General features: G+C 52.4%; 47 protein-coding genes. 12 read left to right on the top strand and 35 right to left on the bottom strand.

Going from position 1 to position 55648, the window contains the following annotated elements:
• The 5 genes from PHU01S_RS26715 to PHU01S_RS19190 form a co-directional block, all read right to left on the bottom strand.
• On the bottom strand, positions 1–609 hold a 609-nt coding region (locus PHU01S_RS26715), incomplete at its 3' end, for a glycosyltransferase (protein ID WP_246029280.1).
• Positions 610–1956, bottom strand: coding sequence for a GH1 family beta-glucosidase (locus PHU01S_RS19205; RefSeq protein ID WP_049868401.1), 1347 nt, complete (start codon positions 1954–1956; stop codon positions 610–612).
• 50 nt (positions 1957–2006) lie between these two features.
• Positions 2007–2378, bottom strand: a complete 372-nt coding sequence (locus PHU01S_RS19200; RefSeq protein WP_307721814.1) for a glycoside hydrolase family 30 beta sandwich domain-containing protein — start codon at positions 2376–2378, stop codon at positions 2007–2009.
• A complete protein-coding gene (locus PHU01S_RS19195) occupies positions 2375–2530 on the bottom strand; it encodes a hypothetical protein (protein WP_127509319.1) in 156 nt (51 codons plus the stop codon). Before PHU01S_RS19195 ends, PHU01S_RS19200 begins: the two co-directional genes overlap by 4 nt.
• Before the next feature lie 82 nt (positions 2531–2612).
• The gene (locus PHU01S_RS19190; RefSeq protein WP_164763123.1) at positions 2613–2951 is read right to left on the bottom strand and encodes a hypothetical protein; all 339 of its coding nucleotides are present in this window, start codon (positions 2949–2951) and stop codon (positions 2613–2615) included.
• A gap of 227 nt (positions 2952–3178) precedes the next feature.
• Between PHU01S_RS19190 and PHU01S_RS19185 the strand changes: the two genes are divergently transcribed.
• Both PHU01S_RS19185 and PHU01S_RS19180 read left to right on the top strand, forming a co-directional pair.
• On the top strand, positions 3179–3991 hold the full coding sequence (locus tag PHU01S_RS19185) for an AraC family transcriptional regulator (RefSeq protein WP_218032476.1): 813 nt from the start codon (positions 3179–3181) through the stop codon (positions 3989–3991).
• A 95-nt stretch (positions 3992–4086) separates the two neighbouring features.
• Positions 4087–5625, top strand: coding sequence for a putative hexosyltransferase (locus PHU01S_RS19180; RefSeq protein WP_127509310.1), 1539 nt, complete (start codon positions 4087–4089; stop codon positions 5623–5625).
• A 51-nt stretch (positions 5626–5676) separates the two neighbouring features.
• On the opposite strand, the gene rfbD is transcribed toward PHU01S_RS19180, so the two are convergent.
• The 18 genes from rfbD to PHU01S_RS19090 all read right to left on the bottom strand — a co-directional run bounded on the left by rfbD (position 5677) and on the right by PHU01S_RS19090 (position 25047).
• Positions 5677–6522: a dTDP-4-dehydrorhamnose reductase gene (rfbD, locus tag PHU01S_RS19175; RefSeq protein WP_127509331.1), complete on the bottom strand. Its 846-nt coding sequence runs from the start codon at positions 6520–6522 to the stop codon at positions 5677–5679.
• A gap of 26 nt (positions 6523–6548) precedes the next feature.
• Positions 6549–7580, bottom strand: coding sequence for a dTDP-glucose 4,6-dehydratase (gene rfbB / locus PHU01S_RS19170; RefSeq protein ID WP_049868406.1), 1032 nt, complete (start codon positions 7578–7580; stop codon positions 6549–6551).
• 33 nt (positions 7581–7613) lie between these two features.
• Positions 7614–8159: a dTDP-4-dehydrorhamnose 3,5-epimerase gene (rfbC, locus tag PHU01S_RS19165; RefSeq protein ID WP_127509328.1), complete on the bottom strand. Its 546-nt coding sequence runs from the start codon at positions 8157–8159 to the stop codon at positions 7614–7616.
• A gap of 96 nt (positions 8160–8255) precedes the next feature.
• Positions 8256–8999 (bottom strand): sugar phosphate nucleotidyltransferase, encoded by a 744-nt coding sequence (locus PHU01S_RS19160; RefSeq protein ID WP_127509307.1) that lies wholly within the window; start codon positions 8997–8999, stop codon positions 8256–8258.
• Positions 9000–9020: 21 nt separating this feature from the next.
• Positions 9021–9914, bottom strand: coding sequence for a decaprenyl-phosphate phosphoribosyltransferase (locus PHU01S_RS19155; RefSeq protein ID WP_127509304.1), 894 nt, complete (start codon positions 9912–9914; stop codon positions 9021–9023).
• Positions 9915–9924: 10 nt separating this feature from the next.
• Positions 9925–10320, bottom strand: coding sequence for a divergent PAP2 family protein (locus tag PHU01S_RS19150; RefSeq protein ID WP_127509301.1), 396 nt, complete (start codon positions 10318–10320; stop codon positions 9925–9927).
• Position 10321: 1 nt separating this feature from the next.
• Positions 10322–11455, bottom strand: a complete 1134-nt coding sequence (locus PHU01S_RS19145) for a glycosyltransferase family 4 protein (RefSeq protein ID WP_127509298.1) — start codon at positions 11453–11455, stop codon at positions 10322–10324.
• Between the two features lie 11 nt (positions 11456–11466).
• Positions 11467–11841, bottom strand: a complete 375-nt coding sequence (locus PHU01S_RS19140; protein WP_127509295.1) for an EamA family transporter — start codon at positions 11839–11841, stop codon at positions 11467–11469.
• 12 nt (positions 11842–11853) lie between these two features.
• Positions 11854–13995 (bottom strand): glycosyltransferase family protein, encoded by a 2142-nt coding sequence (locus PHU01S_RS19135; protein WP_127509292.1) that lies wholly within the window; start codon positions 13993–13995, stop codon positions 11854–11856.
• A gap of 73 nt (positions 13996–14068) precedes the next feature.
• Positions 14069–16420 (bottom strand): glycosyltransferase, encoded by a 2352-nt coding sequence (locus PHU01S_RS19130; RefSeq protein ID WP_127509289.1) that lies wholly within the window; start codon positions 16418–16420, stop codon positions 14069–14071.
• Positions 16404–17621 carry a glycosyltransferase family 4 protein gene (locus PHU01S_RS19125; RefSeq protein ID WP_127509286.1) on the bottom strand — a complete coding sequence of 406 codons (1218 nt, stop codon included), beginning with the start codon at positions 17619–17621 and terminating at the stop codon, positions 16404–16406. Before PHU01S_RS19125 ends, PHU01S_RS19130 begins: the two co-directional genes overlap by 17 nt.
• On the bottom strand, positions 17618–18760 hold the full coding sequence (locus tag PHU01S_RS19120) for a class I SAM-dependent methyltransferase (RefSeq protein ID WP_127509283.1): 1143 nt from the start codon (positions 18758–18760) through the stop codon (positions 17618–17620). Before PHU01S_RS19120 ends, PHU01S_RS19125 begins: the two co-directional genes overlap by 4 nt.
• Before the next feature lie 5 nt (positions 18761–18765).
• Positions 18766–20052, bottom strand: coding sequence for an ABC transporter ATP-binding protein (locus PHU01S_RS19115; protein WP_127509279.1), 1287 nt, complete (start codon positions 20050–20052; stop codon positions 18766–18768).
• Between the two features lie 12 nt (positions 20053–20064).
• Positions 20065–20841, bottom strand: coding sequence for an ABC transporter permease (locus PHU01S_RS19110; protein ID WP_127509276.1), 777 nt, complete (start codon positions 20839–20841; stop codon positions 20065–20067).
• Positions 20842–20852: 11 nt separating this feature from the next.
• The gene (locus PHU01S_RS19105) at positions 20853–21794 is read right to left on the bottom strand and encodes a GDP-mannose 4,6-dehydratase (RefSeq protein ID WP_164763121.1); all 942 of its coding nucleotides are present in this window, start codon (positions 21792–21794) and stop codon (positions 20853–20855) included.
• A 16-nt stretch (positions 21795–21810) separates the two neighbouring features.
• Positions 21811–22773: a GDP-mannose 4,6-dehydratase gene (gene gmd, locus PHU01S_RS19100; protein ID WP_127509270.1), complete on the bottom strand. Its 963-nt coding sequence runs from the start codon at positions 22771–22773 to the stop codon at positions 21811–21813.
• Positions 22774–22786: 13 nt separating this feature from the next.
• Positions 22787–23863 carry a mannose-1-phosphate guanylyltransferase gene (locus tag PHU01S_RS19095; protein WP_049868421.1) on the bottom strand — a complete coding sequence of 359 codons (1077 nt, stop codon included), beginning with the start codon at positions 23861–23863 and terminating at the stop codon, positions 22787–22789.
• Positions 23860–25047, bottom strand: a complete 1188-nt coding sequence (locus PHU01S_RS19090; RefSeq protein WP_246029279.1) for a glycosyltransferase family 4 protein — start codon at positions 25045–25047, stop codon at positions 23860–23862. The genes PHU01S_RS19095 and PHU01S_RS19090 overlap by 4 nt, the downstream gene beginning before the upstream one ends.
• 223 nt (positions 25048–25270) lie before the next feature.
• Here PHU01S_RS19090 and PHU01S_RS19085 point away from each other — a divergent pair, with 223 nt between their 5' ends.
• Complete coding sequence (locus tag PHU01S_RS19085) at positions 25271–27766, top strand: O-antigen ligase family protein (RefSeq protein WP_049868423.1); 2496 nt, start codon at positions 25271–25273, stop codon at positions 27764–27766.
• A gap of 208 nt (positions 27767–27974) precedes the next feature.
• Entirely contained in the window at positions 27975–29564 is a 1590-nt protein-coding gene (locus tag PHU01S_RS19080) for an S-layer homology domain-containing protein (RefSeq protein WP_127509266.1), read from the top strand.
• A 282-nt stretch (positions 29565–29846) separates the two neighbouring features.
• Here the strand turns inward: PHU01S_RS19080 and PHU01S_RS19075 are convergent, their stop codons facing one another.
• The 5 genes from PHU01S_RS19075 to PHU01S_RS19055 all read right to left on the bottom strand — a co-directional run bounded on the left by PHU01S_RS19075 (position 29847) and on the right by PHU01S_RS19055 (position 34550).
• Complete coding sequence (locus PHU01S_RS19075) at positions 29847–31511, bottom strand: glutamine--tRNA ligase/YqeY domain fusion protein (protein ID WP_049868424.1); 1665 nt, start codon at positions 31509–31511, stop codon at positions 29847–29849.
• A gap of 397 nt (positions 31512–31908) precedes the next feature.
• A complete protein-coding gene (locus PHU01S_RS19070; RefSeq protein ID WP_048748135.1) occupies positions 31909–32445 on the bottom strand; it encodes a glutathione peroxidase in 537 nt (178 codons plus the stop codon).
• Complete coding sequence (locus PHU01S_RS19065; protein WP_048748145.1) at positions 32432–32911, bottom strand: MarR family winged helix-turn-helix transcriptional regulator; 480 nt, start codon at positions 32909–32911, stop codon at positions 32432–32434. Before PHU01S_RS19065 ends, PHU01S_RS19070 begins: the two co-directional genes overlap by 14 nt.
• A gap of 379 nt (positions 32912–33290) precedes the next feature.
• A complete protein-coding gene (locus PHU01S_RS19060) occupies positions 33291–33788 on the bottom strand; it encodes a CcdC family protein (protein ID WP_048748136.1) in 498 nt (165 codons plus the stop codon).
• 228 nt (positions 33789–34016) lie between these two features.
• On the bottom strand, positions 34017–34550 hold the full coding sequence (locus PHU01S_RS19055) for a type 1 glutamine amidotransferase domain-containing protein (protein WP_048748138.1): 534 nt from the start codon (positions 34548–34550) through the stop codon (positions 34017–34019).
• A 336-nt stretch (positions 34551–34886) separates the two neighbouring features.
• Here PHU01S_RS19055 and PHU01S_RS19050 point away from each other — a divergent pair, with 336 nt between their 5' ends.
• Positions 34887–36665: a PdaC/SigV domain-containing protein gene (locus PHU01S_RS19050; RefSeq protein WP_164763120.1), complete on the top strand. Its 1779-nt coding sequence runs from the start codon at positions 34887–34889 to the stop codon at positions 36663–36665.
• Between the two features lie 179 nt (positions 36666–36844).
• Here PHU01S_RS19050 and PHU01S_RS19045 read toward each other — a convergent pair whose 3' ends face one another.
• From PHU01S_RS19045 to cls, 5 genes are all read right to left on the bottom strand, one after another.
• On the bottom strand, positions 36845–37306 hold the full coding sequence (locus tag PHU01S_RS19045; RefSeq protein WP_048748146.1) for a DUF2188 domain-containing protein: 462 nt from the start codon (positions 37304–37306) through the stop codon (positions 36845–36847).
• 32 nt (positions 37307–37338) lie between these two features.
• Positions 37339–37887, bottom strand: a complete 549-nt coding sequence (locus tag PHU01S_RS19040) for a general stress protein (RefSeq protein ID WP_021878620.1) — start codon at positions 37885–37887, stop codon at positions 37339–37341.
• Between the two features lie 116 nt (positions 37888–38003).
• Positions 38004–40091: an ATP-binding protein gene (locus PHU01S_RS19035; RefSeq protein WP_127509259.1), complete on the bottom strand. Its 2088-nt coding sequence runs from the start codon at positions 40089–40091 to the stop codon at positions 38004–38006.
• A 13-nt stretch (positions 40092–40104) separates the two neighbouring features.
• On the bottom strand, positions 40105–41163 hold the full coding sequence (locus PHU01S_RS19030; RefSeq protein ID WP_127509256.1) for a cobalamin B12-binding domain-containing protein: 1059 nt from the start codon (positions 41161–41163) through the stop codon (positions 40105–40107).
• A gap of 101 nt (positions 41164–41264) precedes the next feature.
• On the bottom strand, positions 41265–42710 hold the full coding sequence (gene cls / locus PHU01S_RS19025) for a cardiolipin synthase (RefSeq protein WP_021878623.1): 1446 nt from the start codon (positions 42708–42710) through the stop codon (positions 41265–41267).
• A gap of 299 nt (positions 42711–43009) precedes the next feature.
• Here cls and rpiA point away from each other — a divergent pair, with 299 nt between their 5' ends.
• Entirely contained in the window at positions 43010–43690 is a 681-nt protein-coding gene (rpiA, locus tag PHU01S_RS19020) for a ribose 5-phosphate isomerase A (protein ID WP_127509253.1), read from the top strand.
• Between the two features lie 10 nt (positions 43691–43700).
• Positions 43701–44888 (top strand): undecaprenyldiphospho-muramoylpentapeptide beta-N-acetylglucosaminyltransferase, encoded by a 1188-nt coding sequence (gene murG / locus PHU01S_RS19015; RefSeq protein WP_127509250.1) that lies wholly within the window; start codon positions 43701–43703, stop codon positions 44886–44888.
• Between the two features lie 210 nt (positions 44889–45098).
• Here the strand turns inward: murG and PHU01S_RS19010 are convergent, their stop codons facing one another.
• A complete protein-coding gene (locus PHU01S_RS19010; protein WP_164763119.1) occupies positions 45099–45401 on the bottom strand; it encodes a hypothetical protein in 303 nt (100 codons plus the stop codon).
• Positions 45402–45839: 438 nt separating this feature from the next.
• Between PHU01S_RS19010 and PHU01S_RS19005 the strand changes: the two genes are divergently transcribed.
• Positions 45840–46793, top strand: a complete 954-nt coding sequence (locus PHU01S_RS19005) for an L-lactate dehydrogenase (RefSeq protein ID WP_049868430.1) — start codon at positions 45840–45842, stop codon at positions 46791–46793.
• Between the two features lie 133 nt (positions 46794–46926).
• Positions 46927–48237, top strand: coding sequence for a deoxyguanosinetriphosphate triphosphohydrolase family protein (locus PHU01S_RS19000; protein WP_127509243.1), 1311 nt, complete (start codon positions 46927–46929; stop codon positions 48235–48237).
• A 933-nt stretch (positions 48238–49170) separates the two neighbouring features.
• Here the strand turns inward: PHU01S_RS19000 and PHU01S_RS18995 are convergent.
• Positions 49171–51432 carry an MMPL family transporter gene (locus PHU01S_RS18995; protein WP_127509239.1) on the bottom strand — a complete coding sequence of 754 codons (2262 nt, stop codon included), beginning with the start codon at positions 51430–51432 and terminating at the stop codon, positions 49171–49173.
• A gap of 189 nt (positions 51433–51621) precedes the next feature.
• Between PHU01S_RS18995 and PHU01S_RS18990 the strand changes: the two genes are divergently transcribed.
• From PHU01S_RS18990 to PHU01S_RS18980, 3 genes are all read left to right on the top strand, one after another.
• Positions 51622–52284 carry a TetR/AcrR family transcriptional regulator gene (locus PHU01S_RS18990; protein WP_021881967.1) on the top strand — a complete coding sequence of 221 codons (663 nt, stop codon included), beginning with the start codon at positions 51622–51624 and terminating at the stop codon, positions 52282–52284.
• A gap of 71 nt (positions 52285–52355) precedes the next feature.
• On the top strand, positions 52356–54629 hold the full coding sequence (locus tag PHU01S_RS18985) for an ATP-binding protein (RefSeq protein WP_049868434.1): 2274 nt from the start codon (positions 52356–52358) through the stop codon (positions 54627–54629).
• A 68-nt stretch (positions 54630–54697) separates the two neighbouring features.
• Positions 54698–55648: YhgE/Pip domain-containing protein (locus tag PHU01S_RS18980; protein ID WP_164763118.1), on the top strand; the 951-nt coding region annotated here is incomplete at its 3' end.

Here is a 55648-nt window from a genome sequence, read left to right as displayed (position 1 = left end):
AGCAGCAGGCATGCCGACGCCTCCCTCCGGCTGGCGGACCAGCATGCCGGCGGCGCTGCCGGCGGCGGGCATGCGGTCCAGCCGCTCCGCCAGCCCGCGCACATAGTCCGGATGCAGCCTGACATCCGGATTGAGGACGAGCGCGTAATCGCTGCCCGCCTCCGCGAGCGCGCGATTCTGGCCGCCGGCAAAGCCGGTATTTACCGCGCTCTCGATGATGACGAGCCGCGCGCGGTTGCCGCCTGACGGCAGCAAGGCTGTTCCGCTTCCGGATCGGCTGCCTTCATCCCCCTGCTCTTGGCTGTCGGCATGCCGCTCCCGGTCCGCTCGGAGGTCTCTTTCCCGCTCCCGCGCGAGCCCCGCCTCATAGCGGCGCAGCCGCTCCACCGTGCCGTCTCTGGACGCATTGTCCAGCACGATAATCTTCTCGATGGGATACGACTGCGCCAGAACGCAGTCCAGGCAGCCCTCGATATCCTCTTCGCTGTTGTAAGTCACAATATGGACGCTCACCGTCCCCCGGACAGGAGCGGCAGCGAAGCCTGCCGCCCCGCTGCCGCCCTTGTCCGGAGACAGCGACGAATGCGCCGCTGAAACCTGGCTATTCATTTATACTTCGAACCCGCCTTCCGAAATGACCTTTTGAATAAAATAATAACTGTCTTTCGGCGTGCGTTCCAGTGTTTCATAGTTCGTGTATACAATTCCGAAGCGCTTGGCGTAGCCTTCAGCCCATTCGAAGTTGTCGAGCAGCGACCAGGCGAAGTAGCCCGCAAGCGGCACGCCGGAGTCGATGAGACGCTGGCACTGGATGAAATGCTTGCGGTAGTAGTCGACCCGGTCGGCGTCATGGACGCTGCCGTCGGCGTCCAGCTTGTCGTCGCAGCAAGCCCCGTTCTCCGTAATGTAGATCGGAGTATCGCCGTATTCCTCGTGGAGCCAGCTCAGCACCTTATAGAGCGCCTCCGGGTAGACGTTCCAGCCGATATGCGTCTGATCGAAGCCGACCTGGACATCCTCGCTGTCGAACAGCCCGTTGTTCTCCTTGTAGCGGGTGTAGCCGCCCGTGTAGAAGTTCACGCCGATGAAGTCGATCGGCTGCGCGATCGTCTCCATGTCTCCGGGAAGGATCGGCACTTCGACGCCTTTGCGACGGAACCAATCCACCATGAACTGCGGGTACGTCCCCTTGAACGTCGGCTCCAGGAACCACTCGTTGCCCCAGGCGCGCGAGCGGCGGGCCGCCTCCACATCCTCCGGCCTCGTCGTGTAAGGCTCCGACCAGCTCAGGTTATGCGTCGTTCCGATTTCGCCGGACAGTCCCAGACTGCGGTACAGCTGAACCGTCTTGCCGTGGGCGACCATGCAGTGATGAGCGACGTTCGTCGCCAGCTGCAGGTCCGTGTGGCCGGGAGCGTGCACGCCGATAAAGTTCGAGAGGAAGGAAATGCACCAGGTTTCGTTGAACGTGATCCACTGCTTTACTTTGCTGCCGAAAGCCTTGAACACAACCTCGGCGTACTTCACGAACGCGTCGATCGTCTCCCGGTTGTCCCAGCCGCCCTTGTCCTGGAGCGCTTGCGGCAGATCCCAGTGGTACAGCGTGACGGCCGGCTCGATGCCTGCTTCGATCAAGCCGTCGATGACGCGGCCGTAATAGTCCAGTCCCTTTTCATTGACCTCTCCCGTGCCCTGCGGGAAGATCCGCGGCCATGCGATGGAGAAGCGGTACGAAGTCACGCCCAGCTTCTTGAGCAGGGCAATGTCTTCCTCGTAGCGGTGGTAGCTGTCGCAGGCCACGTCTCCCGTGTCGCCGTTCACGACCTTCCCGGGCGTGCGGGCAAACGTATCCCAGATGGACATGCCGCGGCCGTCCTCGTTCCAGGCGCCTTCGATTTGATAGGAAGCTGTCGCGGTGCCCCAGACAAAGTCTTTGGGGAAAGTGATTTTAGCCATTATAAGTCCCTCCGAAAGTAGAATAATAGAAGTTGAGCTTGCCGTCCGAATCAGCGGTACAGCAGCGTCTGGATGCCGTGCGCCGGAATGCTGCTGTCCGCCAGCTCGCCGCGATGCCTCACGACATAAGGAAGCTCCGCATCCGTGCGGTTCATCACGACAAGCGCGATCGTGCCGTCCGGGTTGCGGAACGCCGTCTGCTCCAGCTTGTCCGTGTAACGGGAGCGGCCGATGCGCACCGAGCCCGAACGGATATAACGGCTGAAATGCGCGATATAGTAGAACGAGATTTCATAGATGACTTCATCCTTCACGGTGTCGGCAATGATCGGCGCGTCGCAGAGATTGCCCACATGGTTCGGGCCGCCCTGCTCGTCGAGCACGATGTTCCAATCCGTCCATCCGGTCGTCCAGTTGTTCAGGTTGCCGAGAATGTCATGGCCGTAACGCTCTCACGTATCCCAGGAGCCGAGATGGACGCCGCCTTCCTGACAGCCTTCGCCTCGTTCTGGACGCTCAGCGCCCAGATCTCGATTCCTTCCTGCTTGTAGACCTCGACATACTTCACGAACATGTCGGCCCACCTGGCGGTATTCCGGCTTGAGCTGCCCGCCGCGGCTCATCTCTCCATTCGTCTTCATGAAGGCCGGAGGGCTTCACGGGGAGGAGAACAGCCGGAAGCAACTCCCCGCTTTGCCGGCCGCGCGCTTGATCAGCGGCAGAATCGACATGTGGTCGCGGTCGACGTTGAAACTTTCCAGCCCCTCGTCACCGTCTGTTAAATAGGCGTAATTGCCGAGCGAGAAATCGCGGCTCTGAATATGGGAGCGGCACAGCGTACAGCCGATTCCATGCTCCGGATCGAAATACGCGTCGATGATCTCCCGCAGCTTGTCTCCCGTGTCTCCAGCCGTCTGCAGCACCCTTGCCATGCCGGCTTCCAGGGCAGCGTATGCGCTTACATTGTTTCGGGTCAATTGGGCTCCTTCCCTCATGCCTCTCCTCCCTTCCTGTACAATTGACTCTATTATAAAAGGAAAGGCCTTTCCGGATGAAGAAACAATATGGCTATGAACCTCCACAATCTGGTCGTTCGGATTGACGCCCTCTCCATTTCCCATCCTTGCGGGCAAGCTGCTGCGAAGTTTGCGAAGTTCAAGATTTGCTAACATCCCGTTCATTCAAGCTTCATGTTTTTAGATTATGCTAGATAAGAGAGGCAGTGATTGCATTGGATCGTCTTCCCCTTACGCTGACGCTGTCCGACTTTTCCAGGCACCTGCAGCCTTTTCGCCAATCGTTCCGGACCCTCGATACCTACCTTCTCCGCTTGCAGACGGAGGGGGAGGCCCGCGCGCTCATCGGCGGATCCATGACGGCCGTATTGCCAGGAGATTTGCTGATGTATCGTCCCGGAGATGCCTACGATCTGCAAATAGAGGCTCCCGGCCCCGACAGCCGCTATGGTCCGAGTGCGGATTATTACTTCATGGCCACCGGATCTTGGCTGGATGAATGGTGGCAGATGCGGGAACGTCCTCCCCGGATCCGCATCGCGGACGACGGGAAGATCGACAGCGTCTGGCAGCAGCTCATGCTGGAGCGGCGCAGGCTCGACGGAGGCAGTCCGGCCATCCTGGCCGCTCTGCTGCAGGCGCTCTGCCTGCTGCTGGACCGCGCCATCGCGGAGGCGCCGGCTGCGAAAAGCGGCGCGACCGCGCTGCAGGCGCTGAAAATCAAACATTTTGTCGAAGCCAATGCCACCGGCTCCTTCACTCTGGATGAAGCGGCCGCCCATGCCGGCATCAGCAAAACCCGCGCCGTGCATCTGTTCAAGCAGCAGATCGGCTGCTCCATCATGCAGTACGCCCAGCAGGTCCGTCTCGCTATGGCGCTCAGGCTCATGGACAACAGCCAGCTGACGCTGGAGCAGATCGCGGACGAATCGGGCTTCGGCACCTACACCTATTTCCACCGCGTATTCCGCGATCGCTATGGCCTATCGCCAGGCACCTACCGCAAGCGGGAATATTGACTTGCTGACAGAATGCATAAGAAGAGACCTCGGACATGCATGGTACAAGCAGGATAGACGGAGCAATAAAATAATAATGAAAGGAGAGCCGACAAATGAGGAACGACAGCCTGCCGAGGGACGGCGAGTTTAAAGACAGGAAAAACAATGCCCGGATTCCATCGGGGGGGATGAGGCCCGGGCAATTCTATGCAGCGGTTGCCGCCCTCGTTGCCGGCGGGCTTGCCATACGCGTTCTGCTGGGCATCTATACCCAGGGGTATGTAGGAGACCAGATGTATTTCATCCGCTGGATGGAAGCCGCCATGCAGCATGGCGTGCGCGGCTCCTATCTCAGCTCCGACATGCAGAACTATCCCCCGGTATTCATCGCCATTCTGGAAGGATACGGGCATGTTCTGGACTTCCTCGGCATCGAGATCCGGACCGCCCATCTGAGCAGCAAGATGCTTCCGATTCTGTTCGATCTCGGCACCATGGCAGCGCTGCTGCTGCTGTTCCGCCGCTGGACCTGCAAGCGCCGGCTGACGCTGCTTGCCTGTCTGGCCTTCAATCCCGCCTTGCTCGCGGACGGAGCGGTATGGGGACAGATCGACGTGTTCCACAGCGCGCTGATGACAATATCCGTGCTGCTCGTGCTGACCCAGCCGCTAGCCGCCGGCATCCTCATTGCAGTCGCCTTGCTGAGCAAGTTCCAAGCCATCGTCGTCCTCCCCGTCCTGGGGGCGCTGCTGCTCCGGCAGCTGCTCCGGCGCGATTGGCGCCGTCCATTGCTCTTCATCGCCGGCTTTGCCATCCCGTCGGCTTTGACCGCAGGCTGGTTCGCGATGAAAGGCGCGCTGGACGACATGGTCCGCATGGCGTATCTCAGCGCAACGGATATGTATCCCCAGCTTTCGCTGAACGCTTTCAATCTTTGGTACCATCTCTTTACGAATCCGTCCGTCCACGACGATACGATTTTCTTTGGCGGCGTCAGTTATAAGACCTTCGGGTTCATCCTGCTTGGGGTTGTCTGCCTGTTCGTTGCGGCCTATATCCTGCTTTTGCGCGATCTTAAAACCGTTCATCTTCTGAAGGCGGCCGCTTTGGTCAATCTGGCCTTCTTCCTGCTCCCGACGGAAATCCACGAGCGCTACGGCGTTCCCGCCATGCTGTTCCTGCTGCTCATCCCGTTCCTGCTGGAGCCTGGGCGGGAACGTATCCGCTGGGGAGTTCCGGCCGGGCTGTTCACGATGTCGACGGCGCTCAACATTTGGCTGGTGCTGAATGGAGGGTTTGGGGGGAAGTGGCTGCGGGGGGGCATCGAGGTCTCTTCCCCCCGTTTCCGCAACGGCGACGCGGGGTTCGGAAGCTCGAGGCACAGCGGAATGAATGAAACTGCCCAGGGGCGGGTAGACATCAGCCGCAATCCTAATTTCGGTATGGATATCTCCGGACGAGGCGCAGGAGGGATGCGCGAAGGAGGCTTTGGCGGAGCCCGTCAAGGAGGCGGGTTCGGCAACGGCTCGCTTAGCGGATGGGAACACTATTTTGCGGTTGGAATGGCTTATGCCAACTTGATGATCTTGGCCTGGATCATAGGAGCGATGATTGGGGATCTTTTCAGCCGATCCACCCGGAAAACTAGCTAGGAATAGGAATAAAGCCGGCCATCACTTGGATGAGCCGACTTTATTTCGCGTTTATTCCCTAATCTCATGAATAAATCGTGCCAAAGCGTCCCGCCACTCCGGAAGCTCCTCCAGTCCGATTTCCTTGATTCGGCTCTGATCAAGGACCGAATAACGCGGACGCGGAGCAGGGCGCGGAAACTCCTCGGAGGTGCAAGGCAATGCTTGGGCTGCCACACCGCTCTCTTCAAATATCGCTTGAGCGAATTCGAACCAGGTGCAGCTCCCGCTATTGGAAGCATGATACGTCCCGTACTCTTCCGTACCTGCCAGCTGGAGCAGGAAGCGGGCCAAGTCCTTCGTGTAGGTAGGAGATCCCGTCTGGTCATTGACGACCTTGACGCTTCCTCTTTCCTTTCCAAGCTTCAGCATGGTCTTGACGAAATTGTTCCCATGCTTGCCATACACCCAGGAAGTACGCACGATGAACGTCCGACTGTTCAACGTCTCCACAAGCATTTCTCCTGCGTGCTTGGACTTCCCATAGACGGTTTGCGGGTTGACAGGAGCGTCCGTACGGTAAGGCGACGTTCCGTTCCCGTCGAAAACATAATCCGTGCTGACATAGATCAGCTTGGCGCCGATCTCGTCAGCCGCCTCCGCCACGCATCCAGACCCGGTTGCATTTACGGCATATGCGCCCTCAAGATCGGATTCCGCCTGATCCACGGCCGTATACGCCGCGCAGTGAATGACGATGTCAGGCTGAAGATTCCCGATGACCTCGCGGCATTGCTCGCAGGAGGAGATGTCCAAGGCCCCCCGATCCAAGCCGATGATTTCAAATTCGTCCGATTTCGGCCACAAGGCGAGCTCTTTGCCGAGCTGCCCTCCTGCTCCCGTTACGAGAATCTTCATTTTCATCCCCGCATCCTCCAGCGGCTTCATTCCGTGGACTCCGCTTCATTTAAGCGATCTCCGTATTGGAGCTTGAAATAATTCTGGTAGCTTCCGCTCAGCACGTCTTTCATCCATTCCTCGTTGTCCAGGTACCATCGGATGGTTGTCCGAATTCCGGATTCATAATCATGCTGCGGGCTCCAGCCTAGCTCACTGCGGATTTTATCGGCGTCGATGGCATACCGTTTATCATGACCCGGACGATCCTTGACATAGTGGATCAGTGCTTCCGGTTTCCCAAGCTCCTCCAAGATCGTTTTGACGACATGAATATTCGTTCGCTCGTTGCGCCCTCCGATGTTGTACACTTCGCCGTTCACGCCATGATGGATGACGAGATCGATGGCGCTGCAATGGTCCTCCACGTAAAGCCAGTCCCTGACGTTAAGCCCGTCTCCGTACACCGGCAGCGGCTTATCCTGCAGGGCGTTCTGAATGATCAGCGGAATCAGCTTCTCGGGGAACTGGTACGGTCCGTAATTGTTGGAACAGCGCGTAATGTTCACGGGAAGTCCGAACGTCTCGTGATAGGCCCGTACAAGCAAATCCGCCCCTGCTTTGCTTGCCGAGTAAGGGCTGTTAGGAGCGAGCGGCGTTTCTTCCTTAAAGAGGCCTGTCTCCCCCAAAGTCCCGTAAACCTCGTCCGTGGACACCTGGACAAACTTTTTGACTCCGTATTGCTTGGATAGATCCAGCAGAGTCTGCGTACCAAGAACATTCGTTTTTACAAATACATCCGGTTCAAGAATGCTGCGGTCCACATGAGACTCCGCCGCGAAGTTGGCCACGACATCCACGCCAGCTTGGAAAATGGGCTCCAGCTCCGCGCGATTGGTAATGTCCGCTTTGACAAAATGATATCCGGGATGCTGTTCGACAGCTTTCAAATTCTCTAGGTTCCCGGCATAGGTCAGAGCGTCTACGTTAACAATTTCGTACCCGGGGTACTTTTGCGCCATATACAGCACAAAATTGCTTCCGATAAATCCGGCTCCGCCGGTAACGAGCAGCTTCACTTGGCAACGTCCCTTTCTTCCCGGTTGTTGGAATTAACCGTTGATGTCGTAAATGAAATCAATCTCTGCGTCCATCAATGCGGGATGCATGTCATCTTTCATCGAAAGGACGGGATTGCGGACAGGCCAATCAATGCCGAGAGCCGGGTCGTTCCAGGCGATTCCCCGGTCATGCTGGGCTGAGTAGAGCTCGTCGACTTTGTACTGAACCTCGGAATTCGGCACCAGCGTGCAGAACCCATGAGCGAAGCCTCGAGGAACCAGCAGCTGGCGATGATTGGCGGCGCTCAATATAAATCCTTGCCACTTCCCGAAGGTCGGCGAGCCTCGGCGGATATCTACAGCGACATCATAGATCGCTCCTGCCGTACAACGGACCAGCTTGGTTTGGGCTTTGGGATTAAGCTGATAATGGAGTCCTCGCAATACTCCTGCTTCCACGGAAAGAGAATGATTGTCTTGGACAAATCGATGGGTTATTCCGTGCTCCCGAAATCGCGCTTCGTTGTAGCTCTCCACAAAAAAACCTCGCTGGTCTCCATGGACAGCCGGCTCGATCCATTTCAATCCCGGCAGCATTGTTTCCTGGACGATCACGTTCCTTCAGCCCCTTCCTTGGTAGGATTGCACCCTTCCGGTTCACGCTTGCAAGACCCGATTCTTCCAGGCAATTGGCTAGATCTTAAGTTCCCCGAACTCGGTGCCGAGAGTGATTTCTTTTGCCAACTCGTTTGCGTAGGTCAGTGAAGCATGGGTTCCCGCATCGGTCCACCAGCCTTGTAATATATCATATGTTAGCGAATTGGTTTTGATATAGGCATTGTTCACATCCGTTATTTCCAGCTCGCCCCGGTTGGAAGGTTTCAAGGATCGAATGATATCGAATACCGCGGAATCATACATATAAATTCCTGTCACTGCGTAGCTGCTCTTCGGCTCCTTCGGCTTTTCGTCGATCGATACAATATGATCGCCCTTCAGCTCCGGAACGCCGTATCGCTGCGGATCATGCACTTCCTGAAGGAGTATTTTAGCTCCTGTCTCTTGCTTCTGGAAATGTTCCACATAAAGAGCAATGCTGTCCGAGAAAATATTGTCGCCTAAAATGACGACCATCTGATCTGCGCCGACAAATTGTTCGGCCAGTCCGAGCGCCTGCGCGATGCCTCCGGCCTGATCCTGTACCTTATAAGTCAAGGATACGCCGAATTCATAGCCGCTTCCGAGCAGATTCACCACGTCGCCCATGTGCTCTTTTCCGGTGACGATGAGAATGTCGTAAATGCCGGCTTCTTTTAGTTTAGCGATGGAGTAATAAATCATGGGATATTTGCCTACTGGAAGCAGATGTTTATTGGTTACTTTGGTTAAAGGAAACAGGCGGGAGCCTGTCCCGCCTGCAAGAATGATTCCTTTCATATGAGTTCACCTCATTTGAAATTAGTTGAAAGCTTTTATGAAAGCGATGGCTATGCAGAATATGAGAACAGTTCCAAGAATATGACGGTCGCTAACCAAAATATCCTCCGGCTTTCCACCTGCATTTTTCATATGGATTAGATAGTAGTATCTAAATATGCCGTACAAGACAATCGGAATGGTAAACATCATTCGCTGGCCCTCGGAAGCTGCATACATGGAATAAAACATAATAAGCACAGCCGTTACGACGGTCATGAGCTGATCGAGCATGGCAATAGAATAAAAATCCAGAACCTTCCTTCTACTGGAAGAATTCTCATTGAAAATCTTTAATTCGTGCCTTCTTTTTCCTAATGCCAAGAAAAGAGACAGTCCCATGGTGCACAAGATAAACCAAGAGGTCAGCAAGCCGTTAACTGCTAATGCGCCGGCAACTGCTCTAAGTACGAATCCTAGAGCAATCAGCATGACATCTATGATAACGACGTGTTTTAATTGAAGCGAGTATAACAGGTTGGTAACAAAGTAAATTAAAAGAATAACCGTCAAGGCAGTGTTAACCATCAGCCCCAGTGTCACCGAAAAGCAAAACGTCACAACTGCAAGTACGATTGCCATGGGGATGGATATCGCCTCTCTAGCAAGAGGGCGGTTGCATTTATCTGGATGGAGCTTGTCCTTTTCCACGTCGAAAATATCATTAATGACATAAATCGTGCTGGCCATGAGAGAGAAGGCTAGAAAAGCCAATAATGCATTTAGGAAAACAGATGGATTTAGCACCTGGCCTGCGAAAAGTGCAGAGGCAAATACAAGCAAGTTTTTTGTCCATTGTTTTATCCTTATCTCTTGGATAATATCTACTATTACTGAAGTACGGCCATGTTGAAGAATTTCTGCTCTAGGTTCCACGAAAACACTCCTAACTTAGAAAATCAGCTACGAATCCAATAATTACGCCTAAAAATATACCGCCAGCAACTTCAACTTTTGTATGCCCCATGCTTTCTCTATGTATTTTGTTATTTTGAAGCAGATTTAGGCTGGCAGCATGATAGCCAACATGCCTTCTTAATCCCGTCGCATCTATAACGACGATAAAAATTACAGCAACCCCGAGACCAAAAATAGGCGAGGTCAACCCTTCATGAAAACCAACTGCCATTGTCGTGGCCGTAACAATGGTTGTATGATTGCTCGGAAAACCACCGTTACCAATTCTTTTTTTGGCATCGGCACCAAATCTAACATAATTAATAATAAACTTTGTGATGCCAGCAACAAACCAAGCTATAAATGGAATCAAGAAATAATACATTCTAATCACCTGATTTCCTATTCAAGATACTCTCAAACAAATAAATATACTTCTTTGTTGATGGACCTGTGCCGTATAGGCTTTCAATGTATGCTCTATCCTTGATGTATTCCGATTTATTTAGAGCTACTTCGACAACAGCGGAAGCAAGTCCTTCCACATCTTTCGGCTCGACAACCAAGCCCATTCCCGTTCTTGTCGGTATTTCACGAACACCAGGCAGGTTCGAGGCCACAACAGGAACACCTGCCAGCATAGCCTCAACTTGGACCATTCCAAAAGCCTCCAGGGAATTTATGCTAGGAAGGACAAGAAGCGAGATGGAAGAATAAAAATCATAAAGTTCCTGTTGAGAGACTTTTCCAAGGAATTTGACATAAGACGGATCCCAGCCAATTTCCTCTTTTAATCGAGAAAAAATACTGCCGCCAGCAACATCATCGTAACTCCCAACGATTCGAAATTCCACATTGCCCAATTGTTGTCTAATGATCGGGACCGCTTTCAGTAGAATATTAATACCTTTTTCTTCTACGATCCTACCGCAAAATCCAACAATAATGCGAGAGTCAGTTTTTTTAGTCACAGGTTCAGGAATATTGCTGTACGCAGGTGACACAGGATGAATCTCTTTCCACTTTTTTTGAAATCTTGGGAGTACTCGCGAATGCTTAGCGTAATCTTCACTGGATACTACCACAGCTGATGATCTTGATAGGGCGATTCTGCAAGTAAGATCCATTGTCATTTCAATTACCTTGTTTAAGACGGATTTATTCAAGTTAACATCGCACTGATAGGTCGTAACTAATTTGTTCCTAGGAGTTAACAACCCGAATAATCCGGATTCAATCATGGGAAGATGCAGATTGACAATATCCGCGTCCTTGGACAGCTTTAGAAACAGACGAATAAATGCCGGACTTATATATCCTTTACTTACTCGCAATAAAACGGGGGCTCGTACAACCCGAACCCCGTTTACTGTTTCTTCATCTTTTAAGCTGCTTTGATGTTTGGCCGTCAAAACAGTCACTTCATGGTTTTCAGCCAATGCCTCAGCGACTGATCTTGCCGCTTCTGTTAGCCCGCTTATATATGGAACATAATAGTTTAGTACAATTAGGATCTTCATTCCATCCACCTTTACCCTTTGAGAGTAATCAATACGACACCGACTACAATGATGAATACACCTGCAATCCGATAACTATTAATGACTTCATTAAATAGATAATAACCTATAATCATAGAAAATATATAATTAACAGCAAGAAGGGGATTGACATAACTCAAATCGTATTTAGAAAGAACTACGATCCAAAGGATTGCACTAATAAAATACATGAATAATCCAACTAAAATATATGGATTAAAAAGGACAAGCAGACCAGACATGACTTCTCCACTCATCAATTGTTGGATCCTTTTTGTCTCACGCATGGCTCCAAGCTTAATTAGAGGGGGACCACTAACCCCTGTAAAAATAATAAAAAACACAATAGCAGCTATTTTATACACAAATCATTCCTCCTAGGATGAAAGAAGCTGCACATTTTGGATTCCTATCCCAAACTCTCTGGAATCTCCATCGATCCTAACAGAATCCTGAATTATTTCAAACGAGATTTGATTCAAACCACTTTCCAGCTTCATAAACCCCGTCGTATATGATCCGTTCTTAGGAACCTCAATCTGCAAATTCTGATCATTGATTTTTATATTCAGTGTCCGGACTGGATTGCCAGGAGGAAGTATGAGATCAAAAGACAATTTCTTTTGGGACGGTTGTTTCGTGGAGACAGACATTGTAAAATTCTTTTCTGTCCAACGAGATGGGATGCCGCCCCAATCCTCCAAGTTATACCATCCTTGTTCCAGATGAATCTGGGCAGAAGACGGATTGAGTTCATTTAATTTGAATATTTCATTGGACCAAACTTCTTTGCTTGAGTTATCAGCAATAATGTCCCCTCCTTGAACTGGGGACAATACATACTTGAAGTCGTAGTTCTCATTCTTAGAAGTTTTGAAGTACGATGGATCACCTTCAAAAAATATAGGTTTATCTTTCAATAAAGTTGCAACTATATGCTGTTGATTCATATCGAGCTCCTTTACTAGAAGCGGCCTCCTATCCGAGATCAACGAAGCTATCTCTCCCAACTGTCTGTATTCTTTAGTGACCACTGTTCCCTCTTTGACAATAATGGAAGAGAGATTTTTCCACTGAATCAAATTAGAGCATACCAGGATGATTAGAACGGCTCCACCCCCATATCTCCAAATCTTTTTATCCAATACTTCACTAATTCCATTTGCAAACAATAGAATTACAAATGGGAAAGCAAACATCATTGTTTTGTAGTAGCCATAAGGAAATTGATTAAGAGTGCTTAAATAAACAAACAGCGCCATATAGAAAATAGTTAGGATTACCATAATCAGCTTTACGTTCTTCTTAAGTTTAAGCAATCCATATATGGTAATGATGATTAGCAAGATTGCAGATAAAGTATATTGAATTGAAGGATGAGAATAATCTAAAGTCTTAGCTCCAAACATCATCAATATTTGGTTTATGTATGGAATGTAATCAACAATTCCTGTTTGATTTTGAGTAGATGTAAAAGCAAAATAATTATATTTTAACGCTATATAAAACGATACTGGATTTATAATTATTGTCGAAAGCAAGAGGAGTGCAACCGTTTTAATATAAATCCAAATCTGTTTATAGATTATAGACTGAATAATAACAAACAAGCCCATTGGAAGCAGATAATAGAGCATATACTCACTATATACCGAAATCAAGCCCGAAAAAACTAAGCCAGCCATGACCGTAAAACCCGGTTTGCGTTTCGTTATTGCTTGGTAAGATATTCCTATACATAAAATAAAAAATGCGTTCCCTGCTATCTGTGGCATGTATTGTGTCGTAAACATCCAATATAACAAGCTATTGACCGATACGAGAATCGTAAAGATAACAGCAATTCTTTTGGTTAATTCAAAACAATAAAAAGCCGTATAATAGGCGCTAAGGGGGACTAGCAAAACAAAAAAGCAGGAAATAACATTAAATGTACTCAATGCATTTACTTGAAAAAAATTCATTCCTAAGGTATTGAAATAATCGGCACCTACTCTTGAGTTTCGACTGAAATGAAGCTCAGCTATGGAGTAAAAAGGGTGAAGGTTATCGGAAACTGCTTCGTGGAAATAGCTGTATCTTTGCAAAAATTCAGGTATGGATAAATAAAAAATTAAATCATTATTGATACTTGCAAAAGAAGTTGGAAATCCCGCATAAAGACTCGGATAGAGATACATATAAACAATGAAAATAACAAAGAAAAAACCAATAAACGTACGATAAGTAAGAGCATTTTCTCGCAACTCATCATATACCGAAAACAATTTACTTCTCAACATTCTAAATAGAAGAAGAAAGCCTATTAAAATAATTAAGTAGGAATACATTTGAACCCCGGTGAATGCTCCTATGCTTTGAGCAATAGAAATACACAAGACAACACCAAAAAATGGATATATAAGAATCCAGTTGCTCTTGCTGGTACTGCCATTCCTCGATGTGATTATATCGATCAGGCTACCGTAGCCGAAAGAAACCATTATATAAAAAACCAAAAGAGATAAAGTTAAAAGCATTGCTACTGTCCTTCCGTAAATTAATTAGAGAACGGACTGCATCCCCACATAATGATGCAGTCCATAAAAAGTGTTATTTTACTGCAGTGATTTCCCTGTGTATTAATTTTGAAGCCTTATCGTAGCTATAATTTTTTTCAACATAGTCGATTGCAATGTTGCCCATCCGGATGCGAAGCAATCTGTTGCTGCATAATTCGATTAAATACGATAAAAGTAGGTCTTCCTCATAGTAATCGACATCCACTTTCCACACAAAATCATCCGGATATTCTTGATAAGAACCTAAATTGGAAACAAGACAAGGAATTCCGTAACCAATCGCACGAATTAAGGTTCCAGAAGTTTCTCCCATCGTTGGGAACCTAAGATTAATACAGATATCTACGGCACTAATAAAATCGTTAAAGTCCTCTATTTCTGGCGATTCATGTAATAGTACGCTTTTTTTGATTCCATTTTCCTTAATCCAATTATTCAATTCAGAACGCATATCTGCAGTGCAGTGCCCAACCAGATAAAGCATCGTGTTTGGATGAGTTTTCTGCAACCGAGCAAATGCAGATAAAATAAGATGGATTCTTTTATTAGGAATTATATTACCGAAGATACCAATAGCTATAGTCCCGAGATTGATTCCTACTTTTTTCCTAACTTCTGTTTTATTGATTGCAGGCGGTTGAATAAAGCCATGAGGAATTACTTTCACGCTTCCATTATACCCCGGATACAATTCAATTTGATCTTTTAACCACTGACTGTGTACAAAAACTCCCGTGCTCAAATCAATGACTTTCCCAAATAAAGGAAATCGTTGGCTGTCGGGATAAATGCCTTGGTCTCTCAACTCATCCGCTGCCATTTTCCCATCTTCACGATGGGTATAGTTCAATTGATGGAAAAGTTCATCCTTATCCCCTTCAAGGAAATAGGAATGTATAAAGAACCCGGATAGGTTGAAATCATGGAGAAGCACATGTCCTGGATAGTCTTCTAGAGCTTTATAGATCCATTTGTGTAAGCTGTTATTTCCCATGTGATATAGGCGAAGAGGAAGTTCCTCTAATTTATGAGGTTCTGTGGAATAATCTAGAACCGCATACTTCTTTAGAGCCGGATGTGCAGGCTGAAACCCATTCGTTACAATCGTCAATTCAAAATATTGCGATAAAAAAGGAATGAGATCCTCGCTGTAATCCGAAATTCCCGATTGCTGCGGATTCAACGGACTAAAGAAAGCAAGAGCCGGCTTAATCGCCAAGCCGCTGCTAGTTATAGACCGGGGAAGCTCCTTTTCAAATGCGGAGAGACTTAATTCTGCTGTACGCTCCCAAGAAAACTTGGAAGCTTGTTCAATTCCCCGTAATTTCAACTTTTCTCTCTCTTCTTCCGAGTCAAGCAGAATCCTCAATTGGTCTGAAAGTGCTTGGGAATCAAAGGGATCAACAAGGACAGCTCCTTGCCCAGCTACTTCTGGCAATGAAGAGGAGGTTGTTGTAATGACTGGAACTCCACAGCGCATTGCCTCGAGCACAGGAAGCCCGAATCCTTCGTATAAAGAAGGGAATACGAATACTTCACATTTCTTATAAAGGGCAAGAAGCAGGTCCTCTGAAACATGGCCAAGAAAAAGCAGTTGGTTCTGTTCCAGATTTAATTTTGAAGCCACTTTTAAAAGCTCGTCGCGTTCGTTTTGCTGCTTGATTCCGCTTATGACAAGAGTTAAATTAGGATCTGACAGGGCAGCAAATGCCTCCATCATTCCCTCGTTATTTTTTCGAGCATCATATCCGGTTAATGCATATACGTAAGGAGAGTCTATTGAAAGCTCACTACGCAGCAAATCTTCTTCATCCCCCGTATAATCGGAAGTATACAACTCTTCATTTGTGGACGCGTAAACAACTTCTATTTTTCCAGAATCAATGGAAAGAAACTTTACAGCATCTTCTTTTGATGCTTCTGATATTGTTAGAATCTGATCTGCTTGCTGAAGCTTTTTACAGCGCATATCGTAGTCTTTCTGTAATTTACTTGGCCATTTCGAGTAAAACTGATCTTTCATCGCCAATGGAATGAGATCAAACAGTAAATATGACTTTTTAACTTTGGTATTGCTGACTTCAGGAAGTTCGATATCAAACATAAAGGGACTGGTGAAATGAATATGCGTAATGTTCTTATTTTCAATAAATCGATCCATATTAAATTTTTGCCATTTAAAAGCATCATGTAGTCTGCTGTCGAAATCCATTTGAGATGTGCAGAAAGTAAATTCCCATCCTGAATCTGATTTTCTATAGAGATAAATCCTATGCATTGGAGACTGCTTCAAAAGATTTCTTATCCAGTGATAGGTATATATACCGATGCCGCGGTTCTTTTCATTTGTATATAAAGTCTGAACATCAATTAATATTCTCACGAATAAACAACCTCCTTTCAAACCCGCTTTTCTCAATGAAATCAATTATTCTATTTGCAGTTTGAGTCCAAGTATAATTTTCTTTTACATATTTCATTCCATTCTGTGCACGCTTCAACGTTTCTTCCGGCCGGTTTAAAACCTCTGTCAAGGTTTCACCAAATGATTTGCTATCTTTATAATGCCATCCGCCTTGGCTTCGCACACAATGCCCTTTCGTTACAACACCGGAGCTATGAACGATAACAGGCGTATTGCATAACCAGCTTTCCATAATGACAATAGAGAAACTCTCCATTAAAGAGGGTTGAATTAACGCCTTCGCACCCGCAATTGCATCATACTTTTCTTGATCTGAAATCTCCCCGAGTCGAACGATATTGGGGGAATTTTTCATAATCTCAATGAGATTTTCTTCACCATTTCCAACAAATAATAGCTTTGTTGATTGGGGATGATTATGAATAAATTCGTTGAAATACTCTATGAGTTGAGGCACGTTTTTGCCGCTGACCTGTCTGCCTACATAAATAAAATAATCATCAGACAATTTGTATTTCTCTCTAAATGTTTCCGAATTAGGCTGATAGTCGACCTCAACTCCACCACCCGAAACCACAGAATTTTCAGTCCCTATGCCATGAAAAGCTACCGCAAGTTCTTGCTCTTCAATTGTATTAAACAGCAGGCCTCTACTCCGGGCCAACATGTCCCCAACTGAATGAAAACGAGCCATTTCTTCATCATGCAAGCAAGGAATAATAAAGCTTCTTTCAGGTCTTATTTTGCTTCCCCAGAAAGTAGTTCCGTATAGGTAGGGAATGAAAAGGAAGATATAATCATCACCTAAATCTTCTATGTATTGAATTAAGGAGTCGCTGTTGACCGTCTCATGAAATAATTGCAATTCCTCCACATAGGATATGCTTTCCTTAGAGAGCAATTTTCCAAGTAATTCCTCATAGAGAGATTTATTTCTTTTTCTAAGGGCGAATCTCCGAACCTCAACCCCATCTACAGTGCTGATTCCTTCCGGATAAAAGTTGGAACCCCAATCATAAAAAGAATCCTTTCCGCAGGATGTGAAAATTTCCACCTCACATCCTGCATCCTGAAGGCATTTTGCAATTCCCCCGGCGAAACGTTCAGCCCCACCACCAATACTATCTGTGAACCAGGGTGTCACAATAGCTATCTTCATGAATTGCCCCCAACTACTTTTTTTAGAATTAAGGTATAGTTGTAATAGTCATTTTTTTGATTGCTGGCATCAATTGTTCCACTCAAATAGGAGTTTATGATTTCGAAACCAACAATCTCTGCCAAATGCTTCAATGCTTCTGGAAACAGAGGCTTTTCGTGGGTTGGATCCAAATAGTATAGATTATGCATGACATAAACAGAAGTTGTGTTTGGTGTTTCCAGCAACAAAACCCCATTGTCATTAAGTTTATCGTAACACTGCTCTAAGAACCCTATTTTTGCAGATAGATTTAAATGTTCAATAATATGTCCAGCAAAAATACCATCTAAATTTCCGTTATCAAGTTGAGATAAAAAATGATTGCCATCATCGACATATGCTTCATGACCGTTTTTCTTACAAATGGCTATTAATTCAGGATCAGAATCAATACCAACTCCATGAATATCCTTGCTTTGCAGCAAATCCAGGAAATACCCCCTGCCGCAACCTATATCAAGAACTCTTTTGCATCCGCTAAATACAGGTAGATATGGAGAGTAGTTTTCCTTAATAGCCTCTTCGGATGCACTAAACCTTTTTGCAAACTCAGAGTATTTAAATTTGTCCGTAAATCCTGAATGAGAAGAGATAAATTTCGCTTGTTCATTTAGAATTTGCAGAGACTCTTTGTGTCTTTCTTTAAGCCAAGCAATTTCCTCATTATTCGTATTTATTTGTTTTTTCTGCTCTTCCTGGTTGTAAAGCAAATCATTAATCAACGCCAGTTGATTTTCTGATTGTTCTATCAGAGCATTTAGACCGTACCATAAGTCATGATTAAGATGTTTTTGTTGTTGGGTGTATGCATCTACATACCATTTCGTGAAAAGTCTTGCACCTATCTTCCTCCAAGGTACAATTAACTGCCCCAACCTATATCTCGAAACAAGCCTTCCAGGCAAGAATGCAACGGGCAAGTTGGTTGTAATTCTTTGCCTTACTTTTTGAAGGTTTGTTTTAGTTTTCCTAAACAGTTCACTGCTGTTTACAGGTACTGAACTAACCTCAATTATGTCTTCCCTAATTGGAGCAACCGAAGAATTCCGGACACTTTGTCTGATTTGATTCATAATATAACCAGGATCTCTTTCCATAATTATCACCCCTTAAATGATGAAAGCTCCCACTCCGGAGTTAATTTCACGATTCCTGTCTCGTTGCTTAGACTGGATACTTTGAAAGAATACTTTTTATCATGGTAATCATATTGATTTCCATGTTCATCATGAACAGCTACTGACAGCAAATACGTACCTGATCCTAAATGCAAGGCAGGTATGGTAATAATCATATCGCCGGTATTGTTCTCAGATAGCAGATCAATTTCATATTGATCGATATATGTGTTAGTACCGTAACAATTAATATGATCCATTGTAAAAATGCCAATTCCAAAGATAGGCTTCTTCACCGTACGATTCACTTTATACTTGATATTAATTTTCAATACTTCATTGGAGATAAAACTTTTCTTCAACTGTCTATCTTTATCCATAATTACAACATCCATAATCTCGACGGATCTGTCGCCCCAGCGGCTTTCGTCCCTTACATCCGGAACGATTGGGCTCACATCTTCCTCGTTACTGGATACGTCTTGGGGCAAGATCATTTCTTCGGGAACTGATTCTTGCTCATAGATAAGTCTCTTATTTTCTTCATTTGCTAAAAAGGCGAGATATTGATCAATCGTCTTCTTCGGTTTACCATCCGCTAGAACTTTTCCTTGATTTAGCCAGATAACCCGATCGCATAGCTTCTCCATAGCACCGAGATCATGGGATACAAAAACAATTGTCGTCCCGTTTGTTTTTAATTTAATCAGTTGATCCATGCACTTTTGCTGAAAAGCAGCATCCCCTACTGCAAGAACCTCATCAATCAACAAAATGTCGGGTTCGACCATAATTGCAATTGAAAAAGCAAGCCTCATATACATACCCGAAGAGTAATTTTTCACCGGGTTCTCGATGTATTTTCCTAATTCGGAAAAAAGGATAATATCATTTAGTTTTCTTTTAATTTCTCTTTTACTTAGGCCGAGTATCGAGGCATTCATATATATATTTTCTCTGCCTGTAAAATCAGGGTGGAAGCCGGCTCCTAATTCAAGCAAACTGGAGACTTTCCCTTTCATTTCAACTTTTCCTTTATCCGGATACAGAATGCCGGTAAGGAGCTTAAGCAGAGTACTCTTGCCAGAGCCGTTTCTACCCATTAATCCAACCGTACTGCCTTTATTGATTGTCAGAGATACATCATCCAAGGCAAGAAATAAATCGAACCGATTGCGATCCTTTCTTATAAGCCTCTCCTTAAGAGTGGATGCTCTTTCTTTATATATTCGAAAAGTCTTTGTGACCCCTTCTACGATTACTGCCTCCATCTCAACCACTCCTTAAATCTCTTCCGCAAAGTTGCGGCTTAGTTTGCGAAAGACGGCAAAGCTGATTATGAGCAAAGCAATGCTGAAAATATAAAAAATCCCCAAAGCAGAAAGATCGGGAAATTTGTTGTAGAAAAATATATCATGAAAGCTTTCGATAATGATTTTCATAGGGTTCAATTGAAAAACAAACTGAAGATCTTTAGGTATCATTTCGCTAGTAAAAACAATTGGAGTAAGATAAAACCAAGCCATGATGATAATGCCAACAATATGCTCTAGATCCCGCATGTACACATTAAAAGCTGAAACCAGCATCGTTAACGCTAGTACAAAAAGCGAATATCCAAGCAGAACAATGGGGAAAATCAACAACGGTAATCCCAGTTTTAAACCGCTCAAAAATATCATGGGGAACAAGATGATAAGACTGAATAAATAGTTTATGATTCCACCGAGTACGACGGAAAGGGGAAGAATCTCTTTGGGGAAGTAGATCTTTTTAACAAGGCCAGCATTTCTGATTATGCTTCCGGATCCGCTATTAAGAGATTGAGCAAGAAGTGTCCAGGTCATCAATCCAACAAAAAGAAAAGTCGTATAATGATCCATTTGGATACGTACAATATATTTAAACACTATAGAATATACCAGCAACATGAGCAGTGGATTTAATAATGTCCAAAAAAAGCCCAGATAAGAACCCTTGTACCGGGTTCTTAGATCTGTCAACACGAGGCTCTCAAGCATTTGCCTATACGTATATATTTCTTTGATTTTGCTCAACATTTATAGGCTCCTTATTGGCAATTTCTCCAATAGTTCAAAATATCATTCAGGGAATCGGAAAAGGATATTTCCGGATTCCACCCTGTCGCAGCTGTTATTTTTCGAGCGTCTCCATAATAAACAGGGAAGTCAGAAGGCCTCATTTTATTCGGATCCTGTCTAACCTCTATATGGGCACAGGTACTAATTTCAATATAGGTTTGAAGAATATCGCTAATCGCCACAGCTTTGCCAGAACATACATTGTAAACTTCGCCTGGCTTGCCTTTAGTTAAAAGAAGCTGATAAGCCACTACAATATCTCTCACATCCGTAAAATCCCGTTTTGATTCTAAATTCCCGACAGATAGAGTAGGTTGAAGCAACCCTTTTTCAATATCTGCTATTTGTTTAGCAAAATCCGAGGTGACAAAGCCGAGTTTTTGCCCGGGCCCGATATGGGTGAAGGGACGTGAGTGCACAATATGCATTCCATGATTTTGATAAAAATAACGAGCTAGCATGGAAACAGTTGTTTTTGAAAGTCCATACGGACTTATAGGATTGGTCGGAGTATATTCATTAATTGGCAGACTGGCACTTATAGTCTTTCCGTATTCCTCAGACGAGCCTATTGTCAGAATCTTCGCCGTTTGTCCTACGATGCTTTTTCGAATGGCTTCCAAGAAAGTCAATGTTGTATTTGCATTGCTCTCAAAAGTCTCCACTTTATTCAACCAAGATAAGTGAACCGAACTTTGACCAGCCAAATGATAGATTTCATTCGGCCGAACTTGATTAAGAAGGCGTATAACGCCTTCCTCATCGTTAAGATTGCACTGCAAAAGCTGGATAATGGATGAAGAGAGATCTGTACTTCTTGTCGTCCCGAAAACCTCATAATTAAGTGCCGACAATCGTGCTGCTAAATGCTGCCCTACGAATCCGGAATATCCGGTAATTAATGCCCTCATAGTCATTATCCCCGAATTAGCGTTTATATTTCTTATAGTCGCTGTCTACCATCATCGTTACCAATTGCTCAAATCCGACTTCCAGTTCCCAACCCAGCTGCTGCTTCGCTTTCGTACAATCCCCAAGGAGAAGATCAACCTCTGCAGGACGAACAAACTTCTCGTCAATAACGACATAATCGCGCCAGTTAAGATCAAGATGTTCAAAAGCAATTTCTACCAGTTCTTCGACGGTATGTGTCTCTCCCGTAGAAATAACATAATCCTCTGGAGCATCCTGTTGGAGCATAAGCCACATAGCTTTAACATAATCTCCTGCGAAGCCCCAATCGCGTTTGGCATCCAGATTGCCCATGCGAAGCTCTTTTTGAAGACCAAGTTTAATACGAGCGGCCGCATCCGTCACTTTGCGAGTAACGAACTCGACGCCGCGGCGAGGAGATTCATGATTGAAAAGAATCCCTGAGCAAGCGAACATATCAAAGCTCTCGCGGTAGTTGACTGTGATCCAATGACCGTATACTTTTGCCACGCCATATGGGCTGCGCGGATAGAAAGGCGTGGATTCCTTTTGTGGAGTTTCGACAACCTTGCCGAACATTTCACTGCTGGAAGCTTGATAGAAACGGGCATCAGGCTTGGTCAAACGGACTGCTTCCAGCATGTTCGTGACGCCGATGCCTGTCGATTGCCCGGTCAGGACAGGTTGAATCCAGGAGGTGCCAACGAAAGACTGGGCAGCCAAGTTATAAACTTCATCCGGGTTGGAAATACGCATCGCGTTAATAAGCGAGCCTTGATCGAGAAGGTCGCCATCGATGAACTCAATCTCGTTTTTGATATGCTCGATATTCTCCATGATCGGTGTGCTTGTACGGCGGCGAAGAGCATATACTTTATAGCCTTTCTCTAACAAAAGCTCTGCGAGGTAGGATCCGTCTTGTCCAGTTACACCTGTTACAAATGCGCGTTTTGTCATTTAAAAATCTCCTTTAAAGGTATTCAACTCGTTTTTGTTCTCTCAAAGCCTTCAGCAGGGATTTAATCTCCTGAGCCTTATCTTTAGTACAAATTAAAGTTACATCTTCCGTATCCACCACAATCAAGTCCTCGATGCCAAGCGTTGCAATCAGCTTGCCATCGCTTTCGATGATACAGTTTTTCGTTGCTATATTTAAGATGTTTCCTTTAATTACATTGCCGTCATTGTCCTTGTCATTAATACGATCCAATGCCGTCCATGATCCGACATCATCCCAACCCAGAGAAACCGGAATCACGTAAATATTCTCCGCCTTCTCCATGATTCCGTAATCGACCGATTGGTCGGGCATTTTAACGAACTCACTGCGAATGGCCTGATTTCGCTTCTCTGAATCCGTTACCGCCATGATCGTCTGAAGAATATCATCAACTTCAGGCATCAACGCTTTGATGTAGCTTTGAAGAGTGGAGTTTTTCCAGACGAACATTCCGCTGTTCCATAAGTAATTGCCTGATTCCACATAATTTTGCGCCGTGGCATAATCCGGTTTTTCGACAAACTGATTCACCTTATGTACCTCAAAGCTGTTTACGATTTGAGTGTTGCTTGTGCACTCGATATACCCGTAGCCTGTTTCCGGGTAAGAAGGTTTGATTCCCAGGGTAACAAGGTTGCTGTTCTCCTGAGCCACCTCGACGGCGGTTTGCAGAATTCGAATAAATCCATCCGCATCTTCGATAATGTGGTCGGAAGGCATTACGATCATGGTGCTGTCCGGGAACCGCTCTTCAATAAGAACGGAGGCAAGCCCTACGCATGGCGCCGTGTTGCGGCCCACAGGTTCGATGATGATATTCATTTTAGGCAGGTGCGGAATCTGCACATGGATAAGTTCTGCATACAACTCATTGGTTACGACGAAAATTTGATCAATCGGGAGCCATTTCTCCAAACGTTCGATAGATTGCTGGATCATGGACTTATTCCCGGATATATTCAGAAACTGCTTCGGCAAATTCGTCCGGCTTTTGGGCCAGAAGCGCTCTCCCTTGCCGCCGGCCATTATTACGCATGTAATCGTCATTTCAAGCCTCCGGAATTCCATAGATTGATGTAGTCGAGCCGTCGTTTGATTTTCTTGCTTACAGCTTGAGGAGAAAACTCCTCCCGTATCGTTATCTGTCCATTTGACGCAATTAGTTCGCGAAACGTTGCGTCATGGAAGATCTTGCCCATATAAGATGCCGCCGTGCCGAGATTTGGCTCCGCCCACAGCTGCTCTTTTTTGTACGGCCCATGATCCTGCCCGACGGGGATAAGCTCGTAGTCAACGATGCAGGAATTATAGGCGTTCATGAAATCAATGTTCGAGGACCAGCCCGTGCCGATGACCGGCTTGCCCAAGTACATGGCTTCCGCCAGTCCCAATCCGAAGCCCTCGCTTCTATGCAAGGATACGAAACTGTCGACGGCTTGAAGGAGAGCGTTCGTATCGCTTCTTGACAGAGTTTGCTTGATGAAATGGATATTTCGGTATCCAGCGGCAATCTCGTTCAGGATATCGGTATCCTTGTCCCCATCGTGAAGACCGTTGACTTTGACAACCAGCCCGACCGAATCATCATTCCGATCAAAAGCCGATTGGAAAGCCTTGATCGCGCCCATCGGATTCTTTCTTTCCTGATAACTCTTAAGGTCATACATGCACAAAAATAAAAAAGGGTCTTGCGGAAGCCCGAAATACTCTCGTGATCGGGGCTCATCAATCTTCACTTCAATTGAATGCGGAATCTTGACGACGGGTACACGGCTTTTGGCCGCGATTGAATCGGCAACAAAGGTCGAAGGCACCCAGATTTCATCGACTAGATTCATATTTTCAAGCCATTCGTCCGGGAACTCAGGAAGCTCCCAATGCCAGAATCCGATATTGTACCTTCCATTGAAAATACGATCTCCATAGTGAGCGTAAGCTTCCATCATTTGTTCGGCATTAAGATGAAAGACGTTGAACATATAAGAAGGCTCGCCGATTTCTTTGTGCCCCCAGGAAAGATCGCCCATTCTCGCTTTATTGGTCCCGGTATAATTGAGAATTCCAAATGGAATGTTCCCTGCATCCAAAGACTTGGCAGCAATACGACAAGATTCCCCAATGCCCATCTCGGCTCTTGCATATCCAATCAGATTGACGCCGAAATTCCCAGCAAAATGCTTTTCACTCGAGGATTCGTTGTTTTTAAGAGGATAGGCTTTTTTCAGCAGCATTTTCTTGAACTTTTGCCGTTGTTCGGGAGAGAGAAGAGGCCTGACTACTGTCTTTAATCCGAGGGCTATTTTGTATATCCCTTTAAATAACAGTTTTTTTATAAAAAACACCGCCAAATATGTAAGTTGAATCCATTACTTCGCAGCCAAAGAAATCTTTGATCTTTATCTATCATCTAGATAGAATAAAAGTAGTTTTCAAGCCACTAAAAAGGAGTTTACCATGAATCGACAACCTTCACCACCCAAGTACGTCAAAAAGGAAGAATTTGACGTATCGCTTTTGAAGTGGGCAGCAATTCTAATGGCAGGAATATTCTTCTTTTTTTATTCCTTCCGAACAGGGCTATTTAACGGTTACGGGTTTTCATTTGAGAAAAAGCTTGTAGGAGCTGCTTTATTCTCGTTGATTTTCATTCTCGTCATGTCCCTTCAACTCTTCAAAACCTGGAAGGATAAGAGCTGGAAGTCCGTCCTTTCCATCGGCATTTGGCTTCTTCCGCTTTCTTTTGCCCTTTCCTCCATAAATGCCGTGTCTGATAACTACGCCAATATCATGACGATGATCAGCTGTTTGCTGGCCGGTTTTTTTGTGTTCGGCCTCTACTTTAACGATAGCAAGTATACCAGGGTTGCTCTGGAATTTATTCTTATGGGTTCCTCATACGTCTTGGTCTGGTTTGGCATCCTCAATCTATTCGGCCAGCATTGGTACCCGGATGCCCTTTGGTTCCAGATGGAGAACTACAGGATGACATCGGTCTTCCAATACCCCAACACTTACGCCGCTCTCCTAATCGCCGTCATGCTAGCCTCCGCTTTTTACGCCACTCATGCAAAAAACGCATGGTGGAAAGGCATCCATGCTTTCATGCTCGTCCCTGTATTCATCTCTTTCATGTTGACCTACTCGCGCGCTGCTCTAGTTATCATTCCTGTTGCCGTGTTGGCCACTCTTCCTTTCATGAGACTATCCAAGCAAATCGCCTATATCCTTCATCTTGTCGTGACCGTAATCGTATCCTTTTCTATTCTAAGTCTCATTGAAACGAAATCTGCAGCCATTCTTAAACAGGTTCTTCGTTTCAACGAATCAGGCAGCCAAGTTCCTCCGGAAAAGCTTGCTTCTATGGGCAGCGCAGAGGTTCTTACCTTATGGGGTGTATTGATAGGAAGTTCTATCGTCGCATCCGCTCTCTGCTTGACAGTGTCTAGATGGATCGAGCCATGGCTGGAAAGCAAGCTCCACAACTTCTCCGAACGCAAGCTCTCTTATATCATTGCTCCTGCAGCCATGATTATTCTTGCCGCAGGCGGTGCCGCTATCGTACTCTCGAGCAGCATGGTCCGCGGACTGCTGCCGCCGAACCTTGCCGATCGTCTTGAAAATATCAGCTTCAAGCAGCACAGCGTCTTGGAGCGCGGCACCTTCTACGAGAACGGATTCAAGATTGCAGCCGATTATCCGCTTCTTGGCGGCGGCGGAGGGGCATGGAATGCTCTCTACCAAAAGTATCAAAGCAATCCATACACTAGCAATCAAGCCCATAGCTACTTCATCCAAACCCTGGTGGAAACAGGGTACGTCGGCTTGGTTCTCCACTTCGGATTCTTCGCATTGGCGTTCATCTTATTTATCCGCACGTGGATACGCCATCCTGAAAAACGAGGCAACCAGCTCGTCTACTATATCTTTGCCGTATCGCTTCTGCTGCACAGTCTGTTTGACTTCGATATGAGCTACATCACCATAGCAGCCTTGTTCTTCTTTAGCTTAGGGAGCATGCTGGGAGGATACGAGAAAGAACTCGCCCTTCCCGCTTTCCATTTCAAAAAGCCGTCCTTAAACCGTATCTATCCCATAGCTCTAATGGTTCTCACCGTTTCAATTGGTGTCATTACCTACCGCAGCTATGCATCTTATCTTCAATTTGACAAAGCACTAGCAATGGGCCAAGAGCAGCGATCCATCGAGGAGATTTTTCCTCCATTGGACCGCGCCATCGAGCTTTCTCCGTCCAACACCCAGTATCTTCTGGTCAAAGCGGACTGGCTGACGCAGGTGTATAATCAGACGAAAAATGCCGAATATTTAATGCAAGCTGAAAAATCTCTCCAGCAAGCGCAACTTCATGAGCCCTACTCGCGTCAAATAATACAAGCCCGCTACCAGAACTCTGCTATAAAAGGCGAAAGTGACCAGAGCCTGGCTGTTATCGAGGAAGGTCTGACTAAATTCCCATGGGATATCAGCCTCTATGAGATGGGCATCAAGCAGTATGCTGAGACCGGCTTGGCAGAAAAGAAAGCCGGCAACGGCGACTATGCCGCCAAGTGGAAGCGTACCGAAGATCTCTACCAGGACATTCTAGCAGGGATGGACAAGCTTAAGGATCTCCCGAAGGAACAGCTTCAAGGGAAGCGTTTTGATGTGGCTCCCATCAGCAGGCAGGGTTTAGGTATCGTTCTCTATCATACTCAGAGATATCAGGAAGCTGTAGATCTTTTGAAACCGATCACCAGCGACTCCCTTGTGCCAGATCCAGCCAACTCGACTTCCGAAGAAGCCGAAAGAGCATCCATTGCCCGCCAGGCAGTTCGTTTCTATCTGGCTTCTCTCCACCATTTGGGCCAAAATGACGAGCCATTGAAAGAAAAATTGATACAAGCTGATTCAAACGAAGAGAATCTGCTTAATCAATTAGTGGCAGAAGAGTGAATGTTATTTTCATAACCCATATCAAAATCCCAATAATTACTTAAATTCCATATATGCCCTTTACTTTACTTGGGATTTGTGATTAAATACCTTCTATCGTCACAATTAACAATATCTCAACAATTATAGACATTTTTCTCATTCTCGAAACTTTACGATTTAATAGGCGTATTACAAAACGTCTCTTGAAAGGAGGTGAAATACAAAAATGAAAAAGCTTGTTACAAAGAAAACAGCAGCTCTGCTCGTTTTCATGATGGTAGTATCGGCTCTGTCGCCGATTCTGGCCTTCGCAGCTTCTGGATTCCAATCCGCTTCCTCGTATTACAACCAAGTTACGGCTTCGGTATACGTAGATGCGGATACATATGCGGCTAAGAGCGTCTACATCGACGGTCAAAACCGTATCGCCATCCAGGTCTACGCTGCAGGCTCGACGGTACCTACAACGGTATATGCAACTTACAGTACATACACCGACGGTAAGTACTACTACAATCTGGACGAATCCGTGGCCTACTCCACTTACTACACTCTGCAGTACTCCGACAAGAGCGCTGATAATGGTGTCGTAAGCAAACTGGTCTACAACGGCTACACACCAGGCGGCGGCTTCCCGGGAGGATTCTTCCCTCCGGTAACCGGCGGTGACCTGGTAGGTGCTGACGGCAAAGTCAACCGTGAACAGCTGATCGCTCTTCTTGCGGCAAATGCCGATGCCAAGATCAAAACGACTCTTGACACCGTGTACCTGCCTGCTGACGCTCTGCTGAACGGCAAAACGCTGACCATCTACAACGATGCAGGCGTATCCATCACGCTTCCTCTTTCCGCTCTGAAACTGGCTGATCTCGCTAAATCCCTCGGGGTTGAGCTGAAGGATCTGGTTATCCGCGTGGAAATGAAGAAACTGACGGGCGAAGCAGCTGACGCTGTTTCGAATGCTGTGAAAGCTCTGGGCGCTACGCAACTGGCCGATTCTTACGACTTCCGTGTCGTAGCAATGGGCGGTGGCAAAGAATTGGCTATCGAGAAGTTCGGACAACTCGTATCCCGTACGATTCCTCTGACTTCCGCAGCTACCGCAACGGCAGCGGGCGTTATGTTCAACCCGACTGCGAAAGAGCTGAGCTTCGTGCCTAGCACCTTCGCAACGGCTGACAACAAAACGATCGCTACGCTGAAGCGTGACGGTGCTTCCATCTACACCGTCGTTCAAGGCAAAACAGTTCGTTTCAACGACACGTTGAATCACTGGGCCAAGAACGACATCGCGACTCTGTCCGAGAAGCTGATCGTTGAAGGCACAGGCAAAAACCTGTTCGAGCCTAAACGCAGCATCACTCGTGCGGAATTCGCAGCGCTGGTCGTCCGTTCGCTGGGCGCAGTTCCTGTAACGTCTTCGACCTACACGTTCAAAGACGTTCAATCTTCCAAATGGTACGCTGGCACGGTAGCTACGGCTGCTGAGCTGGGTCTGGTCATCGGAGATGAAAAAGGAAACTTCAACCCGAACAGCCCGATCACGCGTAAAGAGATCGCTGCTATCGTCGTTCGCGCGGCGGAGTATGCCGGTAAATCCCTGAAGCTGTCCGATGCGGAAGCAAACGCAGCTCTGGCTGGATATACCGACGTTGCGAATCTCCAATGGGCTAAAGCTGAGGTTGCTGCAGCTGTCAAAGCCGGTCTGGTAAAAGGACAATCCGCGACGAAAATCGCTGGAAACTCCTTCGCCAACCGTGCCGAGGCAACGACACTGATCGCACGCTACCTGCCTATCTCTGGTCTGACGAACTAATCCTTCTTTATACCAGTAGAAAGAGCGGTCCTTCGGGGCCGCTCTTTTGGTTTTCTGACCGTTTTGTCGGAGTGCTATCCGTGTGGACGGAGACTACCGATTCTCTTATGAGATTGATCTCCTTCTCTAGGAAAGAATCAGTAACGGCAGCACGCCTCCCCCCAGAGGTCTCTTTCATTCACATGCCCAATCATTCCAACGGCAAGCAAAAAGAGTCGTTTTGCAAGGTGTCCGAGGACGCCCACGCAAACGACTCTTTTAATAGAAGCAATAGATCTCTTATCAGCCCTTAGTCGGATCAAACGAGCTCTTCAGCGAAACGACCCGGTTGAATACCGGCTTGCCCGGATCGGACAGCTTGGGATCGACATTGTAGTAGCCATGGCGGAAAAATTGGAACTTGTCGCCCGCTGCGGCTTCCTTCATTCCCGGCTCGACGAAGCCGTTCAGAATGTCCAGCGAGTTCGGGTTCAAGCATTCCATGAACGGCTTGCCGGTCTCCTCGGCTTCGCTCGTAATCAGCGGCTCGAAGTGGCGGAACTCGGTCGCTACAGCATGAGTCGCTTCGACCCAATGCAGCGTGCCTTTGACCTTGCGTCCGGTAAAGCCGGTTCCGCTCTTGGTCTCCGGATCGTAAGTGCAGCGGAGCTCGACCACATTGCCGGCTTCATCCTTGACGACCTCTTCGCACTTGATGAAGTAGGCATGCTTCAAGCGAACCTCGTTGCCAGGGAACAGCCGGAAATATTTGCTCGGCGGATTTTCCATGAAATCGTCCTGCTCGATATAAATTTCGCGCGAGAATGGAATCTGCCGGGTTCCCATTTCTTCGTTCTCGTTGTTGTTCTCGGCCTCGAGCCATTCCACTTGGCCTTCGGGATAGTTTGTAATCGTCACTTTGAGAGGCCGAACGACCGCCATCGTACGAGGAGCCTTCAGCTTGAGATCCTCACGAATAAAATGATCCAGCATTTGCTCGTCAACCATGCTGTTGGCTTTGGATACGCCAATTTCACGGCAGAACGTGCGGATCGCTTCAGGCGTGAAGCCTTTGCGGCGGAGCGCGCTGATCGTCGGCATCCGGGGATCGTCCCAGCCGTCAACGGCGCCTTCTTCTACAAGCTGCTTGAGCTTGCGCTTGCTCATGACCGTATTGGTCAGATTCAGGCGGCCGAATTCGTACTGGCGAGGGCGGGCTTCCATTTCGCAGTTCTCAATGGTCCAATCATACAGCGGGCGATGATCCTCGAACTCAAGCGTACAGATCGAATGCGTAATGCCCTCGATCGCGTCACCGAGCGGATGAGCATAATCATACATCGGGTAAATGCACCAAGCATCCCCTGTCCGGTGATGATGGGAATGGGAGATTCGGTACAGGACAGGATCGCGAAGCGTAATATTCGGCGAGCTCATATCGATCTTGGCACGCAGCACGCGAGCTCCGTTAGGGAATTCTCCCGCACGCATCCTGGCGAACAAATCGAGGTTTTCCTCAACGCTTCGATCGCGGTAGGGACTGTTCTTGCCGGGCTCCGTCAGAGTTCCGCGAAGCTCTCTCATTTGCTCCGGAGTGGAGTCGTCCACATACGCCAGCCCTTTGCGGATCAAGAGGACGGCGCGTTCATAGAACTCCTCGAAATAATCGGATGCGAATCGAAGCTCTTCCCATTCAAAGCCGAGCCAGCGGACATCCTCCTGAATAGATTCCACGAATTCCGTATCTTCCTTGACCGGATTCGTATCGTCGAAACGAAGATTCGTGCGGCCCTTGAACTCATCCGCGAGCTCAAAGTTGAGACAAATCGATTTGGCATGTCCGATATGCAAATAGCCGTTCGGCTCGGGAGGAAACCGGGTTGCGACTTGCTGCGTGCGGCCGCTCTCCACGTCGTCGACGACAATAGCGCGAATGAAATTAGAAACCGGAGGATTCTTAGGATCCATGCGACCACAACCTCTCTGATAAATTGTATCCTACCATTCTACACAAAATACGGCTTGAATATAAGGGGGCTCCTGCAAGAAAAGCCGACAGCCCGGCGCAGTCCTTCTGCATCGTTCTGTCGGCTTATGAGCAGGGCTCCGCTGCTGCATCGTTCTGTCGGGCTATGAGCGCGGTGCTCCCTGCTGCATCGTTCTGTCGGGCTATGAGCGGTGCTCCCTGCTGCAACGTTCTGTCGGCTAATGAGCGGGGCTCCCCTGCTGCAACGTTCTGTCGGCTAATGAGCGGGGCTCCCCTTCAACATCCGTTGAAAGAGTACGGCTCTCGCCCTGCACATTGGATTAAAGGCTTGTTAGAGTTGCAGCTATATCTGAACGAAAAGGCTGCCCGAGCCAGTCTCTAGAGAAGCTTCTCGATGTCCGCCGCGATATCTTGAGGAAGCACATTCGGCTCGAAGCGTTTCACGATCGATCCATCCCTGGCCACCAGGAACTTGGTGAAGTTCCACTTCACATCGTTGCTTTCGAGCTGTTCCGGCTGGAACATGCCCTGGAATTTCTGTCCGCTCGGAGAAGAGTCGAAGCCTTGGAATGGGGCGTCGGAGACCAGCTGCTTGAACAGCGGATGCGCAGCATCGCCATTGACGTCGGTCTTCGCGAACAGCGGGAAGCTGACGCCGTAGTTCAGCTGGCAGAAGCTATCGATTTCTTCGCTGCTGCCCGGCTCCTGGCCCGCGAATTGGTTGCTCGGGAAACCGAGAATTTCCAGGCCTTGATCCTTGTATTTGTTATATAAAGCCTGAAGCCCTTCATATTGCGGCGTAAGGCCGCATTTGCTGGCCGTATTGACGATCAGAAGAACTTTGCCCGTGTAGTCGGAAAGCTCGCTCTTGTCCCCTTTGATCGTCTCAAGCGTGTAGTTGTCAATCTTCGCCATGTTCCGAATCCTCCTCATAATGGTGTTGGATAACGGCGTTCAGCTGCTGCAGCTGCAGCCTGAGCGCTTCAAGATCGCGAAGCTCCATGCCTGTGACCTCGCACAGCTTCCGCGGAATGCTGCCGGCCTTTGCCCGCATGGCTTGTCCTGCCTCCGTCAGATTCACCCTCAGCATCCGCTCGTCGGCTCGATCCCGCACCCGGTTCACCAGGCCCATCGACTCGAGCTTTTTAAGCAGCGGCGTCAGCGTGCCGGAGTCCAGGTACAACCGGCTTCCCAGCGATTTGACCGGTTCCCCGTCCCTTTCCCATAGAGCCAACAGCGTGACATACTGCGTATACGTGAGGCCAAGTTCTTGCAGGAGAGGACGGTATAACCGGGTTACTTCCTTGGAGCAGGCGTATAGCGCAAAACAAAGCTGATGATCCAACTGGAGAAGCGAATGATCGCCCTGCTCGCCGGGCATCGCGGTCTGGTCATGGTGGGAATCCAGCAAGGGATCGACTCCTTCCGCAACTATATTGCATACAATTAAATTGGATGATACTAACTTAGCACATCCCTAAGCGCACTGTCAAACGATTCCGATCGCATCTCTTCGCTATGTAGACCCGCCTCGGTCCCAAATAGCGGAGGCTCCTTCATCGAATATTCGGTTGCTGGATAAGGATCGCCGCCACTGTAGAAGAAGCTGCCTGCACCTGCAACCGAAAACCGAATCGTCCGGACACATGCTAGCGGCCCAACTCCATGCCTTCCGCAGGAACAAAACTCCCCCGCCGGAAACCCGGCGAGGGAGAGATGCGCAGAAGCCGCCTGATGCGGAAGGCTCGATTGATTCTGCTTCAGGACTGAAGCGAGGAAGCCCGGCTTCGCTGCAGACGCCTGAACTTCGAGGCCATCGCCAGCCGCCATGGCACCAGCATGCCGAATGCCAGCAGGAAGAACAAGGACGCCGTCTGCATGACCGTCACATACTGCTCCACGAAGTCATGGAGGACCAGACGGATGGCAAGCAAAATCAGGATAATGAAGAAAAAAGCTTTCGAGCGGCGAAGATAAACGTCATCTCCGACAAACTCCATCTTGGAGGTGGTGATCAGCGGCGCCGCGAAAAACAGCGCCCCTGCCGCGAAGGCAGCCAATCCCCACAGCCACGGAATATGAGTCTGCGGCACGACGAACATGAGAAAGCCCGTGGACATGCCTAGAGGTGGAATCAATATTTTGCGCATGGTTGTCGGTTTCCGGGTAGAACGCACCCGCAGGACGATAACGGCGAGTCCGCCGATCAGCGGAATCAGCAGCGACCATAGCGACGATGGTTGGATATTCAGGTTCATCGGAGATCGACACTCCCAAGGAGAAGATGCCGGCTTTTTGCCGGCGGGGCTTTCCATCTAATGGACGAAGCCGCTTTCTTCATCCTACTTGAATTCGGATGACAACGCAAATCCGCCAACTCGCCAAAAAACCGCCGGATGAGCAGCTGAGACTGCTTCTTCGGCGGCATGGCTTTGGACGCCGGAAACGCTGCGTTTCCGCTCATTTCCATCCGGCATATCCCTTCCTTATCGGGATGCTTGGGGCAAGCCTTTTTTAATCTGCTCCAGCGTTTCCCGGATAAAGGCAGGCTCGTCCTTCGGCGTTCGGGAAGAAATGAAATTGCGGTCCACGACAACCTCTTGATCCACATAATGAGCGCCTGCATTGGCCAAGTCGTCACGCAGCGGCGGGTAGCAGGTCAGCGTGCGCCCTTTGGCCAGACCCGCGCTGATCAGAATCTGAGGTCCGTGGCAGATCGCGGCAATCGTCTTGCCTTCCTCATCGAATTTCTGCACGAATTTTTGAATGTCGTGATCGTTGCGAAGAGCTTCAGGAGATGATCCTCCCGGAATCACAACGGCCTGGTAGTCGGAAGCATCGGCGTCTTGAATGCCGAGATCGGTCGTATACTCCGCTTTTTTCTGCTTGCCCTCAAGCTTCTCGCCGGCCTTGAGGCCGATAATCACCGTCTCGTGACCATCCGCGCGGATAGCGTCATACGGTGCTTTCATCTCGCTGTCCTCGAATTGCGGTCCAAGCAGGAATGCGATTTTCGCCATCATAATCCTCTCCTTTGCTGTCGGTCAGTCGAATATAAGTTATATTACCCGTTGGCCCGGAAGCTCAACCTGAACTTTCAGCAGCGAGGCGGGAACGGCTTTTCGCTCAAGCAAAGAAAGATCAAGGGCTTGTCAGGACTATTCTCCCAACGATAGTTCGACAGATCCCTTCAGCATTTGATTCTCTTTTTGCCCCATTCGAGAAGGAATTCCAAGCTTCTCCATGGAATGGGAAGAGAACGTTACCCGTTTGTAACCTTCGCGCCGTCAGAACGGTCTAGTATACAGAATGAAATCGACCTCTGCTGCCAGAGGCTTATAGATGGAGGAAACAACATGGCGAAACGCAACGAATCGAAAAAGCGAATCCAAGCTTTGCTCCTCGGCTTGACCGGCGCTGCCCTGCTCAGCACGGCCTCTCTGCCCTCCGCTCATGCATCCGCTTTGGCGCCTGGACAAGCTCGCGTCTCCGTCGGCCCGGCCGCCTATGCCTCCCTGCCCGCTTCAACGCAGGCTAAAGCGGTTAGCGTCTCGGTCACCGCCAAAAAAATCGTTCAATCGACATCGGCTTTGAAAGCCGTTCTGTTCGTTCCCGTCGTCTCCGGGCTCAAGGATGCCTCCTACCAGAAATCGCTCAATGAAAAGATGGAGCGCACGGCCATGGCGGACTTGGATGCCGTGAAGAAGCAGGCCGCCTCCGGCCTGGCCGCAGCGAAAAAAGCCGGCTATGAGTTCCATCCTTATGAAATCAAGCTGCAATATTCCGCTGGCTTATCCGGAACGGGTACGGACAGTGCCATTGTTTCCCTCAAGCTCAATACCTACATCTTTGCGGGAGGAGCGCACGGCATTTCCAGGATTGACACCTACAACGTCAAGAACGCCGGCTCCGCTTCAGCCGTCACCTTGAAGACGCTGTTCGGGGACTCTTACCCGGCGGCAATCAACACGGAGATCAAGCGGCAGATCGCCCGGAACGCGAATGGTTATTTCAAGGACGCTTTCACCGGCGTGGCGGCGGATCAGTCCTTCTATATCAAGGACGGCAGCGCACAGATCGTCTTCCAGCCTTACGAGATCGCTCCTTATGCGGCTGGAATTCCCGTGTTCGCGGTTCCGCTCCCGGCCTCATCCAAACCGATTCCTGCCGCTTCCGTCCAGGTAGATGCCAAACCGGTCCGTACGGAGGACGAGTTGTATAAAGCCGACATCGATGTTCCCGTCCTGAGCGGGCTGCTCGATGCCAAGTTCCAGGAGGAATGGAATGCGCAGATGGAGCAGGCTGCGGCCAAAGAGCTGGACTCGCTGAAAAAGGCGGCCGCCGAGCGCAAAAAAGCGAACCCAACGAGCTTCATCCCTTCCGAGATCAAGACGACCTTCGAAGTCGCCTCGGACGGTTCTCCGGCTGCCGGTGGAATGGTCTCTATTAAAATGAGCACGTACACCTACGAAGGCGGAGCGAACGGGGATACGCATATAAGCGCGGCGACCTTCCGAAACGCCTCGCAAGCTTCGCCCGTGACGCTGGCGGCATTGTTCGGCAGCCATTACGAGAGCGAGGTCGGGGCGGCCGTTCAGGCTGCGATCTCCAAGGACAAAGAGAATTACTTTGCCGATGATGACGGCTTCAGAGGCGTGACGGCGGACAGCGTGTTCTACGTGAAAGCCCAGGACGTCTATGTCGTCTTTCAGCAGGGTGAAATCGCTCCCCGCGCGAGCGGCAATCCGGAGTTCAAAATTCCTCTTCCCACCCACGGCGAGGATTCAAAACCTCTGCAGGTCATCGTCGGCAGCAAGGCTTTGAGCGGCGTCCAGGCTGTCCCCAACAAGGACGGGGTCGCGATCGTACCGGTAAGGGATGCGGCCGAAGCGCTCGGCTACAAGCTGAAATGGGATAAGCGCACCTCGACTCTCGAGCTCAGCAAAGGCAGCCAATGGACGGCCGTCACGATCGGCAGCGACTCCTACACCTACAACAAGATGGCCCCGGTCGCGCTCGGAGCCGCTCCGTCCTACGACAGCAAAGGCCGGATGACGGTGCCGCTGGCCTTCTTCACGGAAATCCTCCATGCCAAAGCAAGCTACGGGGACGACAGCGTCACCCTGCAGAAGTAGCAAATCCCCCTTTGCAGACCTAGCGGTCGGCGAAGGGGGATCTGCTTTTAATCCTACTCAGGGGGACTCATTTCAAGCCGCTTTAACGGACTTTCATTTCAATTCGCTTCAAGTGAACGGTCACATCCATCCGCAGAAGCGGCATGGCCTGGAGCCCTGCGCTCCAGCACCCTGCCCGCTCAGGAGTAGTTATGGGATGTCTCCACCGTTCCGTCGGCCCGATGGACGATGGCGCTGCCGCCGCGGTCGGAAGCCGACTTCCTGGCGGCCTCCACCGCCTCTGCCTTGGTGGAATAGGTGTCGCCTTTGTCCGCGCCGGCATCCTTCACCATCCATTCCCCGTCGTGAGGAACGACATGCTGGATGGAGCCTCCGGTTTCGCTGCCGCGCTGTCCGGAACGGCCTTTCGCATCCGAATCCTTCTCCCGGCCGTCGCGCTCTTCGGATTTTTCCGCATGTCCGCCTCCGCCGCCGGGATGCTCCTCCGCCCATTTCTCCGCCTGAGAAGTGGCGATGGCAATCGCCCGGCCCTCCTCGTATCCATCCTTCAGCAGCGCGTTGGCGATCTCCACCGCTTTGTCCCGCACCCGCTTGTCGAGATTTTTCATCGACGGCGGATAATCGTTTTTAGCCCATGGCATCCTCATGCACCTCCGCTTGAAAAATAATCGATCTAAACGATCGTGACGTCTCCCGCACCCGGACGTCCCGGATCGTTGCCGGCATCAAGCTTATGGGTGCGGATCGCTCCGGCGCGCTCCATGATGCCCAGGATGTCTCTTGCATCATGCCGGTCGCCTTCCGCAAACACGAGAATGCGGCCGTCCTTCACCTCGTTCTGGAACCGCTCCGCTTCGCTCTCCGGGAATCCCATCCCGACCAGTCCGCCGACGATGCCGAGCGTGCTGGCTCCGACGGCAGCGCCGCTGATCGCGGCGACGATCGGCCCGGCAGCGAGCAGAGGCCCGATCCCGGGAATCGCCAGCGCTCCAAGACCCGCGAGCAGGCCGACCGCCCCGCCCGCCAGCCCTCCCGTCGTCACGCCGGCGGCAATGCCTTCCGGAGCCATCGTTCCCGATTCGTCCATCATGCCCTCGTAGCGTTCCTTGTCCTGGGTAAGCACCGACAGCTCGTCCCGCTTGAAGCCGGATGCCTGAAGCTCCTCGATTGCTCGAAGAGCATGATCGTCATCGCGGAATACTCCCGCATATCTTATCGTCACGTCGCTCGCCTCCGATTTTTCTGCCCGGTTTCCCTATCGGCCGGACGGGAATTAGGATGTCTTCTTCGTCCTTCTTACCCGGAGCGGAGGAGGCGGAATCGGGATCGGGCGGAAAATCAGGCTTCGAGCAGCTCCCGGATCTCCCGGCAAGAAGCCTCCAGCAGCCCTTCAAGGCGCTCCGCTTCAGGACCGTAGCTGCCGGCGGAATATCTCGCCTTCTGCTCCAGATCGCCTGCAAGGCGGGCAAGCGCGACAAAGCCGATGCTCAAGGAAGCGGATTTGATATGGTGGGACAGGAGCTCCACCTGCTCATGGTTTTCTTCAGCGGCAGCCCGCCTCAGCTGCTCGACCTTGGCGGGTGTGTCCTGCTCGAACAGAAGCACGAGCTCCAGCAGCATGCCGACATCGTCGCCGCTCCACGGAAGAGGAGCGATGTCCGCCAAAGTATCCACGCTGACGAGCTTCGGTTCGTCCGGCGCCGTGTTCGGCGGGGCGAGCGGGCGATGTCCCATCGCGTCGGGCAGCCAGCGGAGCAGAATGCCCGCCAGCTTCTCCAGCGTCACCGGCTTGGCCAGGTAATCGTTCATCCCTGCGCTGATCGAGCGGTCGCGGTCGCCGATCATGGCGTTCGCCGTGAGCGCGATGATCGGCACTGCCGCCATCTCCTCGCGGGCTTCGAGCTTGCGGATTCGGCCTGCCGCCTGGAAGCCGTCCAGCAGCGGCATCTGGTTGTCCATGAGGATGAGGCGCGGCTCATGCTTCTTCCACAGCTCAACCGCCTCCTCGCCATTGCCTGCCGCAATGACGTTGCTGAAGCCGAGCTTGCGCAGCTGCAGCATCGTCACATGCTGATTGACCGGATTGTCCTCCGCCAGCAGGATTACGGTCGCGGTGTCCTTGCCGGCAAGCCCGTCGACGGCCGTCGGCCGTCCCGCCGAATCCGCTGAGCCGCGCTGCTGCTCCTGCTGCTGGAGCTCGACCTCGACCCAGAACTCCGAGCCCTCGCCCAAACGGCTGTCGACCCCGATCTGGCCTCCCATCATTTCAACGAGATGTTTCGTGATCGATAAGCCGAGACCCGTGCTGGAGAACTTGTTCGTCAAGGAGCTGTCGACCTGGTAGAAGGGCGTGAACAGTCTCCTGGCATTCTCCTCCGATATGCCGATTCCGGTATCCCGGATCTCGATGCGGATCTTCTGGCGCCCGCCGCTGCGGGAAAGCAGGTAGAGACGCACTTCGATTTCACCGTCCTGGGTGAACTTGACGGCATTGCCGACCAGATTGATCAGCACCTGCCGGAAGCGGCCGGCGTCCCCGACGACAGGCGTATGGATGCGCGGATCGATATAACAGCGCAGGGAGTCCTGCTGCAGCTGCGCTCTGGACTGCAGCAGCTGCATCGTGTGCTCCAGCGCGGCGCGCAGGTCGAACGGCGCCGTTTCGAGCTGCATTTCTCCCGCCTCGATCTTGGACAGATCAAGAATGTCGTTGATGATGGTGAGCAGCAGCTGCCCGGAGTCCATGATGATGGATACCGACTCCCGCTGCTGCTCGGACATCTCCGACTGGGAAAGCAGCTCGCTCATGGCGATGATTCCGTTCATCGGAGAGCGGATCTCATGGCTCATCGTAGCCAGGAATACGCTCTTCGAGCGGTCGGCGTTCTCGGCGTTCTCCTTGGCCAGCTTCAGCTCGATGTTCGTTTTGGCCAGCTGGCGCTGCAAGGAGACGAGCTCATTGTTCAGGGCGGAGAACTCGTCGAACGTTCTCATCTCCTGCTCCATCTTCTCCACGATCTGATTGGAGAGCTTCTTGATCGTGTCGCGAAGAGTCACCATCTGCTGGTTGTTGATCTTCATCAGCTCATCGTAAAAGAACGAATACCCCGGGTTGTACGTGGAGCCGACGACGAGCAGATGGTCGTCGAAAACGCCCCCGTTGAAATAAAAAAGAACCGGCCTGTCTTCCAGGGTCAGGTTCAATTCCCAATTGAAAATCGCCTTTTCCTGATCAAGCCGGTTTAGAAAGTCGTGAAATTTAAGAGCGTTCATTTCGTCCATCACGGAAATCACATGGCCGCCCCCGCTCAAGCGAGCGGAAATGCCATAGTCGTCTCTGACGATGGTCGAAATTCTTCCTGTGCGGCTGCAGAGAAGGGAGATGACCTTCTGGTCCGTCTTCGGAGCCGCATTGATGCTGTCCATGAACTCACCGCCTTCATCGTTTCGTCAGCTCTCCTGCCTTGAGCACGGATTCCTCCGCGTCGCGTCCATATCCGTCCGCGCTTACTTTCTCCCATAATTCAGGGTCGATATTGAATGGAAACCCTCCGACAAGGATCCGAATCCCGTCGCATTCGGGATCGCGCCGCACCTCGGCGATCAGTTCTTTGACCAGCCCGACGTGATAGGTCATCGTGCAGGAGATGGCCAGCACATCGGCTCCGTACTCCTTGAGGGACCGGATCAGAGGCCCGATCGGCATGTTGGCTCCGACGTAGTACGTATCCCATCCGTTCAGCTCGAAGATATCCGTCACCATGCGCAGTCCGATCTCGTGCAGCTCTCCGCCGACACAGGCCGCGACCAGCTTCTTTCCCTTGCGGGAATGATGGAACAGATAGGGAAACAATTGCGACATGATCAGCTGGGTGGCGGCGCTGCAGTAATGCTCCTGGGCTACCGTCAGCCTGCCGAGCTGCCAGAGCCTGCCGATTTCGTATTGCGACTTCTGGAAAATCTCCAGGTAGATCGTCTGAAGCGGCATCCCGCCGTCGACAAGCCCCATGATGAGGCGGCTGGCTCCGCTCCGGTCTCCTTGCAAAAGCATGGATAAGTAAGCCCGCGCTTCGTCGGCTGCGGCGCTGCTGTCCAGATGGGAGTCCGTCAGCTCCGCATCGGTGTCCAGCTGCCTCAGAGCAGCATCGATATAGGGAGAGACGAGCTCGTAGTCGCGTTTCTCCAGGTGTTTGCCCAGAACGTTTTGAAGACAAAGCATATTGATGTACAGGTCCTCCGTGGAAACCTTATATTGAATCAGCAGCACCCGAAGCCAGGTCATATAGCTGGAGAACAGCAGCGGACTCTGGAGGCTCACGCTTTCGACCAGATACTTCAGGCTGTAGCGGGTGTCCTCAAGCGTCTTCTCGTGGCCGATCCGGCCAAAGCGCTCCGCCAGACCGGGCTGCCTCTCGTACTGAAGCCTTACGATTTCCTCCGCCAAAAAGCTCTCGCCATCGAGGATGGCTCTGCTCGCTTGCGCAGCGTCAACGGACATCGGTCATCACTCTCCTTGGGTGTGGATAGGGTCGGAGCGGCGGGCCAGCGACCTCTATTATACCACACTCGGCTGGATGGCCTTTTCAAAGCATCCAGTTTCTACAAAATGGGAGAAAGCAGCCGGCTGACCGATTCCTTGAATTTGTGCCAGGCGGAACGGGAATCGTAGTCTTCCAGGGAAAGCTCCTTGCAGTGCAGCAGATCGTCCTGGAAAATGCGCTGAAGCCGCTGAGCCGTCGCGGAATCATAGATGAAGGCGTTGACCTCGAAGTTGAGCTTGAAGCTGCGGATATCGATGTTGGCCGTGCCGACAGAGGCGATATTGCCGTCAACGACAAGGGTTTTGGCATGCAGGAAGCCGTTGCCGTACTGATAGCATTTCACCCCGGCGGACAGCAGCTCCCCGAAATAGGAATGCGACGCCCAGTAGACGAAGAAGTGGTCCGGCTTGTTCGGCAGCATGACCTTGACGTCCACGCCGGATATCGCGGCCATCTTGAGGGCGTTGAGCAGGCTGTCGTCCGGGACGAAATACGGAGTCTGGAGCATGACCGATATCTTCGCCGCGTTGATCATCTTGATGTAGCCGTTCTTGATATGCTGCCATTCCGAGTCCGGTCCGCTGGAGACGATCTGCATGCCGACGGTGCCCCCCGATGCAGGGGCCGGATAGTAGCGGGAGTCCGTCATGAAAGGCTTGGAGGAGGCGAGGCTCCAGTCCAGCAGGAACCGGCCTTGCAGCTGGGCGACGACGCTGCCTTCGAGGCGCAGATGGGTATCCCGCCAGAAGCCGAATTTCTTCACCTTGCCGACATACTCGTCGCCGATGTTGAAGCCGCCGATGTAGCCGATTTTGCCGTCGATGACGACAATCTTCCGATGGTTGCGGTAGTTCAGCCTCGGGTTGATGAAGAAGATGCGGGACGGGAAAAACGCTCCGACCTGCCCTCCGGCCTTCACGAGCATGCGGAGGTACTTCTTGTTGAGGCGGATGCTCCCGATATCGTCGTAGATCAGCCTCACCTCCACCCCTTGCTCGGCCTTGCGGATAAGCGTGTGCAGGATGCGCTTGCCGAGTTTGTCCGCCCGGATGATGTAGTACATCAGATGGATATGCTCCTGCGCCGCTTCCAAGTCCCGCAGCAGGGCATCGAATTTGGTCTCGCCGTCCGTGAACACCTCGACCTCGTTGTCCTGCGTGTACAGCGAATCGCTCGACACCAGGTTCATGTAGATCATATCCTGGTAATACGTCATGAGCGGGTCATTGAACGAATAAAGCCCGTTCTCGACGATCCGCTGCTGCGTCTTGAGCCGCTGGCGGGCCGCTTTCAGCTGGCTCAGCTTGAACTTGTAGATTTTGCGGCGGCTCAGGTTCTGTCCGAGGAGCAGATACAGGACGAATCCGACACCCGGCAGGAAATAGAGAATCATCAGCCAAGCCCATGTGGCCGCGATATTCCGCCGCTCGAGGAAGATGACGGTGACGGCCAGAATCAGGTTGAGAATATAAAATACGGAGTAGGCTTGCTGAAAATAATGCAACTCGGCACCTGCCCATCTATGAAATCGCTTTGCTTGTCAGCTTCAGTATACCAGACTTTCCGCATCCTTTTTCCATTGATTAGGGCGATCTCCATGCAAGGCCCGCCTTTCATTGACAATGCCGGGCATACGGTCTATTGTGCGGAGAAGAGCGCAAGCGTCTCCCCTGCCGCCCCTTCCGGGGCGGCGGATGACGGCGCCGAACAGGCGGACGCCGCATCCGGGAGCACGTTGGATGTAAGCCAGCGAATATGAGAACGATGCCGCATCGGCGGCATCCAGCCATGGGAGGCAGGATCATGAACCACAAGCAGGCGGCCGGGGAAAAAGCGGCCGGGGAAGTAAACAGCGGCATGAAGGTCGGGCTCGGTACCGGCTCGACCGTCTACTACACGATTTTGGAGCTCGGAAGACGCGTCAAGGAAGAGGGCCTGGAAATCATCGGCGTGCCGACCTCCGAAGCGACGGACAAGCTCGCCCGCGAGCTCGGCATTCCGCTCGGCGAGCTGTCCGAGCTTGAGCCGCTCGATCTGACGATCGACGGCGCCGACGAGGTGAACGGAACGCTCGATCTCATCAAGGGCGGGGGCGGAGCCCATTTCCGCGAGAAGATGGTGGCGGCTGCCTCCAGGAGGCTCGTCATCGTCGCCGACGAGTCGAAGGTCGTACCGGAGCTCGGACCTTTCCGGCTGCCTGTGGAGGTCGTGCCCTACGGCTGGAAGTCCACCCGGAAGCGCGTCGAGGGGGCCGGCTGCTCGGCGGTGCGCCGGGAACGCGGCGGCGAGCCTGTCCGGACGGACAACGGCAACTACATTCTGGATTGCGACTTCGGTTGCATCACGGATCCGGGCGCCCTGGACGGCAAGCTGAAAAGCCTGCTTGGCGTCGTCGAGACCGGCCTTTTCGTCGGCATGGCGGATTCGGTCTATGTAGCCGGTCCGGACGGCGTCCGCGTTCTTCGGCGCGGAACGCCGGCATAAGGATCTCTATATGAAAATCATTATCGACAAAGACACCCCCGCCTCTACGAAAACAACGGGAGACACAGCCCGGCCGGAGCAGGAAAAGCGTTCGGAGCCGCTCCGTACGGCGCTCTCCGGCAAGAAGATCGTTCTCACCGGAGGCGGCTCGACCGGCCATGTCAGCGTCAATCTCGCGCTTATCCCGGGCCTGCTCGCGGACGGCTGGAAGATCGACTATATCGGATCGGCAGCCGGAATCGAGCGGGAGCTGATCGAGCCGCTGGACGGCGTCGCCTACCACGCCGTCTCCACCGGCAAGCTGCGCCGCTATATCGACATGAAGAACATGACGGATGCCTTCCGGGTCGTCAAAGGCCTGGCCCAGGCCGCCGCCCTGCTGCGCAGGCTGCGCCCGGACGTCGTCTTCTCCAAGGGCGGGTTCGTCTCCGTTCCGGTCGTCATTGGAGCGAAGCTGAACCGGATTCCCGTCATCATCCATGAATCCGACGTTACCCCCGGGCTCGCGAACCGGATCGCGATGCCGTTCGCCTCGGCGGTCTGCACGACCTTCCCGGAGACGGCGGCCTATATCCGCAAAGGTCCGGAGATCGTGCAGGCCGGAGCTCTCGTGCGTCCGGAGCTGCTGCAGGGCGATGCCGCCCGGGGCAGGCGGCTGTGCGGCTTCTCCGCAGGCAAGCCGGTGCTGCTCGTCATGGGCGGCAGCCTGGGATCGAGGCGCATCAATGAAGCCGTCCGGGAAGCATTGCCGCAGCTGCTGGAGCAGTACCAGGTGGTGCATCTATGCGGCAAAGGACAGCTGCCTGAGGGCAGCCCTGTGAATGACGGCGCAGGCTACCGGGCATTCGAGTATTTGTCGGAGGAGCTGCCGGATGTGCTGGCGATGGCCGAGCTCGTCCTATCCCGCGCCGGCTCCAACGCGATCTTCGAGCTGCTGGCGCTGCGGAAGCCGATGCTTCTGGTTCCGCTGACGCTCGCCCAGAGCCGCGGCGACCAGCTGCGCAACGCCGCGTCCTTCGAGCAGGCGGGCCTATGCCGAGTGCTGCAGGAGGAGGAGCTCACGGCGGCGTCCTTGCTGGAGCATCTGTCCGTCTTGGAAGAGCAAAAGGCGGATTACCGCGAACGGATGGCCGACGCCGCTCCGGCCGACCCTTTGCCGCTCCTGCGAGGCATCATCGACCAAGCGGCTCGGCAGTAAGCCTCTTATCGAAAGTGCTTCCGCAAGACGATTCCATGACAGACCAAAGAGCCCGTTCCCGCTCGAAGGCCGCTAAAAAAATGTCGCTGCGTGCGCGAATCGTTCTTCCAATCGCTGTTGTCCTTCTCCAGAACGATTCCGGACCCTCCGCTTGTTTTTTTTCAGCAGCCCGCTCGCTTGCGGGCTCTTTTTCATTCCGAAAGGACGGCTTCAGCTTTCCTTGAGACTTTTGCACAGGGCATGGACAGCAAATAACAGCAGCCCGCCTGCAAGCGAAAACCGGATCAGGCCGATGAGTTGCCCAGAAGTAGCGCTGAAAGCATAGAGATATGATGTGCCCGAGCTGCCACCGCCCAAAACCGTCGTCAGTTTATAAAGGGCATATGCCGCATTGAACAAAAGCAAATGATAGGAAAGGGATAAGGCGGCAAGACCTTTATCCCTGCTTTTGCCGAAGGCGGCCGCAATCATGAAGACTGAAAATACAAGTACAAGCCCGTAAAGAAATCCCATCCCGCACCTCTCTTCTCCCTTTGACCTCCTGCCCTGGACGATCGATTGCATCATCCCTTGGAAAGGGCTGTGCAAAGGCTCTTTCTCTTTCTTTAGACGTTCATACAGCCGTTTGGTTGTTCTTCGGCTTTATTATTCTAACGGCGAGAAACTGGCGCGCCTCCTGCCCGATATCGGCAAGCAGGCGGATCAAACCGATTTCCGATCCCTGATCAATCCATGTCTTTCGTCCAAATGGAATCGCCGCAGGCGGAACAAAATAGGATACGTGGGGAGGGAGCAAGACGAAGGCATGCACAGCAACCAAAAACGGCTTCCCGAAGCTCTCGAAGCTTTATGTTAATTTCCCTGACGTCTTATTGACACAGAAGCCATATATCCTTCATATTGTGATTCATAGCAGTTATCGTGCTCAGGCAAGCGGGAGGAGCGGGGGATATGGTCAACAAGCTCAGGAAAGCAGCCATTGTCGGAGTGGGCCATGTAGGGGCGAGCTGCGCGTACGCGATGGTGAATCAGGCGGTATGCGACGAAATCATGCTGATCGGCCGAAACCCGAAGCGGACGCGGGCCCAGGCGCTCGACCTCTCCCATTGCGTCGACTTCAGCCATTCGCGGACCAAGGTGTACGACGGCACCTTTGAACAATGCGGCGATATGGATATCATCCTCCTGTGCGCAGGGGGCAATCCGATTCCGGGCGGAACCCGTCTCGACCTGCTTGAATCGGCCTATGAGCTGCATGCGGACATCATCGGCAAAATCATGCAGAGCGGCTTCGACGGCATCTTCATCGCCGCCACCAATCCGGTCGACATCGTCACTTATATCGTCTGGAAGCTGTCCGGCCTGCCGCGGGAGCGGATCATCGGCAGCGGCACGTCCATCGACACGGCCAGGCTCAAGACGCTGCTCTCCGAGGACTTGCCTGTCGACCCCCGAAGCGTGCAGGGGTACATCATGGGCGAGCACGGCGAATCGCAGTTCCCGGTATGGTCGCATGTCACGGTCGGCGGCAAGCCGCTGGCCGATATCATCGGCCAGTCCCCCGGGCGCTTCGGCCATATGGACATGGAGGAGATCGCCCTGCGCACGCGCAATGCAGGGTGGGAAATCCTGCACGGCAAGGGCTCCACGCATTACGGCATCGCAGCGGCCCTCACCTCGATCGCCCGTTCCGTGCTCAACAACGACCACCGCATCATGGCGGTATCGGCCGTGCTGGACGGCGAATACGGGCAGCGGGATATCGGCATCGGCGTACCGGCCATACTGGGGCGGAGCGGCATCCAGGAAGTGCTGGAGCTTCGGCTCAGCGCCCAGGAGCAGGAACGCTTCGAACGCTCCTGCTCCATTATCCGGGCCGCCATGGATACGCTGCCTCCCTGGTAGGAACAAGTTGCCGGGATGCCCCTACCTTCCTCCGCTTCCGCTATGCTACAATTTTCGCAATACCGCAATCAGCAAGCGGGATCCGGCAATTGCCGAATCCCGCTGGACATGGCAGCCAAGGGGGAACATAAACATGGATATCAGGCATATGAGGCTGGACGAACCGGCCCCGGCCACCTTCAGCGAAGAAAGAGAAGAATACGAGCGCGACTACGCCCGTCTTATCCAGTCCCCGGCGTTTCGACGGCTGCAAGGGAAATCGCAGGTATTCGGCGCCGGCTCCGGAGATTACTACCGGACACGCCTTACCCATTCCCTGGAGGTGTCCCAGATTGCCCGCGAAGCAGCCCGCCGGCTGGCCAAGCATTATCCGTTCGTCGAAAAGGGAGAGCATCCCGGGCTCGTCGTCAGTCCCGCCGTGGTGGAATGCGCGGCTTTGGCTCACGATCTGGGGCACCCCCCTTTCGGCCATCGGGGAGAAGAAGTGCTCAATCGCCTGCTGCAGGAGCAGTACGGCATGAAATATGAAGGCAATGCCCAAAACTTCCGCATTCTCATGTTCCTGGAGAAGCGCGCCGGCAGCGGCAGCGGGCTCGACCTGACAGCCGCGGTGCTGCTTGCCGTCAACAAATACCCTTTCTGCCTCGATGAGCCCGGCCGCCTCAAGGGAGTGTACGCACCGGAATGGGAAATCATTTCCGAGCTGCGCCGCAAGTGGGACATGCCGACAGGCGAGACGACGCTGGAGACGCAGCTGATGGATTTGTGCGACGATATCGCCTACTCCACCCATGACATCGAGGACGGCATCCGCGCTGGCAAAATCGGCATGAACCGGACCTTCTTCGAAAACGACCGGCTCCACGAGCATCTCGTTCAGGAGATCGCCCATGACGAAGGAAATCGGGGCTTTCGCTGGGATGAAGTGGACATCCCCGTCATGGTTCGCCGGGTGCTGGACGATTTCCTGGCTCAGTGGGAAGAAATCTACCAATCCACCGGCCGCGAGTCCTCGCGCACGCGCAGGGAAATCAAGGCCAGATGGGTAAGCACCTTCGCAGGCCGCATCGGCATCATCGACGACGGGGGCTGGAAGCGCGTCACCTTCGTCCGCGATGGCGCGCAGGATCTGGATCTGCTCCGCACGATGGAGATCCTGAAGAAGCTGGCCTGGGTAACGCTCGTCAAGGACTTCCGCGTCCAGCGGCTGCAGCTGCGCAGCGAGATCATGGTCCAGCGGTTATGGGAAAGCTTTGTCGATCCCGCCATGGGCCGCTTGATCATTCCTCCCGATTGGCTCGAGAATTATGAACGCCATTCGGGCAAATGGAGCTGGCCGCGCTTTGTGGCCGATTATATATCGGGCATGACGGACGCTTATGCGGAGAAGGTGTACGCCGAGCTGTTCGCCAGCAAGTCCGGCTCCATCTATGAAATGGATTGATGACGGCCAGAGATGGCTGCAAGCCCGACAAGGTCAGTCATGAGCTCGGGCGCCGCGCGCTCCTCTGCCTCCCTTTTTGACTGCAAGTCCAATCTTGATTCCAACCACAAAATCCTAGCTGAGACGCAGGTGTATAAATAGAACAACTGGGTACTTGTAGAACTTCGAACTAACTGGGTAAACGTAGAACATCCAACTACCTGGGTACACATAGAACGCTCAACCAACGGGGTGAACATAGAACTCCAACAAACCAGGCGCTCGCAGAATGTCCAACTACCTGGATGCTCGATGAAAGCCACCTGGGTGCTCATTGAACTTCCAACTCCTTCGATTTGGTCTTTCGCTCTTGCTGACAATCCGACCTTCAATACCAATCCTAGCCGCACGAGCTCTGGCTGCGCTTAGATGCCCCGACTGAACAAAAAAAACAGCCGAGCATTGCTATCGGACATCAGATCCGTTATTTCCTCGAAAATCGCTGATTCTCGGATTTATCGGACATCAGATCCGTTATTTGATCGAAATTCGCTCCGTAAGGCGATAAATGGCCAAAATAGCGGATCCTATGTCCGATAAATAAGCAAAAGACCTCTTTGCAGGCAAATAACGGATCCTATGTCCGATACTTGCAGGCAAGAGGTCTTTTGTTGTTTTGTCGGCGACATGCGTATGCGGCCTGTCTGAACAAAACCGGTAAAAAGAGCGGCGCCATAGGCCACATGGTGGCCCGCGGCGGTATTCCTCTGTTCAAGGCAATGTCCGCCATGGCCGGCTTCCATGTCTCTAGCTTCGCTTCGCCGCTCCGGCTGCCCGGCTCCCACCGCCCTAGTCTCGTTTTGGCTCCCACAAGCCTCGCTGCGGCTAACCCTGCAGCCTCGCTGCGGCTACCCCGCCAGCCTCGCTGCGGCTACCCCGCCAGCCTCGCTGCGACTACCCCTGCCGCCCAGCTTCGGCCGTTCCGGCATCCGGAACCTGCTCCGCAGCGGTCCGGTGCAAGCCCGCAGGCCAGAACGCCCAGCGGCCCAGCAGCGCGGTAAGAGCGGGAACGAGGAACGGACGCACGATGAACGTATCGAGCAGGACGCCCAGCGCCGTAATCAAGCCGAACTGAAGCAGCACCTGGATCGGCAGCGTGGCCAGCACGGCGAACGTGCCGGCAAGAATGAGTCCGGCGGATGTAATGACCGGCCCGCTCTCGTTTACGCCCTCGGATATGGCTTGGCGGAGCGGCATATGCCGCCTCTTTTTCCAGATGCCCGACACCATGAAAATGTTGTAGTCCTCGCCCAGCGCCACCAGGAACACGAAGGCATAGAGCGGAATGGCCCCTTGTATCGCGTCGATTCCGATCGCCTGGAGGACGAGCCAGCCGAGCCCGAGAGCGGAGAAATAGCTGAGGATGACGGTTCCGATCAGATACAGCATGGCGGTTGCCGAGCGCAGGTAGACAAGCAGCAGCAGCGCGATGAGGCCGATGACGACCGGAATGATCAGCCTTGTGTCCGAGGCTTGCGTCGCCCGGGTGTCGTATTGGACCGCCGTCTGGCCGGCAATCCAGACATGGCCTGCCGGATCGGCGGCTCCCGTTCCGGCGAGAGCGCTCTCTGCCAATCTCCTCATCTCCGGAATGCGGTCCATCGCTTCGAGGGAATACGGGTTGAGGCTCAGCTCCACCGTCCAAGCCCGGATGTCGGGATCAACGGCTCCCTGCTGCGGCTGGGACACGGAGGCTACATAAGGCTGGCTCTTCAGCTCATTCGCGAAGCCGTCCATGCCGCCTCGTCCTTGCGTGTCCGCGATGATGGTGACGGGAGCCAGCTTCCCTTCGGAGAACTGTTCTCCGATGAGGCGGAAGCCTTCTCTGGACTCCATATCGGACGGGAACGAGGAAAGAATGTCGTACGTGAACTTCACCTGAGAGCTGACGGCAGCCAGGGAGCCGAGCAGCAGCAGGGAGATTCCGGCTACTTTCCATGGATGCCGGACGACGAGACGCCCGGTGAGTCCGGAGCGCCGGCTGCTGCGCGGAGAAGGCGCGGGCTTGCCCCGGCGTGCTGCCCGCTCCGCCGCCATCGCCGGCGTCCGCGGCACGAACGGCCAGAAGGAGCCGCGGCCGAGAATCGCGAGCAGAGCGGGAACAAGCGTCAGGCTGGCCAGCGCCATGACGAGAATCGACAGGCTGAACGGCACGGCGAACCGGTGAACGCCGCCGAAGCGGGCAAGCAGCAGCGTCAGCAGCGCGATGACGACCGTCAGGCCGCTCATCGCGATTGCCCCGCCGGCGTCGGATACGGCCTTGCGCAGCGCGGCCGCCTTGCTCTCCTCCTCCGTCAGCAGATGGCGGTAGCGGCTGATCAGGAACAGGCAGTAGTCCGTCCCTGCGCCGAACAGCAGCACCGTCATGATGGAGACGGCTTGCGAGTCGACATCGATCCAGCCCTGCGAGGCCATATACCCGAGGATCGGCCCCGTCACTCCGTAGGCGAAGCCGACAGCCAGCAGAGGGATGAGAGCCAGTACGGGGGATCGGTAGATGACGAGCAGGAAAACGAGCACCAGCAGCACCGTGGCGATCAGCAGAGAGACATCGGCGCTGCTGAACAAGGCGGTGGCATCGACCGCGATGCCTGCGGGCCCGGTCAATCGGGCGCTCGGCACCGAGGAATCCGCCGCTGCGGACGCAGCCGCGAACACGTCCTGGCCGCCGGCCAGCGCGTTGATCCGCTCCCGCAGCTCCAGCGTGCCTTCCTTGAGCTCCGGCGTGCCGGCCTCCGGCTTGAACGTCACGGCCCAGACGAGCGTACTGCCATCCTGCGACAGCTGCGCCCTCAAGGCCGGCGCCGGCAGCTTGTCGAGCGGCACCGCCGCCTGCTGATGGGCGACCGGCCGCGCCGCCACATCCGCCGACGCTTGCCGGATCAGCTCGAGATCTCCGTCGCGGAGTCCGCCTTCCCGGTGCCATACGACCAGCGCCGGCGTGCCGTCGTTCGAGGCGAATTCGCGGCTGAGCACCTCCTCTGCCTGAACGGAAGCGACATGCTTGCCGAAGTTGGGCGCGTTCTCGTCGACCTCGCTCCTTACGCCAGGAAGAAGCAGGCTGAGCAGGGCGGCCATCACGATCCATGCCGCCAGCGTCATCCACTTGCTCCGCCTGCCGGCGACAGCTTCCATCCATCGGTTCATAAGCCTCATCCTTTCGGTTCTAGCATTCCGCCCCCGGTATGACCCCGAGCACGAAATCATGATAAAATAAGCTAGCCCGACTCGAAATGCATGATCGGGCAAACAAGATAACAGCCAAAGGAAAATCCTGTTTTCATTATATATACCGTAGGGTTAATTTTCAACGGATACCGATTTTCATAGAAAGGAGAGCTTCTTTTGTCAAAATTTTCCCATGCCGATTCCGATAAAGAAGGAACGCGCCGCGCGCCGGGCCGGCCGAAGGCGGAAGAGCGCGGAACTCCCGTCCGGGACCTCGTGCTGCAGGCCGCATCCGTCCTGTTCATGGAGCAGGGCTACGAGGCCGTATCGCTGAACCAGATTGCCGAGCAGTGCGGCGTCACCAAAGCGTCGGTATACTATCATTTTACGAGCAAGCCGGTCCTGTTCACCGCCTCCGTCACCGATATGCTGCGCAAGGCCAAGGCCGGAACAGAAAGGCTGCTGGAAAGCGGCGGATCGTTGCGGGAGAGGCTGCTCCGCATCGCCCAGGTCCGGCTGGCCCGAAGCCAGCATGCCGAGTTCGAAACGCTGATGCGGGAAGCGTCCCACTGGCTGACGGCGGAGCAGAAAAATGAGATCCGCGAAGCCGAGGACCATCTCCACCAGCTTCTTGCCGTCCATTTCCGCAAAGCTGTCGATGCCGGAGAAGTAAAAAAGGGCAACCCTCTCCTGATGGCTCATCTCTATACCGCCCTGCTGATGATCGGCAACCGGGAAGCGGCGCAAGGGATGTACGGCTCCATCGACGAGCTGGCCGATCAGATGATGGATCTATTCTGGTCCGGCATCGATTCCGAACGTACGCAAGAGAAAGCGTGATGGTCCAAATCGTCTGCCGGCACCCGATCCTGAAGGTCATCTTGGCTATGTGAGGAGAGAAAAAGCAGGACATGTCGATCAAACTGAAGCTATCCGCTCTCATATCGTCAGTCGTTGTCCTGATTCTGGCATTGAACCTGCTCGTTTTCTCCCTGTATTCGACCGGGCAGCAGGACAAAGCGGTCGAGCAGCAAATCCGTACGGCCGCCGATCAGATCCGCTTCTCCATGACGCCGACGCTGCGGACGGCTTATTACCTCGATGCCGCCGTCTCGGAGCGGATGCGTGTCGCATCCATTGCCGCCATCGGCCTGCTGGGACCCCGCTTGGCCGACGTCGCCCCATCCACCCTGCTGGAAAGCGCGGCCAAGCTCAACCTGAGCTCCCTCTCGCTCGTTCAGCGCGAATACGGCGGCAAGATTGCAATCAAGGCCTCGTCCGATTCCGATCTGGAGGGCAAGACGATCGGCTCCGACAGCCTCAACGGCAAGGTCGTCAGCGACCTGATCGGCAGCAGATACGCGTATGTCGACCGGGGAACGAGCCTCCAGAACTACTGGTGCGATTCGCTCTTCTACTCCGAGAGAGGCTACAAATCCAAGCTGAGCTTCTATTACGACGGAACCGCCGACTACGTCGTGCGGATCTCCTACAATGTGCAGCCGATGGTCGACAAGCTGACCCCGATCCAGGACAACAGCAGCATCGACGATATGATTCTCGACTCGCCGGGTCTGGTCGAAATTACAGGCATCAATGCGGATCTGGTGCCCGGTTCGGACAGCGGCCAGCCTTCCGAGCTGCAGCAGGCATTTCCGGACAACGCCATGGAGTTCGGGTCATACCGCTATGTCGACAGAGAGAACGATTATGCCTTGATGGAAAAGGCCAGCCAGACAGGCCGGCCGGTGTACAACAAAACCGAGCTGCTCGGCAAAAAGCTGCTGCGGGGCTATATCCCCTTCAATGTAGACTCCATCCGCAGCTACGTCATCATCGTTTCCCTGGATACCTCCTTGTACGGAGAGTCGCTGAACAAGCAGTTCTTCCTGCTGCTCGCCATATCGATCACGCTGCTGATCGTCGCCATCTCGGCCAGCTACCTGATCTCCGGCGTCGCCTTGCGGAAGCTGAAGCTCGTCATTCGAAGGGTCAACGCGGTGGCCAAGGGAGACTTCAACAAGCCGATCCGCCTCAGCAGCAACGACGAGATCGGCGAGCTGGCTCAAAGCGTCAACCTCATGGCTTCCAATATGAGCGCATATACGAGCAGGCTCAAGGAGTCGGCGGAGGAGCTCCGCCACACCAAGGAGCATCTGGAATCCCTCGTCAGGCATACGAAGGACGCCATCCATACGTACGGCCTCGACGGGAGGCTCATGAGCGCGAACCGCGCCTTCGAAACGATGCTGGGATGGTCGGAGCAGGAGCTCATGGATGATCGTTCGCCTGCCTCTTTCCCACCCGTGAACGAGGAGGAAATACGCCGAATGATCGCAAGCGTGCTGAATGGGGTCGCCTATATCGACGCGGAGACCACGCTCGAGACCAAATTCGGAGCCCGCATCGACGTGAGCACGACGGCCTCGCCGATTCGAGACCATGACGGGACGATCGTCGCGGTATCCTGCATTTCCCGGAACGTGACGAACCGCAAGCATACCGAAGAGCTGCTGCGGCGGACGGAGAAGCTCTCCGTCGTCGGACAGCTGGCAGCCGGTGTCGCCCACGAGATCCGCAATCCGCTGACGACGCTGCGCGGCTTCGTGCAAATGCAGATGGAGGGCAAGGAGCTGAGTCCGTACTTCCTGTCGATCATGCTTTCGGAGCTGGACCGGATCAACTTCATCGTGAGCGAGTTTCTTGTGCTGTCCAAGCCCCAGGCCAATCATTACCACAAGCAGCGCATCGCGCCGATGCTGGAGGATATGGCGCTCCTCCTGGAGCCGGAAGCCAATCTGTCCGGAGCCGCCATCGAGCTCAATCTGGATAGCGGCCTCCCCCCGATTCTATGCGAGCCGAACCAGATGAAGCAGGTGTTCGTCAACGTCATCAAAAACGGCATCGAGTCCATGGCGGAGACGGGCGGCGTGCTGAAAATCGGCTTGCATCGGGACGATGCCGGATATGCCGTTGTCACGGTCGAAGACCAGGGAAGCGGAATTTCCGAGGAAGACCTGCTTCGTCTGGGCGAGCCGTTCTTCACCAGCAAGGAAGGCGGCAACGGGCTCGGGCTCATGGTCAGCCAGCGCATCGTCAGCAATCATAAAGGCACATTCGCCATCCGCAGCCGTATCGGCCATGGAACTGTCGTCCGCATCAGCCTGCCCGTCCTCTCCGAATGATCCTCCCGCTCTCCCGGGATACTAGGCACAGACAAGCTGCTGCCGCAGCATCTGGGAGGGCGGAAATCATGAAAACGATAGTCAGCATTGCCGCAGAGGATTGGCGGCGGATCGGACGGAACTGGACCGCCTGCGTCATCCTGGGAGGCCTCGCCCTGCTCCCCTCCTTGTACGCCTGGTTCAATATTCTCGCCTCGTGGGACCCGTACGGACGCACGTCCGAAATTCCGTTCGCCGTCGTCAACGAGGATGCCGGATACCGGCTCAGTCCGGCGCTTGGCGCCGCAGCGGGTGGAGAATCGGGCGGCATGCTCCGGGCCGGCGACGAAATCGTCAAGGCGCTGCGCGCCAATCCTTCGATCGGCTGGCATTTTGTCGGCGGGAAGGAAGCGCTGGACGGCGTTCGGGACGGCACTTATTATGCCAGCATCCTCATTCCGCCGAACTTCTCCGAGCGGATGGCCAGCATCCTCTCGCCCAAGCCGCTGCGGGCGGAGATTACGTATACCGTCAATGAAAAAATCAATGCGATCGCTCCCAAGATCACCTCTTCAGGAACGAATACGATCATCAAGAATTTCACCGAGCAATTCTCCGAAACGGTGAACGGCACGATCTTCCGTCTGTTCAACGAGCTTGGCACCGAGCTCGAACGGGAACGGCCGGCGATCGAGCATGCGGAGCAGCTCGTGTACCGGCTGGAGAAGGAGCTGCCCGAGGTGAACCGGATCGCTGCCGTCGCCCGGAAGGATCTGGGCAAGACCGCCCAGCTCACGGCGGAGGCGCAGAAAGCGCTCCCGTTCGCCGAGAAGCTGACCCGGGAAGGCTCCCGCTTCGCGGACGGAGCCGGGACGTTCCTGCAGCACGGCAGCGAGGCGCTTCAGGCGGTATCTCCCGCCGTGAAGCAGAATTTGCTGCTCGTGCAGCAGGCTGCGGCGGCGCTGGAGGCAGCCGCAGCCGAGCTTGGCGAAGGCGGCGCGGACAATTCCGCCCGCGCCGCCGAAGCTCTCGCCGCAGCG

This window comes from Paenibacillus humicus NBRC 102415 (assembly GCF_004000905.1).
Taxonomy (GTDB): Bacteria; Bacillota; Bacilli; order Paenibacillales; family Paenibacillaceae; genus Paenibacillus_O; species Paenibacillus_O humicus.
The sequence above is the reverse complement of the archived record's forward strand: the minus strand, read 5'-3'. Positions and strand labels throughout refer to the sequence as shown.

What these genes read in the sequence shown, in the direction of transcription:
- PHU01S_RS19195 (WP_127509319.1), bottom strand. Translation starts at nt 2,530, where the DNA reads ATGTTCGTGAAGTATGTCGAGGTCTACAAGCAGGAAGGAATCGAGATC.
- PHU01S_RS19035 (WP_127509259.1), bottom strand. Translation starts at nt 40,091, where the DNA reads ATGGACAGCATCAATGCGGCTCCGAAGACGGACCAGAAGGTCATCTCC.
- PHU01S_RS19010 (WP_164763119.1), bottom strand. Translation starts at nt 45,401, where the DNA reads ATGGGATTTCTTTACGGGCTTGTACTTGTATTTTCAGTCTTCATGATT.
- PHU01S_RS19125 (WP_127509286.1), bottom strand. Translation starts at nt 17,621, where the DNA reads ATGAAGATAGCTATTGTGACACCCTGGTTCACAGATAGTATTGGTGGT.
- PHU01S_RS19095 (WP_049868421.1), bottom strand. Translation starts at nt 23,863, where the DNA reads ATGACGATTACATGCGTAATAATGGCCGGCGGCAAGGGAGAGCGCTTC.
- PHU01S_RS19090 (WP_246029279.1), bottom strand. Translation starts at nt 25,047, where the DNA reads ATGCTGCTGAAAAAAGCCTATCCTCTTAAAAACAACGAATCCTCGAGT.
- PHU01S_RS19145 (WP_127509298.1), bottom strand. Translation starts at nt 11,455, where the DNA reads ATGAAGATCCTAATTGTACTAAACTATTATGTTCCATATATAAGCGGG.
- PHU01S_RS19115 (WP_127509279.1), bottom strand. Translation starts at nt 20,052, where the DNA reads ATGGAGGCAGTAATCGTAGAAGGGGTCACAAAGACTTTTCGAATATAT.
- rfbD (WP_127509331.1), bottom strand. Translation starts at nt 6,522, where the DNA reads ATGAAGATTCTCGTAACGGGAGCAGGAGGGCAGCTCGGCAAAGAGCTC.
- PHU01S_RS19030 (WP_127509256.1), bottom strand. Translation starts at nt 41,163, where the DNA reads ATGTCCGTTGACGCTGCGCAAGCGAGCAGAGCCATCCTCGATGGCGAG.
- PHU01S_RS19055 (WP_048748138.1), bottom strand. Translation starts at nt 34,550, where the DNA reads ATGGCGAAAATCGCATTCCTGCTTGGACCGCAATTCGAGGACAGCGAG.
- PHU01S_RS19000 (WP_127509243.1), top strand. Translation starts at nt 46,927, where the DNA reads ATGGATATCAGGCATATGAGGCTGGACGAACCGGCCCCGGCCACCTTC.
- gmd (WP_127509270.1), bottom strand. Translation starts at nt 22,773, where the DNA reads ATGACAAAACGCGCATTTGTAACAGGTGTAACTGGACAAGACGGATCC.
- PHU01S_RS19180 (WP_127509310.1), top strand. Translation starts at nt 4,087, where the DNA reads ATGAGGAACGACAGCCTGCCGAGGGACGGCGAGTTTAAAGACAGGAAA.
- PHU01S_RS19205 (WP_049868401.1), bottom strand. Translation starts at nt 1,956, where the DNA reads ATGGCTAAAATCACTTTCCCCAAAGACTTTGTCTGGGGCACCGCGACA.
- PHU01S_RS19105 (WP_164763121.1), bottom strand. Translation starts at nt 21,794, where the DNA reads ATGAGGGCATTAATTACCGGATATTCCGGATTCGTAGGGCAGCATTTA.
- PHU01S_RS19135 (WP_127509292.1), bottom strand. Translation starts at nt 13,995, where the DNA reads ATGCTTTTAACTTTATCTCTTTTGGTTTTTTATATAATGGTTTCTTTC.
- PHU01S_RS19065 (WP_048748145.1), bottom strand. Translation starts at nt 32,911, where the DNA reads ATGCCCGGCGAGCAGGGCGATCATTCGCTTCTCCAGTTGGATCATCAG.
- PHU01S_RS19120 (WP_127509283.1), bottom strand. Translation starts at nt 18,760, where the DNA reads ATGGAAAGAGATCCTGGTTATATTATGAATCAAATCAGACAAAGTGTC.
- PHU01S_RS18985 (WP_049868434.1), top strand. Translation starts at nt 52,356, where the DNA reads ATGTCGATCAAACTGAAGCTATCCGCTCTCATATCGTCAGTCGTTGTC.
- PHU01S_RS19070 (WP_048748135.1), bottom strand. Translation starts at nt 32,445, where the DNA reads ATGGCGAAGATTGACAACTACACGCTTGAGACGATCAAAGGGGACAAG.
- PHU01S_RS18995 (WP_127509239.1), bottom strand. Translation starts at nt 51,432, where the DNA reads ATGAGGCTTATGAACCGATGGATGGAAGCTGTCGCCGGCAGGCGGAGC.
- PHU01S_RS19075 (WP_049868424.1), bottom strand. Translation starts at nt 31,511, where the DNA reads ATGGATCCTAAGAATCCTCCGGTTTCTAATTTCATTCGCGCTATTGTC.
- PHU01S_RS19150 (WP_127509301.1), bottom strand. Translation starts at nt 10,320, where the DNA reads ATGTATTATTTCTTGATTCCATTTATAGCTTGGTTTGTTGCTGGCATC.
- PHU01S_RS19080 (WP_127509266.1), top strand. Translation starts at nt 27,975, where the DNA reads ATGAAAAAGCTTGTTACAAAGAAAACAGCAGCTCTGCTCGTTTTCATG.
- murG (WP_127509250.1), top strand. Translation starts at nt 43,701, where the DNA reads ATGAAAATCATTATCGACAAAGACACCCCCGCCTCTACGAAAACAACG.
- PHU01S_RS19085 (WP_049868423.1), top strand. Translation starts at nt 25,271, where the DNA reads ATGAATCGACAACCTTCACCACCCAAGTACGTCAAAAAGGAAGAATTT.
- rpiA (WP_127509253.1), top strand. Translation starts at nt 43,010, where the DNA reads ATGAACCACAAGCAGGCGGCCGGGGAAAAAGCGGCCGGGGAAGTAAAC.
- PHU01S_RS19160 (WP_127509307.1), bottom strand. Translation starts at nt 8,999, where the DNA reads ATGAAAGGAATCATTCTTGCAGGCGGGACAGGCTCCCGCCTGTTTCCT.
- rfbC (WP_127509328.1), bottom strand. Translation starts at nt 8,159, where the DNA reads ATGCTGCCGGGATTGAAATGGATCGAGCCGGCTGTCCATGGAGACCAG.
- PHU01S_RS19190 (WP_164763123.1), bottom strand. Translation starts at nt 2,951, where the DNA reads ATGAGGGAAGGAGCCCAATTGACCCGAAACAATGTAAGCGCATACGCT.
- PHU01S_RS19050 (WP_164763120.1), top strand. Translation starts at nt 34,887, where the DNA reads ATGGCGAAACGCAACGAATCGAAAAAGCGAATCCAAGCTTTGCTCCTC.
- PHU01S_RS19005 (WP_049868430.1), top strand. Translation starts at nt 45,840, where the DNA reads ATGGTCAACAAGCTCAGGAAAGCAGCCATTGTCGGAGTGGGCCATGTA.
- PHU01S_RS19110 (WP_127509276.1), bottom strand. Translation starts at nt 20,841, where the DNA reads ATGTTGAGCAAAATCAAAGAAATATATACGTATAGGCAAATGCTTGAG.
- PHU01S_RS19045 (WP_048748146.1), bottom strand. Translation starts at nt 37,306, where the DNA reads ATGCCATGGGCTAAAAACGATTATCCGCCGTCGATGAAAAATCTCGAC.
- PHU01S_RS19060 (WP_048748136.1), bottom strand. Translation starts at nt 33,788, where the DNA reads ATGAACCTGAATATCCAACCATCGTCGCTATGGTCGCTGCTGATTCCG.